Source organism: Enterobacter sp. UPMP2061 (assembly GCF_053709615.1).
Genome location: NZ_JBSKJP010000013.1, coordinates 1 through 56,758, shown reverse-complemented (window position 1 = coordinate 56,758; position 56,758 = coordinate 1). Strand labels below are relative to the sequence as shown.

The window sequence follows — 56,758 nt, the reverse complement described above, 5'->3', positions numbered from 1 at the left end:
CAAAGCGGCGTACTGTGTAAACTCTCAGCGCATGGCAGACAGTGCAGTGGTTATTTCTTTTTGGCTTTTAATGAAAAACTGACCTCGTTGCCGATACTGAAAAATATCATGGTGGTATTGGTTGAGAAGCTAAAAGATTATTTTGATGACATCATCGTGCGGGAAAAAACGGCGCAGGAAATGCAGCGCGTCGTCACGCAATATAAAACCTTATTTGAACGTGCTCCGGTATTAATGAACGCCTTTGACAGGCATAACCGGTGTGTATTGTGGAATGCCGAATGCGAAAAAGTCTTTGGCTGGAGTATGACCGAAATCGGCGAGCACCCCGATCCGCTGGCCCTGTTTTACCCGGATCCTGAGGAGCGACAGCGCGTGCAGGAGTCGGTTCGTTTCGCACCACTTAAGGATATGTACGAATGGCACCCGGTGCGTAAAGACGGGACGCAGTTAACCATTCTCTGGTCAAACATCCTTTTGCCGGATAACTCCATTCTCAACATTGGCCTGGATATCACCGAACGTAAAAAAGCAGAACAGCAGCTGACCGTCAAAGCCACCACGGACGATCTGACGGGCTGTCTGAATCGCTCGACAATCTTACAGCGTCTCAAAATAGCGCTGGCAGCCAGTTCGCCGCAGGATGTCAGTAGCCACTTCTGTCTCCTGATGTTCGATCTCGATTATTTCAAGCAGATCAACGATCGGTGGGGACATCAGGTTGGCGATGCGGCATTGATCCACTTTTGCGACCGTATTCGCGAGGTGAGCCCGGCCGGGTCGGCGCTGGGACGGGTGGGGGGCGAAGAGTTTGTTCTTCTGCTGGCGCACACGGATGGTATGGCCGCTACGTTGCTCTCTTCCCGGCTGCGTGCCGCGCTGATCTCAAAACCGCTGCGTGTGGGCGATAAAACGCTGGTACTCTCTTTCAGCGCCGGGGTGGTTGAAGTCTGTCAGGGGCAACGGGATACTTCTGCCATACTGATGCGTGCCGATAAGGCATTATATGACGCCAAGCGTACGGGAAGAGGAAAAACGGTCCTGGCGTCTGATTATTTATAAATCAGCATAAGAACAAAGAGCAGGCTATTTCAGCCAGCGAATTTTCCACACCTGTCGCGGGTAATTATTTTCCTTATCAGAAACGAAATGAATACTTTTAGTTTGGCTTACGGGAAAATATTATCGGCATCACGAATTTTAGGATTTTTAATACCAAAAGTCAGTTGCTAACTTCCCATGATTCATGCAACGTAATCACCTGTTTATCAAAGCAGCCGGTCTTCATTGCTACAGGCGTACAACATGCAGGGATACAGAGCGGGAAATGAATCGTAGCGCGCTGCGCAACATGCTCAAAGTGGTCGGGATTATCATGGTAGTTATGCTGCCGGTGATGCTTGCGCTATGGTTTGCCCAGCTTAGAGCCGTGTCGGAAATCAGCGCCCAGCTGCGCACGTTTGCTGAACTTGCTTTAAACAAAACTGAACGGGTTATTCAACAGGTTGATCTGGCCCGGGAAGACGCGGAAAAATATCAGGGAAAAGTGTGTACGCCGGAGCATCGTCAATATATGTTGAACGTTTCCCGCGGTCGTCTTTTTGTTGCCGATTTAATTTATGCTGAAGGCCAGGCGTTTCTCTGCTCGACCCTTTTTACGCCGGATCATCCTTACACCATTCCCGCTGCCAATTACACACGTAAACCCGACGTTGCTATCTATTATTTTCGCGATACGCCATTTTTTGATGGTTATAAAATGATATATATGCAGCGCGGAAATTATGTCGCAGTGGTCAACCCGCTTTCGTACAGTGAGGTGATGTCAGACGATCGTTCCCTGTCGTGGGGGGTGTATGACACCGTCAGCAATGCATTCTTTTCTGTAAGCCAGAAAGCCAATATTTCTTTATTGCATTCGATGCTTCGACATCAGGAAACGACTTTTCAGAAAGGTGACCGTTTTTATACGATCGTGAAATCCGGGCAGCGGCCGATTGCGGCCATCGTTTCAACCTCCAGCGCCCGTTTTTATAAAACGCTTTATCATCAGGCTACCCTGACGCTACCGCTGGGGATAATTTGCAGCATTATTATTCTGCTGGTGTGGTCGCGTACACACCGTGAATTCAATTCGCCTGGCCGACTTCTGCACCGGGCGCTGAATAAACGCCAGCTGTGCGTCCATTATCAGCCCATTATTGATATTAAAAATAACCAGTGCGTGGGGGCAGAGGCGTTGTTGCGCTGGCCTGGATTCAACGGTCAGGTTATGAGCCCGGCGGAATTTATTCCCCTGGCAGAAAAAGAGGGGATGATTGAGCGCATTACGGATTACGTCGTGGAGGAGGTGTTCAGCGATCTGGGCCATTTTCTTGCCGCTCATCCCGATCTGTATGTCTCGATTAACCTGTCGGCGTCGGATTTTCACTCTTCGCGTCTTATCGCCCTGATCTCCGACAAAGCCCGCTTTTACTCGGTTCGCGCGCAGCAAATCAAAATTGAGGTGACGGAGCGGGGGTTTATTGACGTGCCGAAAACCACGCCGGTCATTCAGGCGTTTCGCCAGGCGGGGTATGAAGTGGCGATTGATGATTTCGGAACCGGCTACTCTAACCTGCATAACCTCTATTCGCTGAACGTCGATATCCTGAAAATCGACAAATCCTTTATCGATACCTTAACCACCAACAGCACCAGCCACCTGATTGCCGAGCACATCATTGAGATGGCGCAAAGCCTGCGGCTGAAAACCATTGCGGAAGGGGTCGAGACGGGGGAGCAGGTGAGCTGGTTGCTGAAGCGTGGCGTGCAGTATTGTCAGGGATGGCACTTCGCGAAAGCGATGCCGCCCCAGGCATTTATGGCCTGGCAGCAGCAACCCTTGCGTTAACACGCATTAATTGAGCTGATGGCGGTAGTCGCTCGGCGTACGGTCAAACTCGCGGCGGAAGACGCGGGAAAAGGTCTGCTGCGACACATAGCCCAGATCCATTGCGATATCAAAAATGGGCCGCTGCGTTGAGCGTAACGCCTGCGCCGCCAGCAGGAGCCTGCGCTGGCGAATGTAATCACCCAGCGTTTGATGCATTACGGTGCGGAACATTCTCTGTAAATACCATTTCGAATAGCCCGACTTCTTAGCGACCACATCAATGTTCAACGGCTGGTCGATATGTTCATCAATCCATTCAATAAGTGTCTGAATAATTTGCTGATGCGACATAAGGTTACCCCTCTGTGGAGACATCTGTCCTGGTTGATTCGTCGTTTTCTCTGCGGGGGAGTATAATTCCTCAAGTTAACTTGAGGTAAAGAGGTTTTATGGAAAAGAGATTACCGCGCATCAAAGCGCTGTTAACCCCCGGTGAAGTGGCTAAGCGAAGCGGTGTGGCGGTGTCGGCACTCCACTTCTATGAAAGCAAAGGGTTAATAAAAAGTATCCGTAACGCCGGAAACCAGCGGCGCTACACCCGCGATGTGCTCCGCTACGTGGCGATCATCAAAATTGCGCAACGTATCGGCATTCCTCTGGCCACCATCGGTGACGCGTTCGGCGTATTGCCGGAAGGGCACTCGCTGAGCGCGAAGGAGTGGAAGCAGCTGTCGTCCCAGTGGCGAGAAGAGCTGGATCGTCGTATTCACACGCTGGTGGCCCTGCGCGATGAGCTGGACGGCTGCATTGGTTGCGGGTGTTTATCACGCAGCGATTGTCCGCTGCGTAACCCGGGTGACAGGCTGGGCGAGCAGGGAACAGGGGCGCGGTTGCTGGAGGAGGATTGAGAGGTGTTTGCCGGGTGACGCTTCGCTTACCCGGCCTACGCTCTCGGTTTTGCAGGCCGGGTAAGGCGCAGCCGCCACCCGGCAACAAGCATAAAGAACTAAAGCGCCACTAAGGGCGCTTTAGTTTTTTCCGGTCTTTGTCTTTCTCTCTATCCCGCTGGCTCACGGGAGGGTTTCCCCCGACATCAGTACCCCTCGTGTCGAGCTTGTGGAGGAGGTTCCGGTTTGTACTGACACTTTAATTCTATGCCCGGCCGCCGTTTTTGCCACCGGAGACGGTGAGATTTTAGCCAAATTTTTTTCGTGAAGTTGTTCAGTTTTCTATAGTTAAAAAGTATGAATCACCGGAGAACATCATGCTAACGGTCCACCACCTTAATCAGTCTCGTTCACATCGCGTCCTCTGGGCGCTGGAAGAGCTGGGTCTGACGTATGAGATTGTGCGCTACCAGCGCGAAAAATCCATGCTTGCACCTGATTCGCTCAAAAAAGTGCATCCGCTGGGGAAATCCCCGGTACTGGAAGATAACGGACTGGTGCTGGCCGAATCAGGCGCGATTCTGGAATATCTTCAGGAAACGTACGATTCGGCGTCACGATTCAAACCGTTAGATCCCGCCCATAAAGTGCAGTATCGCTTCTGGCTGCATTACGCCGAAGGGTCTTTGATGCCGCTACTGTTAATGAAGCTGGTGTTTAACAGCCTCGGCAAACCACCCGTCCCGTTTGGCCTGCGCACGCTGGGTAAGGCGCTGGGGCAGGGGGTGCAAAAAGCGTATCTCAACCGCCAGCTGGAAACGCATGCGCGCTTTATTAACGATCATCTTGCCGAAAACAGCTGGTTTGCCGGCGACACGCTGACCATGGCTGATATCCAGATGAGTTTTCCCCTCTTCGCCCTGCTGGCGAGAGGCGGCATTGACAATCTCGACCACATAGCGGCGTGGAAACAGAGAGTGGAGGCACGTCCGGGCTGGCAGACAACGCTTGCGAAAGGCGGCCCGCTGACAATCCCCGGCGAGGGATGAAATGTAACGAAATTGCGCATGGACGATAACGTTTGCGCATCCTCTGCTTAATTCTTCATCGTCATGAGGCAATTTTAGCGAAAAACGAGAAAGTTCAGTTGAAAAGGGCGGGTATTAGGCTAGATAATCGTTTGCCTACATTTGACCACCCGTTTTGTAAGCGCGGAGCTAAACGTTTGCTTTTTTTGTGACGCCCCTTTCGTCGCAAACGCAGCACAAGGATTTGACGTTTCGCTGGCAGTGGAGTCTCCACCACGCTTACGGACTTTCAATAAAAATTTTCAGGGGATGTTTTCTATGTCTACGCCATCTGCGCGTACCGGCGGTTCACTTGACGCCATGTTTAAAATTTCTGCTCGCGGCAGCACCGTGCGCCAGGAAGTTGTTGCCGGTCTGACCACGTTTCTGGCGATGGTGTACTCCGTCATCGTGGTGCCAGGCATGCTCGGCAAAGCGGGCTTCCCGCCAGCGGCGGTCTTCGTTGCCACCTGCCTGGTTGCGGGTGTGGGTTCGATTGTGATGGGCCTGTGGGCGAACCTGCCGCTGGCGATCGGGTGCGCCATCTCCCTGACCGCGTTTACCGCCTTCAGCCTGGTGCTGGGCCAGCATATCAGCGTCCCGGTAGCGCTCGGCGCCGTGTTCCTGATGGGCGTGCTGTTCACCGTAATTTCAGCAACCGGCATTCGTAGCTGGATTTTGCGCAACCTGCCGCAGGGCGTGGCGCACGGCACCGGCATCGGTATTGGCCTGTTCCTGCTGCTGATCGCTGCCAACGGCGTGGGTCTGGTCATCAAGAACCCGCTGGACGGCCTGCCGGTTGCGCTGGGTAACTTCGCGAGCTTCCCGGTGATCATGTCGCTGGTGGGTCTGGCGGTGATCATTGGCCTGGAAAAACTGAAAGTGCCGGGCGGCATTCTGCTGACCATTATCGGCGTGTCCATCGTCGGCCTGATCTTCGACCCGACCGTTCATTTCTCCGGGATTTTCGCCATGCCGTCGCTGAGCGATGACAACGGTAACTCCCTGATTGGCAGCCTGGATATTGTGGGCGCGCTGAACCCGGTGATCCTGCCAAGCGTGCTGGCGCTGGTAATGACCGCGGTGTTTGATGCCACGGGCACCATCCGCGCGGTGGCCGGTCAGGCTAACCTGCTGGATAAAGACGGACAGATTATTGACGGCGGCAAAGCGCTGACCACCGACTCCCTGAGCAGCGTTTTCTCTGGCCTGGTGGGTGCGGCGCCTGCGGCGGTGTACATTGAGTCCGCAGCGGGTACGGCGGCAGGCGGTAAAACCGGCCTGACGGCCATCACCGTTGGCGTGCTGTTCCTGCTGATCCTGTTCCTCTCTCCGCTCTCTTATCTGGTGCCGGCTTACGCGACCGCACCTGCGCTGATGTACGTCGGCCTGCTGATGCTGAGCAACGTGGCGAAAATCGATTTCGCGGATTTTGTTGATGCCATGTCAGGCCTGATCACTGCGGTATTCATCGTGCTGACCTGTAACATCGTGACCGGCATTATGATCGGTTTCGCCTCGCTGGTGATTGGGCGTCTGGTCTCCGGTGAGTGGCGTAAGCTGAACATCGGTACCGTGGTCATCGCCGTTGCGCTGGTGGCGTTTTACGCGGGCGGCTGGGCCATCTGAATTGACTTTTTATGCGAAAACGGGTGGCTCAGGCCGCCCGTTTTTATTTTCAGGACTCATCCTGTTGCCTTTTACGTTACTCTGGAGAGGATAGAATAAGAGGCACGACGCCTCAGGTTTGGCATATAAGAAACACAGCAAACAGGGAACGCATGGAAATTTTCTTCACAATACTCATCATGACCCTTGTGGTCTCATTATCCGGGGTGGTTACACGCGTACTGCCCTTCCAGGTCCCCCTGCCTTTAATGCAAATAGCTATCGGTGCGCTGCTGGCGTGGCCGACGTTCGGTCTGCACGTGGAGTTCGATCCGGAACTGTTCCTCGTGCTGTTCATCCCGCCGCTGCTGTTTGCCGATGGCTGGAAAACGCCGACGCGCGAATTTCTGGAGCACGGGCGAGAGATCTTCGGCCTGGCGCTGGCGCTGGTGGTGGTCACCGTGGTCGGGATTGGTTTTCTGATCTACTGGGCCGTACCGGGGATCCCGCTCATACCCGCCTTTGCGCTGGCCGCCGTGCTGTCGCCTACCGACGCCGTGGCGCTGTCCGGCATTGTGGGCGAAGGGCGCATTCCAAAGAAAATCATGGGCATTTTGCAGGGCGAGGCGCTGATGAACGACGCCTCTGGCCTGGTCGCCCTGAAGTTTGCCGTGGCGGTTGCCATGGGCACCATGGTCTTTACCGTCGGCGGCGCGACCCTGGAATTCTTCAAGGTGGCGATTGGCGGTATCCTCGCGGGCTTCGTAGTGAGCTGGCTGTACGGACGCTCGCTGCGCTTCCTTAGCCGCTGGGGTGGTGATGAACCGGCGACGCAGATCGTCCTGCTGTTCCTGCTGCCGTTTGCCTCTTACCTGATCGCCGAACACATCGGCGTGTCGGGTATTCTGGCGGCGGTAGCCGCGGGGATGACCATCACCCGCTCCGGCGTAATGCGCCGCGCGCCGCTGGCGATGCGCCTGCGTGCGAACAGTACATGGGCCATGCTCGAGTTTGTGTTTAACGGCATGGTGTTCCTGCTGTTGGGCCTGCAACTGCCGGGCATTATGGAATCCTCGCTGATTGCGGCCGAAGCGGATCCAAACGTTGAAGTCTGGATGCTGTTTACCGATATCGTGCTCATCTACCTTGCGCTGATGCTGGTGCGTTTCGGCTGGCTGTGGACGATGAAGAAATTCAGCGTTCGCTTCCTGACCAAAAAGCCGATGGAGTTCGGCTCGTGGACCACGCGCGAGCTGCTGATTGCCTCTTTCGCGGGCGTTCGCGGGGCGATCACCCTTGCTGGTGTGCTTTCCATTCCTCTGCTGCTGCCGACGGGCGACGTCTTCCCGGCGCGCTACGAGCTGGTGTTCCTGGCGGCGGGCGTGATCCTCTTCTCGCTGTTTGTCGGCGTGATTATGCTGCCGATTCTGCTGCAACATATTGACGCGGGGGACTCCTCGCAGCAGCACAAAGAAGAGCGGATTGCCCGTGCGGCGACGGCGGAAGTGGCGATTGTCGCCATCGAGAAGATGGAGGAGCGTCTGGCCGCCGATGCCGAAGAGAACATTGATAACCAGCTGCTGAAGGAAGTCAGTTCACGCGTGATCGGTAATTTGCGTCGCCGTGCTGACGGACGTAACGACGTGGAAAGTTCGTTGCAGGAAGAGAACCTCGAACGCCGTTTCCGCCTGGCGGCGCTGCGCTCCGAGCGTGCCGAGCTGTATCACCTGCGCGCGACGCGGCAGATCAGCAACGAGACGCTGCAAAAGCTGCTGCACGATCTGGACCTGCTGGAAGCGTTGTTGATAGAGAATCAGTAGCGCTGTAATTGCCCGGTGGCGCTGCGCTTACCGGGCCTACGTGCTCGATCGGTTCCCTCTCCCTGTGGGAGAGGGTTAGGGTGAGGGGGCCCAAAACCCCTCACAGCATTGCAACCACGCCTGTGCGCTGTGCGACAGATAGACCCCTTCACGCCAGATCATCCCCAGCTGCCAGTGCAGGTCGCTCTCCAGCGGGATCCAGCGCAGCGTATTTTTATCCAGCCGCTCGCAGATCGGCTGCGGCAGAATGGCAATCCCCACGCCCGCCTGTACCATCGCCGCCAGAAAATCCCACTGGCCGCTGCGCACCGCAATGCGAGGCTTCACGTTGTGCTGGTTAAACAACGCCATCAGCTGGCGGCTTAAGGCGAAATCTTCGTTGTAAATCAGCAGCGGGTGTTCGCCGAGCAGCTCGGGTTTTACTGATTCAATCTTCAGCCAGTCGCCGGAGCGCGGCACCAGCACGCACAGCGGGTGGCTGAACAGCGGCAGCGTCGCCAGGCCGCTTTCCTCCTCCACGGGAAGGGCGGTCATGGCCACGTCCAGTTCGCCGTTCATCACCGCCTGCTGCACGGTCAGGCCGCCAAATTCAGAAATTTTTAGCTCAACGCCGGGATAGCGCTGGCGAAACAGGCTTATCGGCCCGGCCATCATCATGCCGACCATCGGCGGAATGCCGAGCCGCAGCAGCCCTTTTGTCAGATGGTTGATGTCCCCAAGCTCGGCCTCAAGCTGGCGGAACTCCGCCAGAATTGCCAGCCCGCGCTCGAACACCACGCGACCGGTATCGGTCAGCAGCAGCTTGCGCCCGTCGCGGATCAGCAGGGTACAGTTCAGCTCATCTTCGAGGTTTTTCAGCATCTTGCTGATGGTTGGCTGGGTTACGAATAACTTCTCCGCTGCGCGGGTAAAACTTTGCTGGCGAACCACCTCGACAAAATAGCGCAGCGTTCTTATGTCCATGATTATTCCTCGAAACTATACCTTCGATGATTTTAATTCATTTCAGTCGATACCGTACGCTCACTATACTGGCGCCTCGTCTCATTTCTGAGGAAAACCCCCATGGCCGTGGCGTTAAGCCGTGTTACGCCTGCCGTTGTGCAACGACTCCAGGTACCGGTTCAGGTACTGCTCTACGCGGGACTGTTTGTTTTCGCGGAATATCTTGTCGACTGGCTGCATCTGCCTTTACCCGCCAACCTGGTGGGGATGGTGCTGATGCTGACGCTGATCCTCTGTCGCGCGTTGCCCCTTAGCTGGGTGCGGGCCGGCGCACGCTGGCTGCTGGCGGAGATGCTGTTGTTCTTTGTGCCGGCCGTGGTGGCGGTGGTGAACTATGCCCAGCTGCTGATGGTCGACGGCTGGCGCATCTTTGCGGTTATCGCCCTGAGCACGCTGATGGTGCTGGGCGCCACCGCCTGGGTGGTGGATAAAGTGTATCGCTTTGAAATCAGCAGGCAGAAGCATGACTAACTTTCAGATAAGCGTGCTGTGCCTGATTGCGACAGTCGTCATCTACTTTGCCAACAAGCGCCTGTATCGCCGCTTTCGCGCGCTGCCGCTGATGCCGCTGGTCTTTACGCCGATCCTGCTGGTGCTGATGCTGGTCTTCGGCCATATCTCCTGGCAGAACTACATTGGCGAATCCCACTGGCTGCTGTGGCTGCTCGGCCCGGCGACCATCGCCTTCGCCGTACCCGTTTATGACAACCTCGCCATTATCAGACGCCACTGGATGTCGCTCAGCGCGGGTGTCGTCACCGCGACGGTGGTGGCGGTGTGCAGTTCGGTCTGGCTGGCGCGGTTGTTTACCCTGTCGGATGAAATCCAGCGCAGCCTGGCGGTGCGTTCGGTGACCACGCCGTTTGCGCTGGCAGCCGCCAAACCGCTCGGTGGCCAGCCGGATCTGGTGGCGCTGTTTGTGGTGGTGACGGGCGTCTTCGGCATGGCAGTGGGGGATGTGCTGTTTCTGCGGCTTTCCATTCGCGAAGGGATGGCGAAAGGCGCGGGGTTTGGCGCGGCGTCGCACGGGGCGGGGACGGCACGTTCGTATGAGCTGGGACAGCAGGAGGGCGTGGTCGCGAGCCTGGTGATGATGCTTTCGGGCGTCACGATGGTGCTGATTGCGCCGCTGGTGGCGTGGGTGATGTTTTAAGCTCCCCGGCCAGAGCGACCGGGGAGAAAAGGCTTAGTGCGCGCGGCCCTGCTCAACGCCCAGGCCGGTTTGCGAGCGGATAAACTGGGCGCGGAATTTTTCACGCTCCAGGTTACCCTCCGGTGAATTATCGGTGGCAGAGAAGATCCAGATCCCGATAAACGCCACGGCAATGGAGAACAGCGCCGGGTATTCATACGGGAAGATAGCGCTTTCGTGACCGAGGATCTGCACCCAGATGGTCGGGCCGAGGATCATCAGAATCACCGCCGTCAGCAGGCCCAGCCAGCCGCCAATCATCGCCCCACGGGTGGTCAGTTTTGACCAGTACATGGAGAGCAGAATGATCGGGAAGTTACAGCTTGCCGCAATCGAGAAGGCCAGCCCGACCATAAAGGCGATGTTCTGTTTCTCGAACAAAATCCCCAGCAGGATGGCGACGACGCCCAGCACCAGCACGGTGATTTTGGAGACTTTCAGCTCATCGCGCTCGCTCGCGCCTTTGCGGAAGACGTTGGCGTAGAGGTCATGCGATACCGCAGACGCACCGGCCAGCGTCAGCCCTGCAACCACCGCGAGGATGGTGGCAAAGGCCACGGCAGAGATAAAGCCGAGGAACAGGTTGCCGCCCACCGCGTCGGCCAGATGCACCGCCGCCATGTTGTTACCGCCGATAAGCGCGCCCGCCGCGTCTTTAAACGCCGGGTTTGCCCCCACCAGCATGATTGCGCCGAAGCCGATGATAAAGGTCAGAATGTAGAAGTAGCCCATAAACCCGGTGGCGTAGAACACGCTTTTACGCGCTTCACGCGCATCTGACACCGTGAAGAAACGCATCAGGATATGCGGCAGGCCAGCGGTACCGAACATCAGGCCGAGACCGAGCGAGAGCGCGGATATCGGATCTTTCACCAGCCCGCCCGGGCTCATGATCGCTTCCCCTTTCGGGTGGACCGCCATCGCTTCGGTAAACAGATTATTGAAGCTGAACCCGACGTGCTTCATCACCATAAAGGCCATAAAGCTGGCGCCGAACAGCAGTAGTACCGCTTTGATGATCTGTACCCAGGTGGTGGCTAGCATGCCGCCGAACAGGACGTACATCACCATCAGCACGCCGACCAGCACCACCGCGACGTGGTAGTTCAGGCCGAACAGCAGCTCGATCAGTTTGCCCGCGCCGACCATCTGGGCGATCAGATAGAGTGCCACCACCACCAGCGAACCGCAGGCGGAGAGGGTACGAATCGGCGCCTGCTTCAGGCGATAGGAGGCGACGTCAGCAAAGGTATAGCGCCCCAGGTTACGCAGGCGCTCGGCAATCAGGAACAGAATGATTGGCCAGCCCACCAGGAACCCGAGGGAGTAGATCAGGCCGTCATACCCTGAGGTATACACCAGCGCGGAGATCCCAAGGAACGAGGCGGCGGACATAAAGTCCCCCGCGATCGCCAGCCCGTTCTGGAAGCCGGTAATATTGCCGCCCGCGGTGTAGTAATCGTTACGGGAGCGTACGCGTTTCGACGCCCAGTAGGTGATATACAGCGTCAGCACCACGAAAATCAGGAACATGATAATCGCCTGCCAGTTGGTTGGCTGGCGCTGAACCTCGCCGGTAAGGGCATCTGCCGCATGGGCAGCAAAGGGAAGTGTGGCGGCTAGCGCCGTCAGGACTCGCTTCATGATGCTTTTACCTCGCGCAGAACTTCTCTGTTAAGACGATCGAATTCACCGTTCGCACGCCAGACGTACACACCCGTGAGCACAAACGAAATGATGATCACGCCAATCCCAATCGGAATACCGCGCGTGACGCTGGTACCCTCATGCAGCGGGGTGCCCAGCCAGTGCGGCGCAAAGGCGATCAGCAGAATAAAGCCGACGTAGATAATCAGCATGATGATGGAAAGGATGAAGGCAAACCGTTGCCGTTTTTCGACGAGCTCCCTGTAGTGCGCACTATTCTCTATCTGCTGACAAATATCGTTATTCATCACAGAGTCTCCAGAAGTAAGGTTGGTTTGTTTTATCCCCTCTCCCCTGTGGGGAGAGGGTTAGGGTGAGAGGAGGAAGGTGCGGTCTGATGCCCTCACCCCGGCCCTCTCCCACGGGGAGAGGGAGAAACACTAGGAAGGCATTGCGATGGCCTGCTTCTCTTCGAGCAGTTTGTCCACCACGCCAGGATCGGCCAGCGTTGAGGTATCACCGAGGTTACTGGTGTCGCCCGCCGCGATTTTGCGCAGGATACGGCGCATAATCTTGCCGGAACGGGTTTTCGGCAGCGAGTCGGTCCAGTGCAGCACGTCCGGCGTGGCAAGCGGGCCGATCTCTTTACGCACCCAGTTGCGCACCTCGGTATACAGCTCTGGCGACGGCTCTTCGCCGTGGTTCAGAGTGACGTAGGCGTAGATCGCCTGGCCTTTGATGTTGTGAGGAATGCCGACAACCGCCGCTTCGGCAATTTTCGGATGCGACACCAGCGCAGACTCAATCTCCGCCGTGCCCAGACGGTGGCCGGAGACGTTCAGCACGTCGTCCACGCGTCCGGTGATCCAGTAATAACCGTCTTCATCCCGGCGCGCGCCGTCGCCGCTGAAGTACATGTTTTTGAAGGTCGAGAAGTAGGTCTGCTCGAAGCGCTCATGGTCGCCGAACAGGGTACGCGCCTGGCCAGGCCAGGAATCGACGATCACCAGGTTGCCCTCGGTAGCGCCTTCCTGCGGATTGCCTTCGTTATCCACCAGCGCAGGCTGCACGCCGAAGAACGGACGGGTGGCCGAACCGGCTTTCAGCTGTGTGGCGCCCGGCATCGGGGTGATCATGAAGCCGCCGGTTTCGGTCTGCCACCAGGTATCCATCACCGGGCACTTCTCGTTGCCGATCTTCTTCCAGTACCACTCCCAGGCTTCGGGGTTGATCGGCTCGCCCACGGAGCCGAGGATACGCAGGGAAGAGCGGTCGGTCCCTTCGATGGCTTTATCGCCTTCCGCCATCAGCGCTCGGATCGCCGTTGGCGCGGTGTAGAGAATGTTGACCTGATGCTTATCAACCACCTGGCACATACGCGCCGGGGTCGGCCAGTTCGGTACGCCTTCAAACATCAGCGTCGTTGCGCCGCAGGCCAGCGGGCCGTACAGCAGGTAGCTGTGACCGGTCACCCAGCCCACGTCGGCGGTACACCAGTAGATGTCGCCCGGATGGTAGTCGAAAACGTATTTAAAGGTGGTGGCCGCGTAAACCAGATAGCCGCCGGTGGTATGCAGTACGCCTTTCGGCTTACCGGTGGAGCCGGAGGTATACAGGATAAACAGCGGATCTTCCGCGTTCATCTCTTCAGGCTGATGCTGGTCGCTCGCGTTTTCAATCAGATCGCTCCACCACAGGTCGCGCCCCTCGTGCCAGTCGATTTTGCCGCCCGTGCGTTTGAAGACAATGACGTTACTGATGGATTTCACGTTCGGGTTTTTCAGCGCTTCATCAACGTTTTTCTTCAGCGGAATACCGCGCCCGGCGCGCACGCCCTCGTCAGCGGTGATCACCAGCTTCGAATTTGAGTCGACAATACGCCCGGCAACCGCCTCCGGCGAGAAACCGCCGAAGATAACGGAGTGGATCGCACCGATGCGCGCGCAGGCCAGCATAGCCACGGCGGCTTCCGGCACCATTGGCATATAGATCGCCACCACATCGCCTTTTTTAATGCCCTGGGCCAGCAGCACGTTGGCAAAGCGGCACACGTCGCGATGAAGTTCTTTATACGAGATGTGTTTACTCTGAGAGGCATCGTCGCCTTCCCAGATGATGGCCGTTTCGTTGCCGCGTTCAGCAAGATGGCGGTCCAGGCAGTTCGCCGCCAGGTTCAGCGTGCCGTCTTCATACCATTTAATGGAGACGTTGCCCGGCGCGAAAGAGGTGTTCTTTACCTTCTGATAAGGTTTGATCCAGTCGAGGATGTGGCCCTGCTCACCCCAGAACGCGTCAGGGCTGGAAACGGACTGCTGGTATTTCTCCTGGTATTGCTCCGGGCTTATCAGGCAACGGTCCGCAATGTTTGCGGGAATGTCGTGTTTGTGTATTTGGCTCATGGCTTTTTTTCTCCTTGTAAGATGTTAATAATATGTCGCAAAAACGTTAATAGTAGGGACTTTACAAGCTTTGTTTAGTATTTGGGCGACAGATCACGCAATGTCTGAAGAGTATGAAAATTGAGCGAATGAAACTTTGAAGGGAAATAATTCACCTGAAGAATTATTCACTTTTTTGAAGTGAAAATATTTTGTATAACAAATGGTTATTTATGCGAATTGCTATAAATTGCCGTCAATGACACTTTTTGCAGTGAAATGCCTTGTTCTTTAAGGCTTGCGCAGCATGCCGTGCAAATGATACTCATACGGCGCGTTAAAAAATCCCATAAACCAACGCAACACAATTCATACCCTTTCAGTATGTCTCCATATTCATGCAGTTTTGATGGTACGGAGATTTCATTGAGGAAGTCAGTTTCTATGAAAAATTTGAAAGTCAGCCTGGCCTGGCAGATCCTGCTGGCCCTTGTGCTGGGCATCTTGCTGGGCAGTTACCTCCATTATCATAGCGACAGCCGCGAGTGGCTGATTGCGAACCTTCTCTCCCCTGCGGGCGATATCTTTATTCATCTGATCAAGATGATTGTTGTGCCGATTGTGATCTCGACGCTGGTGGTCGGTATCGCGGGTGTCGGTGATGCGAAACAGTTAGGCCGCATCGGCGTTAAAACTATTCTCTATTTCGAAGTGATCACCACGGTTGCCATCGTTCTTGGCATCACCCTTGCGAATGTGTTCCAGCCTGGTGCCGGGATCGATATGTCACAGCTGGCGACGGTGGATATTTCGAAATACCAAAGCACAACCGCCGATGTGCAGAGCCATTCGCATGGACTGATGGGGACTATTCTCTCGCTGGTGCCGACCAACATTATCGCGTCCATGGCGAAGGGCGAGATGCTGCCGATCATCTTCTTCTCGGTACTCTTTGGTCTGGGGCTTTCTTCCCTGCCCGCGACGCACCGTGAACCGCTGGTCACCGTGTTCCGATCTGTCTCCGAAACCATGTTCAAAGTCACCCACATGGTGATGCGCTATGCGCCGGTCGGGGTATTCGCGCTGATTGCGGTGACCGTAGCGAACTTCGGCTTTGCCTCCCTGTGGCCGCTGGCGAAGCTGGTGATTCTGGTGCACTTCGCGATTCTGTTCTTCGCGCTGGTAGTGCTGGGCATTGTGGCGCGCCTGTGCGGGCTCAGCATCTGGATCCTGATCCGCATCCTGAAGGATGAGCTGATTCTGGCCTACTCCACGGCAAGCTCCGAGAGCGTGCTGCCGCGTATCATTGAGAAGATGGAGGCCTACGGTGCGCCGGCGTCCATTACCAGCTTCGTGGTGCCAACGGGCTACTCCTTTAACCTGGATGGTTCGACGCTGTATCAGAGTATTGCGGCAATCTTTATCGCGCAGCTGTACGGCATTGACCTGTCGCTGTGGCAGGAGATCGTGCTGGTTCTGACGCTGATGGTGACTTCAAAAGGCATCGCAGGCGTGCCGGGCGTTTCCTTCGTGGTGCTGCTGGCGACGCTGGGCAGCGTCGGTATTCCGCTGGAAGGCCTGGCGTTTATTGCCGGTGTGGACCGTATCCTCGACATGGCGCGTACTGCGCTGAACGTGGTGGGTAATGCGCTGGCGGTGCTGGTAATCTCCAAGTGGGAACACAAGTTCGACCGTAAAAAAGCGCTGGCGTATGAACGCGAGGTGCTGGGTCGTTTTGATAAAACGGCTGACCAGTAACATTCTAAGCCCGGTGGCGCTGCGCTTACCGGGCCTACAGGTTTTGTAGGCCGGGTAAGGCGAAGCCGCCACCCGGCACGTTATTCCCCGCTCAACGCATCAAACTCTTCACACCCGGTATCAAACCCTTCGGTACAGCTCAGGTTTAACCAGTAAAGCGCTTTCTGTTTATTCGGTGTGATAAAGCCTTTCTCACCCTGCCTGAACAGCATTCCTGCCCAGTACTCCGCATAGCCCGTCCGGGACAGAGCCGAACTCCGCTTGAACCACGATGCGGCCTGCACGTCATCCTGAGGAACTTCAACGCCGTTGGCATAGATCAGCCCCAGCAGCTGTTGCGCGTCTACCGCCGAGTCGCTATCGATGTCTTCGGTCGCCGATTGCAGCAGTGCGATGGCCTGCGGGTAGTCGGTTTTGCCCGCCTGCGTGTTCACCAGCACCCGCGCCAGCATGATCGCGCCGCGTTTGCTGCCCGCAATGTTTGCCTGCTGGGCCAGGGCTTTAGCCTGCGCATAGTCACCCTGCGAAAAGTGGATTTGCGACAGCAGCGCCATGGCGTCGACATCACCGCCTTTTGCCGCTTTTTCCGCCCACAGCGCCGCCTGCGCGCTGTCGCCGGAACTGAACCAGGTATCGGCAAGATAATACTGCGCGCGCGCATCGCCCGCTTCAGCCTGCTTTTTATACTGGCTGCCTATCTCATCGGCATGGGCAAACGCGGTTAAAAATAACAACATCAGAAAAAGGGTTTTCATGGATTCTTATCATCTGGGTACACGCCGCGCAGTATAATCGCGGCGACAGAAGAAAAAAACGGGTGCGTTAAGACCTCAGCATCCCACAAGCCGGGCGGAACACGCGTTCCGCCCGAAGAGGTTAGCCTGCGTTACAGGCTAATTTCGCCGCCACCTCCTGATGTTCACTCTTTATTGAAAACTCACATAAGTTACCGCGAGTAATAAAGGTAAAGATCACTATCGTCAGGCAAATAATAAAGACGATGCCTAACGCAGTTTTTAATGGCGTCATGCCTTTTACTCCTTGTGAAAAAAAGAATAAGAGGCTACTCTCAACCTGTTGGGGGTTGAGGGGTAGCCTCGGGTAAATGCAAATTTCCCGGGGCTTTCCACTTTCTGTCCCTCAACAATGCTCAAGACAGAAAGTCTTAAGCACCCGCCGCATATCTTATCCCTCTGAATTAAAATGCAAAGATGTAATTAATTTTCGCGCAAATTACATTTTTTCTGCGAGACGTCTTCAGAAATATATATAGATGTAATTAATAGCGATGCCAGAAATAATAATGGGGTGAATATCTCACCCCATTTAGTCAGTGATTAATTTACGGCTTCATCCCATTGCGCTTTCACGCAGGCGGGCTTTCAGCTTGTTATATTCGTCGATCACATACTGTTCCGCAGCGTGTTGATCCGCAATGGGCTCCACGTTTACGGCGCAGTATTTATACTCCGGCGTTTTGGTTATCGGGCTTAAGTTCTCCGTCACCAGCTCGTTACAGGCGCCAATCCACCACTGGTAGGTCATATAGACTGCCCCTTTGTTCGGACGGTCGCTGACCTGCGCGCGGGTAATGATGCGGCCCTTACGCGAGTTCACCCACACCAGCGCTTCATCTTCAATACCGAGCCGTTCGGCATCGGCGGTGTTGATCTGCGCGTAGCCCGGTTCATCCGCCAGCGCCGCCAGCGCGGCGCAGTTGCCGGTCATGGAGCGGCAGGAGTAGTGGCCCACTTCACGCACGGTGGAGAGCACCATCGGATACTCGTCGGTGAGCTTATCGATCGGCGCGACCCAGTCGCAGGTGAAGAACTGCGCCAGCCCGTTCGGGGTGTCGAACTTCTCTTTAAAGAGGTATGACGTCCCCTGATCGGATTCTGACTCATCCCGGCACGGCCACTGGATGTAGCCCAGCTCACCCATTTTTTCATAGGTTGCCCCATAAAAGTCCGGACACAGATGCCGCAACTCGTCCCAGATCTCCTGGGTGTTGTTGTAGTGCATCGGGTAGCCCATGCGGGTGGCGATTTCGCTGATGATTTGCCAGTCTGTTTTCAGATCCCACTTCGGCTCGACGGCCTTGAAGAAGCGCTGGAAGCCGCGGTCTGCCGCCGTATAGACACCTTCATGCTCGCCCCAGGAGGTCGACGGGAGAATCACATCCGCCGCCGCCGCGGTTTTGGTCATAAAGATATCCTGAACAATCACCAGCTCCAGATCCTCAAAGCCTTTGCGCACCGCGGACAGTTCGGCGTCGGTCTGGAGCGGATCTTCACCCATGATGTAGGCCGCACGTACTTCACCGTGAGCCGCGCGGTGCGGCAGCTCGCTGATGCGGTATCCGGTGTGTGCCGGCAGACTTTCCACGCCCCAGGCCTTCGCAAACTTCTCGCGGTTTTCCGGGAACTTCACGTACTGGTAGCCCGGATAGGTGTCCGGCAGCGCGCCCATATCACACGCACCCTGCACGTTATTCTGACCACGCACCGGGTTCACGCCCACATGCGCTTTACCCAGATTGCCGGTCAGCATGGCGAGGCTGGTGAGCGAGCGCACGGTTTCCACGCCCTGGTAGAACTGGGTCACGCCCATGCCCCACAGAATGGCGGCGGTTTTCGCTCCGGCGTACATCCGCGCCGCCTGGCGGATCTCCTGCGCGCTGACGCCGGTTATCGCCTCTACTGACTCCGGCGTATAGCCTTCGACAATCTTGCGATACTCTTCAAACCCTTCCGTACGGCTCGCGACAAACGCCTGGTCGTAGAGGTTCTCCTCAATAATGACATGCCCCATCGCATTCAACAGCGCGATGTTCGAGCCGTTTTTCAGTGCGATGTGCATATCCGCAATGCGCGCGGTTTCAATTTTACGCGGATCGCAGACGATGATTTTCGCCCCGTTCTGTTTGGCGCGAATAACGTGATTCGCGACGATAGGGTGAGAATCCGCTGGGTTATAGCCGAAGATGAACACCAGATCGGTGTTATCTATCTCATTGATGGCATTACTCATTGCGCCGTTACCGACCGACTGGTGCAGACCTGCAACCGATGGGCCGTGTCAGACGCGAGCGCAGCAGTCGACGTTATTGGTACCAATAACGGCGCGCGCGAATTTTTGCATCACATAGTTGGTTTCATTCCCGGTTCCGCGTGAGGAGCCGGTGGTCTGAATCGCATCCGGGCCATACTTGGCCTTGATGGCGCTGAGGCGCGTGGCGACGTAATCCAGCGCTTCATTCCAGGAGACGGCTTCCAGCTTGCCGCCGCGCTCGCGGCGGATCATAGGGGTTTTCAGGCGCGGCGTGAGGATTTGGGTATCGTTAATAAAATCCCAGCCGTAGTACCCTTTCAGGCACAGCGTGCCCTGATTGGTTTTACCCTGCGCCGCTTCCGCCCGGACGATTTTGCCGTTATCGACCACCAGGTGGATCTTGCAACCTGAGGCACAATAAGGGCAAACCGTGACGACTTTTTTCATCACTTTGCTCCAGTTAAACAGTTCTTACCTGCCCAATATGCAGCTTCTATGCCATGTTTTTACTATGGGTATTTCCTGACTTTACGGCCCTTTGCGGGGCAAAACCCTGACGAAAAACAGCCAATCGTCAAAATTGACGTGTCGAAAGGGCAGGGGATGTGACATGGATTGAATTTCCGTCACGTAAAAAACAATTCGGCTGGAGCCGGCGGCAGAATGGTTCAGACTTAACATAATTCCCTGACGGAAGCATGCGATGAAACCGGCGATTCTGGTGGTTGATGATGATGTCGCAGTCTGCGAACTGCTACAGGATGTGCTCAGCGAGCACGTCTTTACCGTGCTGACGTGTCACACCGGTCAGGACGCGGTGAACCGTGTCCAGCAGGATCCCGGCATTGCGCTGGTTCTGCTGGACATGATGCTGCCGGATATCAACGGATTACAGGTTTTGCTGCAACTGCAAAAGCAGCGACCATCGCTACCGGTGGTGATGCTGACGGGGCTGGGAAGTGAATCAGATGTGGTCGTCGGGCTGGAAATGGGCGCTGATGATTACATCGGAAAACCGTTCAATCCGCGCGTGGTGGTCGCCCGCGTTAAGGCGGTGCTGCGTCGAACCGGCGCGCTGGACGCGGAGCCTGCCGCGCCGCGCGTTGAAGGTATTACCTTTAACGGCTGGACGCTGGACACCACCCGCTGCGAGCTGAGCGATCCGCAGCGTAATACCGTGCCATTAACCCAGGGGGAATACGGCCTGCTGCTGGCATTAACGCAAAACGCCCGCCGGGTACTGAGCCGTGAACAGCTGCTGGAGCTGACCCACAGCGAAAGCGCCGAGGTCTTTGACCGCACTATCGACGTGTTGATCATGCGGCTACGGCGAAAAATTGAGGTCAATCCGCATCAGCCTTTGCTGATCAAAACCATTCGCGGTCTGGGCTATGTTTTTGCCACGGACGTTTCCCATCATGAGAAAGCCGCCTGACCGTTCTCCTGAATAAACGCCTGAAGCTCGGCCAGCGTTTTCGCGCCGTCAATCGCATTGGCCGCCAGCAGGCTGGCCCGCGCGCAGGCGTGCGCCAGATAAATACTCTCGGTAAGCGACAGCGATTCATGGCAACCGTATAAAAAGCCTGCGCAAAACGCGTCGCCCGCACCGACGCTGCCGATAATCTCGTCCTGCGTCAGCTTCCACGACGGAACCCATTGCCCTTTTTCACCCGGCGCTTCACCCCATGCCCCTTCCGGACAGTGGATCACCACCCGCTGCCGCACGCCTGCCGCCAGCAGCTGTGCGGCAGCGTCGGCGATATGGGCCATGTTCAGCGCATCATGACCGTCGCGGATCTCAAGCCCGCTAAACTCACCGGCTTCCAGCTCGTTAATCACCAGATAATCAAGATGGCGCAGGGCAGGGAGCACCAGCGGCTGATAGCGCGGATCGCCCTTGCGGGAAACCAGATCGAGCGAGGTTTCATACCCCTGATCGCGCATCTGTGCCAGTAACCGCGCGCTGCGGGTGCCAAACTCCTCGTCCGGCATGTCCAGGCTGTCGAGCAGCAGCAGATAGCCGAGATGGAAGATCTTCAGCGATCCGTCTAAACGATCGAAGGCGGGAAGATCCAGCAGGCGGTTGGCGCCCGGCGAGTGGAAAAAGGTGCGCTGTCCGCTGGGGTCGGTCATCACCTGCGACATCGACGTTGGGGCGAACGTTGTACGCTGCACGCGCTGGCGATTGACGTGATACTGGTCGAGCATCGCCAGAATATAGTCTCCGTCGCTGTCTTCCCCAATCAGCCCCACCGCCTGTAACGGCAGGCCGACGTGCATTTTCGCCAGCGTCAGCAGAACGTTGAGCGGCGCACCGCCGGTTGAGCGTTCGCTGTGGGTGATTTCCGCCAGCCAGCCGCGCTCCGGCCACTGTACGATCTGGTGGACGTGATCCACCAGCATGTTGCCTGCGGCGATAATCCCTTTGCGTTCCATTATGCCTGCCCCGCGCTGCCGAAGATGCGCATCTGCTCCGCGACCGTATCGGTAATGGCCTCTTCAATGCCCAGCAGCAGTTCGGCAAACTCATCGTACAGCGGCTGGCGGTTCGCCATGCGCTGCTCAACGGCGGCGAGCGCGGCCTGCGACATGCCGGTATAAAAATTGATTTTATGAATGCCCAGCTCGATAGCGCGGCGGAAGTCGGCATCGCTAATCCCGGAGCCGCCGTGTAAAACCAGCGGCAGGCCCGTCTGCTGGCGAATGGCGTCCAGACGCGGGAAATCAAGCTTCGGCTCGCCCTTGTATTTGCCGTGCGCGTTGCCAATGGCGACCGCCAGCGCGTCGATACCGGTTAAATCGACAAATTCGCGCGCCAGCTGCGGGTCGGTAAAGAACGCTTCATCCGCATGCCCATACAGCGCGCCGCCTTCATCTCCGCCGACTGCGCCCAGCTCCGCCTCCACCGAGACGCCCACCGCGTGGCACATCTTCACCACTTCCCGGGTCTGGCGGATATTTTCCTCATAGCTCAGCGTCGAGCCGTCGAACATCACCGAGCTGAACCCTAAGCGCAGGGCGCGCACGACGGCCTCAAAATGCAGCCCGTGGTCGAGGTTAAGCACCACGGGAATATCGTGACGGGCGGCTTCGAACTTTACCGCTTCAACAAGCGACTCCAGAGACACGTACTTAAAATGCACTTCGGCGATGTTGATGATAAACGGCGAGCGTTCCTGCTTCGCGGCGGCAAACAGCGCGCGCAGAAAATGGGAGTCGAGAACGTTGAACGCGCCCAGGGCGTAGCGGTGTTCTCTGGCGTGTGCCAGACCGTCGGCAAGAGAAATCAATGGCATCATTCACTCCTTATATCCGAAACAGGTTGTACTCGTTGCACAGCACCAGCACCGCCGGTTCGTCTTCTTCGATGGTGTTGTAGCGATCGATGGGTTGTAAAAAGTGGTTGTCGTGTTCATCGTCATTGACTGACGACACTTCGCCCACCAGCACGTCGCCAAAGCCGCGTTCACCCCAGAAACTGTGGTACAGGCCGGGCGTCAGGCAGATGCTTTCCCCAGGCGTGAGGCGCAGCTGGCTGCCGGGCGCGTGCGTCTGCCGACAGCCGTCTATCGTGACGATCACGTCGGTGTTTTCGGTCTCCTCATGCGCCCCCGCATTCCATAACTCAATAATCAGATTCCCGCCGCCGCGGTTGATGATGTCCTCCCGCTTGCGCCAGTGGAAATGCATCGGCGTCACCTGGCCGTCGCGGACGTGCATGATTTTTTCGGCATAGCACTTCTCATAAGGCACGCCGTTGGGGGAGCCGTTGCGCAGGGTAAACAGCGTCAGCCCCTGTGCGGCAAAGTGGTTGCCGCCAAACGCCGTCACGTCCCAGCCGAGCCTGAGGTCGAACACCTCCTGCCAGGCGGCCTGGTCAAGCTGCTGCCATTTTGTTGGCGGAAAGCTGGCAAACGGCGGGAGATGCACGTCGTGCATGGAGAAGAACTGCCGCGTGTGGCCGAGGATTTCATTGATGTCGGAGCGTTTCATGGGGACTCCTTGCGTTTTATGCCACCCCCTCACCCCGGCCCTCTCCCTCAAGGGAGAGGGGGAGTAAGTTCCCTCTCCCCGTGGGAGAGGGTTAGGGTGAGGGCATCAGGCCGCACCGGGTTTACTTAACCGTCCACCCCTTATACGTGCCGACGTTCTTTTTATCGATCATCGTCACCGGGATCAGCACAGGCTCTTTCGGCGCAGGTTTGCCCTGGAGAATGTCATAGCCAATCTCCACCGCCTTCGCCGCCATCACCTGCGGATCCTGCGCCGGCGTCGCCACAAACAGGGAGTTTTCGCGCTTCAGAGCTTCTTCACCGTCCGGGCTGCCATCCACGCCAACGATAAAGAACTCATTACGTTGGGCCTGTTTCGCTGCCAGATCGGCGCCGATCGCCGTCGGATCGTTAATTGCGAATACGCCGTCGATCTTCGGATTGGCCGCCAGCAGGGAGGTCATGACCTCCAGTCCGCCTTCGCGGCTGCCTTTGGCGTTCTGATTATCCGAGAGCACTTTGATATCCGGGTGGCGCCTGAACTCGGTCTGGCAGCCCTCCACGCGGTTTTGTACCGCAGAAACCGGCGGCCCGTTGATGATCACCACGTTGCCTTTACCTTTCAGGCGGTCGGTTATGTACTTACAGGCCATCTCCCCCGCCTGGGTGTTATCGGAGGTGATGGTCGCATCAGCCCCTTCCGCCGCCACGTCAACCGCCACGACCACGATCCCTGCCTCTTTGGCGCGTTTTACCGCCGGGCCGATCCCTTTGGAATCCGCGGCGTTGAGGATGATCATGTCCACTTTCGCCGCAATGAAGTTATCGATCTGCGACACCTGCTGGCCCAGATCGTACCCGCTGGAGACCAGCGTCACCTTGACGTTATCTCCCGCCAGCTTGCGCGCTTCCAGCTCGGCACCTTTGGTGATCTGCACGAAGAACGGGTTAGCCAGGTCGCCCACCGTCACGCCGATGGACTTCAGATCTTTTGCCTGCGCAAACGGGGTTGCGGCCAGCAGCGCGCCAGCACAGAGCGCGGTCACTAAGGGCTTCAATCTCATGCTGTATTCCTCACGTAGGGTATTGTTGTTATGCACTTTGATGGTGTCGGGTACGGTATTTGTCGATCAGCACCGCTATGATGATCACCGCCCCTTTGATCACCAGCTGCCAGAAGTAGGAGACGCCCATCAGCGTCATGCCGTTGTTGAGGGTGGCGATGATCAATGCACCGACCAGCGTGCCGGTGATCGTGCCGATCCCGCCGACGAAGCTGGTTCCGCCGAGGATCACCGCCGCAATCGCATCCAGCTCGTACCCCGTGCCGAGGTTGCCGTTGGCGCTGTAGAGGCGCGAGGCGCTCATCACGCCGCCTAATCCCGAGAGCAGGCCGCTCATGCCGTAGACAAACAGCAGCACCAGCCAGACCTTGATGCCGGTTAAGCGTGCCGCCTGCATATTGCCGCCGACCGCATAGATGTGAACGCCGAGGGTTGTGCGACGCAGAATAAACCAGCACACCACAATCACCGCCAGGGCGATCACCACCAGCCACGGAATCGGGCCGAGGTAGTTGTTGCCGATCCACTCGAAGTTAATGTTGGAGTTAATGACCGTCGTGCCGTCCGCCAGCAGATACGCCGCGCCGCGCAGTGCCGTATAGGTGCCGAGGGTGACGATAAACGGCGGCAGCCCGGCAAAGGCCACCAGCGCGCCGTTGAACAGCCCCAGCACCATACCGAGCATCAGCGCCGCCGGAATGGAGAGCATCGCAAATTCAGGGATAAGCGAGACCACCATCGCCGCTACCGCCGTAGTGCCCAGAATCGAGCCCACAGAGAGGTCAATCCCGCCGGTCAGGATGATGAAGGTCATCCCCGCCGCCAGCACGATGTTGATCGACGCCTGCCGGGTAATATTCAGCAGGTTGCTCTCGGTGAAAAAGTTCGGGGCGATAAAGCCAAATACCGCCACAATCAGGATTAAAATCGGCAAAATGCCGATCGTTTGCATCAGATCGCTCATCAGCATTTTTTTGGCGGAGGCGGATTTCGCCACCTGCTGCGGATGGGTTGGAGTTGTCATAATTACACCGCCTGATGATGTGTGTCGTTCACGCCGGTTGCCAGCGTCATAATGTTTTCCTGAGAGATGTCGCGTCCGTGGAGTTCACCCGCGATGCTGCCTTCCCGCATCACGTACACCCGGTCGCTCATGCCCACCACTTCCGGCAGCTCGCTGGAGATCATCAGAATCGCCACCCCTTTGCGCGCCATCTGGTTCATGATGCGGTAGATCTCGCTTTTCGCGCCGACGTCCACGCCGCGCGTAGGTTCGTCCAGAATCAGAATGCGCGGGCCAATCGCCACCCAGCGGGAGATCAGCAGCTTTTGCTGGTTGCCGCCGGAGAGCCCGCCCGCGCGCACCTGAGAATGCGGCACGCGGATATTGAGCAGGGCGATGGCGTCATCGGAAATAGACTGCGCTTTTTTGCGGTTCAGCCAGCCGAAGGTGGCGTCGCGCTCCAGCGTCGCCATGGTGATGTTCTCCTGCGCCGCCAGCTCCAGAAACAGCCCCTGCTCCTTGCGGTTCTCGGTAAGAAAACCGATGCCGTTTTCAATGGCCGCGCGCGGGGAGTGGATCACCACCGGTTCGCCGTCGACCTCGATCATGCCGCCGGTGGCTTTGCGCACGCCGAAGATCAGCTGCGCCAGCTCGGAGCGACCGGCCCCGACCAGCCCCGCCAGCCCGACGATTTCACCGGAGCGAACCTGCAAACTGCACGGCAGCACTTTTTTGCCATCTGTCAGGTGGTGCACGTTCAGACGCGGGCTGCCAAGCGGAATATCGCGCTCTTTGTTAAACAGATCGCTGAGCGGACGGCCCACCATCATGCGCACCAACTCAGAGGCATTCAGCTTGTCGCGCGTCAGGCTGCCGACGTGCTGCCCGTCGCGCAGGACGCTGACGCGATCGGAAAGCTCATACACTTCCGCCATGCGGTGGCTGATGTAGATAATCGCCATCCCTTCATCGCGCAGGCGCAAAATCAGTTCGAACAGACGGTGGGTTTCGCGCGAGGAGAGGGCGGCGGTGGGTTCATCCATCACCAGAATACGGCTGTTGCGGTGCAGCGCGCGGGCGATCTCCACCTGCTGTTGCTCGGCGATGGTCAGCTTCATGACCAGGTCGGTGGCGCTGAACTGCGCGCCCAGACGGTCAATGACCGCCTGCGCCTGGGCTGCCATCTCTTTGCGCTGGACCAGCCCGCCGCGCGACAGCTCGCTGCCGAGAAAAATGTTTTCCGCCACGGTCAGGTTAGGAGCAAGCTGCATCTCCTGATAAATCAGGGTAATGCCTGCGGCCAGCGCATCCTTCGGACCTTTGATGTGAAACGGCTGGCCGTCGATGAGGATGTCGCCGCTGCTGGCGGTATAAGCGCCTGCGAGGATCTTCATCAGCGTGCTTTTTCCGGCGCCGTTTTCCCCCATCAGCGCGTGGATCTCTCCGGGGAAAACCGTCAAATCCACACCCTTGAGCGCGTGGAAATTGCCAAACGACTTGGCAATATTGCGCATCTCTAAAACCGGGGTTCTGCTCATGGCGGATCTCCTGTGAATGTCGATATCTGCACTTCATCACAGGTGCGTAAATGCAAAATGTCAGAAGCTGTTCATATTTGTCATAGTTATGAATAGCTAATCGCCATCACATTTTCCTTTTCCCTCTCCCTGTGGGTGAGGGCCAGGGTGAGGGCACCAAACCGCAGAGGAGCCCAAACCCATGTCTTCACGCCCCCCGTTCTTCACCAGCGCCCGCGGTCGCCTGCTGATATTTAACCTGCTGGTGGTGGCGGTAACGCTGATGGTAAGCGGCGTGGCGGTGCTCGGCTTTCGTCATGCCAGCCAGATCCAGGAGCAGGTGCAGCAGCAAACGCTGGATGATATGACTGGCAGCATGAACCTCGCGCGTGATACCGCGAATGTGGCGACGGCGGCGGTGCGGCTGTCGCAGGTAGTCGGTGCGCTGGAGTACAAAGGCGAAGCTGAACGGCTTAAACAGACGCAGATGGCGCTGCGCCACTCGCTGGAGCAGCTTGCCGATGCGCCGCTGGCGCAGCAGGAGCCGGCGCTGGTGGCGCGTATTATCCGCAGGAGCAATGAGTTACAGCAGAGCGTGACGGGAATGCTGGAGCGCGGGCAAAAACGGCATCTGGAGCGTAACGCGCTGCTCAGCGCGCTGTATCAAAGCCAAAGCTATCTGCGTCATTTGCAGGATATCAACCGCCGTTACGCGAGCAATGTGCCAGACGCCCGGCAGCTTGCAGAGATGGACAGGCTGATCGTTGCCGCCATTGATACCCCTTCACCGCGCGCCACGGTGCAGCAGCTGGATGCAGTAACCGCGATGTTACCCGCGAGCGCCCTGCAACCGGTGGTCAACCTGGTGCTCCCGGATTTTAATGATGAGCTGCGCAAGCTCGCGCCACTGTCAAAGCAGCTGGAGGAGAGCGATCTGTCCATCAGCTGGTACATGTTCCACATCAAGGCGCTGGTGGCGATATTAAACCGCGACATCAATCAGTACGTTGAACAGGTGGCGCAGGCCTCCCGGCTGCGTACCGCCCAAAGCCACCAGGAGCTGCGCTCCATCAGCGTGTTTATCAGCGTCTTCGCGGTGCTGGCGCTGATCATCACCGGCTGCGCCTGCTGGTATATTTACCGCAATCTGGGCTCCAACCTGACGGCTATCTCAAGGGCAATGTCGCGCCTCGCTCACGGCGAGCAGGATGTGTCGGTGCCCGCGCTACAGCGGCGTGATGAGCTGGGGGAACTGGCGCGCGCGTTTAACGTTTTTGCCCGCAATACCGCTTCGCTGGAGCACACCACGCGGCTACTGAAGGAGAAGACCTCGCAGATGGAGGTCGACCGCATCGAACGTCAGGGGCTGGAGGAGGCGCTGCTGCACAGCCAGAAAATGAAGGCGGTTGGGCAACTGACGGGCGGGCTGGCGCATGATTTTAATAACCTGCTGGCGGTGATTATCGGCAGTCTGGAGCTGACCGATTCAGCGTCACCGGACGCGCCGCGCATCACTCGTGCGCTCAAAGCCGCGGAACGCGGGGCCATGCTCACCCAGCGTCTGCTGGCCTTCTCGCGCAAGCAATCCCTGCAACCTCATGCGGTAGAGATGAAGCCGCTGCTGGAGAACCTGAGCGAGCTGATGCGGCACTCGCTTCCCGCCACGCTGACGCTGGATATTGAAGCGCAAACCCCGGCCTGGCCCGCATGGATTGACGTCAGCCAGCTGGAAAACGCCATTATCAACCTGGTAATGAACGCCCGTGATGCAATGGAGGGGCAAAATGGTGTGATCAAAATCCGCACCTGGAACCAGCGTGTGACCCGCAGCGACGGGCGCAGGCAGGATATGGTCGCGCTGGAGGTGATTGACCACGGCTGCGGGATGTCGCAGGAGGTGAAATCGCAAGTCTTTGAACCGTTCTTCACCACCAAACAGACCGGCAGCGGCAGCGGGTTAGGGCTGTCGATGGTGTACGGCTTTGTGCGTCAGTCCGGGGGGCGCGTTGAGATCGAAAGCGCGCCGGGGCAGGGAACCACCGTGCGGCTCCAGCTGCCGCGCTCGACGCTGCCCGCGTTCTCCGATGATGCCGCGCTGGCGACCACGGCCCCGGCAGAGAGTGAGCTGCTTGTGCTGGTCCTGGAAGATGAGGCGGGCGTGCGGCAGACACTGTGCGAGCAACTGCACCAGCTTGGCTACCTGACGCTTGAAGCCGAAAACGGCGAGCAGGCGCTGAACATGCTGGACGCATCGCCGGATATCGGCATGTTTATCAGCGACCTGATGTTGCCGGGCGGCCTGAGCGGCGCGGAGGTGATCGGCCATGTACGCAGCCACTATCCGCAGTTGCCGGTGCTGCTGATAAGCGGGCAGGATTTGCGCCCGGCGCATAACCCGCAGCTGCCGGACGTTCAGTTACTGCGAAAACCGTTCACCCGCGCACAGCTGGCGCAGGCGCTGCGCAAGGTGATGGCAGGAACCGGCAGCGAGCCAGGGTAGCGGCCCCCTGAGCGCCGTTAAAAGACGACGACGAGGCAGGGATAAATTTCACGGACTCATGCGGCAGCGGGCGGCGCAAATGCTGCTTTATCCCGACAATCAGCGCTTCGCGCGGAAAGCCAGGCATATCCATTACGCCGCCACCGAGGATCACCGCATCCGGATCGAACAGATTTACACTGGTGGCAATGGCGCGGGCTGCATGATTCAGGAGTTGTTGTACGAAGGGGTCATCGGGTACGGCTGAAAAGATATCTCCCATCGCATACTCGCGGGGCTGCTGTTCGTACCACTGTTTCAATGCGATACCGGAACAAACTGTTTCCAGACATCCCGGGTTGCCACAACCACAGTGCCGCGTCATATCCCCCTGTGGAATATGCCCGAGCTCGCCCGCTACGCCGTGCGCGCCCGTCCATGGAGCACCGTTTAGCCAGATGGCAAATCCCATGCCGGTGCCAAGATAGGCCGCCAGAACCTCTTGCTGCTGGAGATTGTGTTGCGCCACGTCAAACGAAAGCTGAAGGTTAACGTCGCGGGAAAATTCGACCGGGCAGCCTAGCGCATCTTCAAGTTTTCCCGCCAGATCGCGGAGCTCATTCGCCTGCAAAGGCAGATTAGGCGTCGAAATAATGGTGCGTTTGTCTTTGCCGACCAGTGCCGGAAAGCCCATGACCAGACCGCGACAGTGAACCTGTAAATGACGCAGCTGAGCCGTGATCATTTCCGTCACGCCGCACACCACACCAGAGCGGATAACCTCCGCGGTGCGCTGTTTTTCACAATGCAACACCGCACCGTCGGCCGTTTGTAGGCAAAAACGGATATGAGTGGCCCCCATATCCACTCCGGCGACGACATCAGGCTGTTTTTGCATGAGGAACAACCTCGTTTCGTGCCGACAGGATCTGCCCGGCCATAAGCTGCCATGCATCCCCGATATTCTCTGCATGGTTGAACAGACCAGACGTTCCGACGATAAAGACATCTGCGCCGGCGGCCATCAGTTTTTTATAGGTGGCCTGATTGCATGAGCCATCGATCTCAATCTCATAGCTCAGCCCTTCGCGTTCGCGCCAGGCTTTCAGCTCGGCAATTTTCTCCAGCATTTCCGGAATGAACGGCTGCCCGGCAAAGCCTGGATCGACGGTCATCACGGTGATTTTGTCCGCCTTATGAATATAGTATTTCATCGCCTCAACCGGGGTTTCCGGGTTGAGGATGAGTCCCACCTTCATACCGTGACGACGGATCTCTTCAATCAGGCGGAAAGCCTGACCGTTGATGGTCTCCGGGTGCAGTGTGATGAAGTCTGCTCCGGCCTGCGCCAGCTGGCTTATGTAGTCCTGCGGGCGAGTCACCATCAGGTGACAGTCCAGTGGTTTGGTGGCGAGCTTCTTCACCTGGCCGACAAAGAACGGAGACAGCGTCAGATTAGGCACAAAGTGGCCGTCCATGATGTCGATATGGAAGTAGTCCGCGTGCTGGTCAATAAATTCGATCTGTTCTTTGAATTTCAGCAGATCCATACACATCAGGGAGGGTGAAATTTTCATAGTGATTTCCTTACTTACTGATCAATCTGTCGAGGGCAACAGCGGCGATAATCAACCCGCCCATTACCACCAGCTGGTAGTAGGTTTGTACCTGTAAGATATTGAGTCCGTTATTGATGGTGCCGATGATGAGACCACCAATCACGACCGAGAAGATGCGGCCTTTACCGCCGAAGAAGCTGGTTCCGCCGATGATGGCGCTGGCGATGGCGTATGTTTCAAATCCCATCCCGGCCAGCGGCTCCGCTGCGCCCAGACGCGCAGTCGACACCACGCCCGCCAGCCCGGCGCATACGCCAGAAATAATGAACACCACCAGAATATGAAACTTCACGTCGATGCCGGAGTAGAACGCCGAGTTTTTGTTACCGCCCAGGGCGTAGATATTGCGCCCCAGCCGCATACGGGTGGTGAGGAACCAGAGGATCACCGCGACGATCAGCGAGAAGATGACCGGTACGGGTATCCCGAGGACGCTGGCAGCGAAGAAGTTTACAAAATCGAACGAGAAGCCATAGACGGAGTTAGCATCGGAAATCACCAGCGTGATGCCGCGAAAAATGGCGTTAGTACCGAGAGTGATAATGAACGGATGTAGCCCGGTCCAGTTGACCAGACAGCCATTGATCGCCCCCAGCGCGCCGCCGACCAGTACGCCGCCAATCAGTGCTGCAAAAAACGGGTCGACACCAGCCAGCATCAGTTTGGCAGTCACCATGCCGGAGAGTGCCAGAATGGCTCCGACGGACAGATCAATACCCGCGACAAGGATGGCAAAGAATTCGCCCATCCCGATCAGCACCGTTACCGAGCTCTGGACAAAAATCTGCGTGATGTTGTTGGTGGTGAGGAAGTACTCCGATGACAGCGTGCCAAAGATGGCGACTATAATCGCGAGGATAAAAAAGGTACCGTACTTGTCCCAGAACAGCGCGAAGTTAAATGGCTTTTTCTCCGCCATATCGCCTTTCACTCTTGTGGTAATGCCCATGCCATGATCTCCTCTTCGCTCATGCCGTCGCGATTGGTCAGGATTTGCGTCAGCCGCCCTTCGCAGAACACGGCGATGCGGTCGCAGACGGCGATAATTTCAGGTAATTCAGATGACACCATCAGGATGACCTTGCCTTCGTCAGCCAGCTGGCGCATCACCTTGTAGATTTCGGCCTTTGCGCCGACGTCGATGCCTCGCGTGGGTTCATCAAAAATGATGACGTCCGGGTTGCAACACAGCCATTTAGAAATCAGCACCTTTTGCTGATTGCCGCCGGAGAGTTCGGTGATGTTTTGCTCTACGCTATGGCACTTCAACGCCAGCAACTGGCGCTGTGCTTCGGCGGTCTTGCGTTCTTCATGCTCGCGAAAGAGCCCCATGGCCCCTTTATAGCCACCGTTTTTCAGGCTCTGGCTGACGGCCATGTTTTGGTCGATAGAGAAATTAGGGAAAAAGCCATTTTCGCGGCGGCTTTCGGTGATGTAGGCCATCCCTTTTTTCAACGCATCCAGAGGCGAACGCGGGGAGATGGTTTTGCCGTTGAGGCGAATTTCACCGCTCGCGCGTTTATCCACGCCGAAGAGACAGTCCATCAGTTCGGTACGTCCCGAGCCGACCAGACCCGCAAAACCCAGTATTTCGCCGCGGTTCACGCTGAACGAAATATCTCGCACTTTTTTCTTGTCCCGGCTGGTGACGTTGTTCACCTCAAACACCGTGTCGCGTTCGATGTTGCCGGTGCTCTCTTTCATGGCGTTAAAGCGGTTTTGCAGTTCGCGGCCGACCATCAGGCGCACAATGTCGTCGTTTGAAACGTCACTCACCAGGCCACTGCATACGCTGGAACCGTCTTTCATTACCGTGTAGCGGTCGCAGATGCGGCGGATTTCCGCGAGCTTATGCGAGATATAGACAATGGCGGTGCCTTCTTTACGCAGCTGATTCATGATCAAGAAAAGATAATCCACCTCTTTATTGGTTAATGAAGATGTGGGTTCATCCATAATGATCACTTTGGCATCGAGCATTAAGGTTTTCGCGATTTCCAGCATCTGTTTATGGCTGATGGATAAATTCGCTACTTTTTCATCTAAATCGACTTTTAATCCGACGCGTAAGAGCATCATCGCACCGCGAATGCGCATCTCTTTCCAGTCAATAATCCTGATGCCACAAACCGTTTTGGTCAGGTGACGGCCTATATATAGATTTTCCAGCACGGTTAATTCATCAATAACGCTGAGTTCCTGATATATAATGCCGATGCCCAGTCGTGCTGCCAGTTTATGATCCAATCTGTCGTAATTCTTTTCATTAATAATAATGGAGCCTTTGGTCGGTTCATGAATTCCCGACAATACTTTCATTAAGGTTGATTTACCGGCACCATTCTCCCCTAATAACGCGTGGATCTCATGAGGGTATATAGTTAAATCAACCGATTTTAATGCGTGAACCGGACCAAAGGATTTGCCGATCCCCGCCATCGAGATATATGGCGTGACCATGTTTATTTCCTTCTCTGTTCACCCTCTCCCTGTGGGAAAGGGCCGGAGTGAGGGCATCAAGCCGCACAGTTCTGCGTTATTTTGTCACCAGAATCGAATCCACCAACTTGAATTCAGGCGTTTTTTCCAGCGGGATGACTTTCCCGGTTTTCGCGGCATCCACCATTAATTTCAGGCCGGTCGCCCCGATGTCCGCCGGGTTTTGTGCGACGGTTGCCGTCATCTGACCGGCTTCGACCATCTTACGCGCCTCTGGGATACCATCGGTGCCGACCACCAGCACTTTGCCGATTTTACCGGCGTTTGCCACCGCCTGTGCCACGCCCATCGCCATGGTATCGTTCGCGCAGTAGAAGGCTTTCAGATTCGGGTTTCGTTGCAGCACGTTGGTTGCCACATCCAGAGCTTTAATGCGATCCCAGTCAGCGGGCTGGCTGGCAACCAGCTTAATTTGGTTTGCTTTTTTGAAGGCTTCTGTTGCGCCATTGCGGCGCGCCTCGCCCGATGCGTTACCGGCTTTACCCTCAATGATTGCGACTTCGCCCCCCTCCGCACCAAGTTTATTGATAATAAAATCGGCCCCTTTTGCGCCGACGGCCACGTTGTCCGTTGTGACAAACCCCTCTACATTGCCACCTGCTTTTTTCAGGTTATCCATATCGATTTTTTCATCGAGATTCACCAGATAGAGACCTTTCTGCCAGGCGCGCGCGACGGGCATGACCAGATTCACGGAGGAGAGTGGGGCAAAAGCGATACCCTTGTATTTTTTATTACTCAGATCTTCGAACAGCTGTAGCTGGGACTGAAAATCCCCTTCTGACGGCGAGGCAAAAATATCAACGCTTACTCCCAGGGTTTTGGCTTCATCTTCAATCCCTTTCTTCATATCCACCCAGAATGGATTGGAGAGCGTTTTTAATACCACCGCATATTCCGCAGCAGCAAACGCGCTGGTGGATAACATTAAGCCCATAGCGGCGCCGCTGAAATATTTCAGATATTTATTCATAGCAGTGTTCTCAATGTAGGGTATGTTGTTGTTAATCCCGCCTGAGCAGGATTAACCTTTTAATTTACTTCAGTGCGCCAGGAGAGAAGAAATCCACAATAGCGCCGGTTTTTTGCATATTAAGTGTGGCCTGTTCGATATTTTGTTGTGCAACGGAAACAAATAACGCATCTAATAATGTAAGCTGTAATATACGCGCGGAGGCGTTGCGCCCTAATAACGGGGTCTCTGGTGCTGGCGAACAAATAATATAATCAGCAAGTTTAGCAATCGGCGAATGGTAGCTATGGGTAATACAGATAATTTTGGCGCCGTTCTTTTTTGCTAACTCAACTGCTGCTTTCACATCACTGGTGCGGCCGGAATGGGAGACCACCAGTACCACATCCCCTTCCTTCAGCAGCGATGCCGACATCATCATAATGTGCGCGTCCTGATACGACTGGCAGCGCACGCCGATGCGTAGAAACTTATGCTGGATGTCGGCGCAAATAGCGTTAGAACCACCCACACCGTACAGATCGCGCTGGTTGGCCTGGGCGAAGAAACGTGCCGCGCGGTGAATTTCATCCACGTTCACTATCGACTGGCCTTCCATAATGGTGCGCAGCGTAATATTGAACACTTTGTTAACCACATCCTGTGGTGCTTCATCAAAAGCGAGTTCCGCAGGTAATACTTGTTCGGATTGCGAGAAGTAGTCGACCAGCGCCGCACGCAGGTTACGGAAACCGCTAAAGCCGAGCAGTTTGGCCACTTTCACGATCATCGCTTCCGACACCATCAGCGTTTCGGCAACGTCTTTAATCGCAGGCGCGCCGCTCAGGTTACCCGGCTGGAGCAGCCAGTCGACGATACGGCTTTCGTTGTCGGTCATGCCTTCCTGCTTCATGCGCAGGTACGGTGCAAGGCCAATGCCGTTAGGCAGCTCTTTTTTAAATTCTGACTGACTCATCGCTCTCTTTTGTCCTTAAAAATGAAGACGACACTATATCACCACACTCTGGCATGAAAATATGCTGGTAACTTCACAATGTTTAAAAATTCATAAAGTTTTATTGTCTGTGAAGTTTTGATGGGCGATTGCTTTATTATTCCCTTGAAAATCAATAATATAATTATGACACGTTAACGGATTTTAATGCATGCCGTAAGAAATATACCGTCATGAGAGAGTTGAAATGTCAAAGTCATGGGTGTAGAACACGCGCAGAACTCGATGGTTTTGAGGTTTTATTGCACAACTGACCGGTCTTAAATCACAACTCCATCGAGTTCGTAAAGTTAACCCACGATGAGGTTTATTATGAAAAAGATTGCATTTGGCTGCGATCACGTAGGTTTTATGCTGAAAGAGGATATTCTGGCCCATCTGCGCGCGCGTGGCATCGACGTGGTGGATAAAGGCACCTGTTCCCCGGAGCGTACTGACTACCCGTATTATGCCAGCGCGGTTGCACAGGCTATTATCGATAAGGAGGTGGATGGCGGCATCCTGATCTGCGGAACGGGGGTAGGGATCTCCATTACGGCCAATAAGTTCCCGGGCATCCGCGCAGTGGTCTGTAGCGAACCTTATTCAGCTCAGCTTTCAAGGCAGCATAACAACACGAATGTGCTGGCATTTGGTTCGCGCGTGGTCGGACTGGAGCTGGCAAAAATGATCGTCGATGCCTGGCTAAATGCACCGTTTGAAGGGGGACGACATCAGGCGCGAGTCGATGCGATAGGGGCGATTGAACAGGCCAGGAATTGAGATTCCTCCGCTACCCCGGTTCCCTGCCATTCATTACCGTAAGGCCAGTTCACCTGCGAGTCTGGCCTTATGAAACGTTACTCTACCGCTCTGTTATTGGGTCTGCTGACTTTAACCAGCCAACTGGCGCATGCCGATGTGATTGATGATGCCATTGGCAATATTCAGCAGGCGATCAACGACGCCTATAACCCCGGCAGCAGCCGTAATGATGACGACGACGATCGTTACGATCGCAGCCGTCAAACCGACAGCCGCCAGTACGACGATCGTCGTCGACAGTTAGAAGATCGACGCCAGCGTTTAGACGAGCGTCAGCGGCAGCTGGATGACGATCGGCGTCGGTTAGAAGAGGATGAGCGCCGGTTAGAGGATGATTACGATCGGTGGTAACGCCGGTATTGCAACGCACAGGCCGGGTAAGGCGCAGCCGCCACCCGGCAAAACCTAATCCAGTACCAGCACCATCCCGTCATACCCCGCTTCAATGCCGGACGGCAGCGGGTTATTCATCATCCACACGTCAAACTGATGGCTGATATGCGTCAGGATCACCTGCGGACAGCCAATCACCCCGTTCAGCGCAATCACCGTATTCAAATCACAATGGTTGCGCGGCGTTTCCGGGCGCGGTTCATGGCTACAGTCGATAATCATCGCCTGCGGCTGATTGTTTAGCAGAAACGTCACCGTTTTATCCGGTAGCCCGGCGGTATCAGAAAGCCACGCCACGCGGCTGTGGGCGGACTCCAGCAGATAGCCAAACGTGAGTTTTGAATGGTTGAGCGGCAGCGGCGTGACCCGCAAGCCCTGAAGTTCAAACATCACAAACGGCTCCACCGTGTGGCTGAAATCGAGAAGGCCCGGATGCTTGAACAGGTCGTCACAGCCTGCGTCGTCCGGCGGACCGTAAACCGGAATGGTCGCTCCCACGCCCCAGCGCAGAGGAAAAAGCCCCTGAACGTGATCCATATGATAATGGGTAAGCAAAATCTGCCTGAAACTCCCCGCGGGCCAGTCGTCCATCAGGTGTGGAATACCCGCGTCCAGCAAGGTGACCGAATCGTTGAATTTCACCGCCGCGCTACAGGGGCGACGGCGATAATTTTCCTGTAAACGCGCCCGTCGGCACGCCGCGCAGTCGCAGCCAAACACCGGCACCAGCTGCGCCCCTCCGGTTCCTGTCAGCGTGATCGTCAGACTCATAACGCACCTCTACAGCGGTTTGGTGAAGCGGAAATGGCTTTGCGTATATCCTTCACGAACATAAAAACGGTGCGCGTCCACGCGCTTCACGCTGGTGGAAAGCTCGGTCAGCTCGGCGCCTGCCTGTCGCGCGACGTCCTCTGCCCAGGCCAGCAGCTGGCTGCCCACTTTTAATCCGCGCGCCTGCGGCATCACCACCAGCTCCTGGATCTCGCCGATCCAGCGGGCGTGATGCAGGTGAAACTGCATATGCAGGCCGATCATACCGATGATCTGCCCGTCCAGCTCGGCCAGCTGGTAACGCATATTGTGATCCTGCAAGTTGGCCAGATACCCGGCGTGAAACGCCTGATGATCGAACTCGGCCTGCTTAAGTTCGCAGATCAGCGCGTAAACGATCGGCGCATCGTCGGCGGTGGCGGGGCGAAGCTGGCAGTCAGGCATGCTGTTTCTCCTTCTGGCGAATAAGCGATAGCAAGGTCTCGACTGACTGTAGCAAACTTCCGTCGTTATTGAGGAGATGGCAACCCGACGGGGTGTAGCGCGCCGCCCGTTCCAGCCGCTGGTCGATCTCGCGCGCGTTTTCGCGCCCCCGCTTTTGCAGCCGGCTACGGAGAACGTCCGGGGAAACCTGCAAACAGACCGGGAGCAGCGCCGCTTCGTACCGGGCGCGAGCCTGCGGGAGATGCGCCCGCGAGCCGTTAACCAGCACGTCGAACCCCGCATGCAGCCAGAGGTCAATCTCAATACCGACGCCATAGTAGTAACCGTTGGCATGCCAGCTCAGCGCCAGCAGGTTTTGTCCGGCGCGGGTAAAAAACTCCTGCTCGCTCAGGGCGATATGGTTCTCGCTTCCGGCGTTGGCATCGCGCGTGATATAGCGGTGCGCCACCAGCAGCTGTGAATGTTCCCGCTGCCGTAACGCCGACAGCAGGCTGTCCTTCCCGGAGCCGGACGGGCCCATTAACCAGATGAGTCTTCCCATCAGAATACCCTTTTTCCCTGACGCCAGACGTGGTCGATATGAATGTGCTCGCCCTTACGGTGGGCGAGCACCAGATCGGCCCGTTTCCCCTCGGCAATTTCACCGCGATCGTGAAGATTAAGCGCGCTGGCCGGGTTTTTCGTCACCAGGCGAATCGCCTGTGGCAGCGTGAAGCTGTTGTTCTCGTCGTCCGCGACGCGGAAGGCCGCGTCCAGCAGGCTGGCGGGGTAATAGTCAGAGGAGAGGATATCCAGCAGGCCGAGCGAGGCGAGCCTGCTTGCCGCCACGTTGCCGGAGTGCGATCCGCCGCGCACGATATTTGGCGCGCCCATCAGGACGTTCATGCCGTGCTTACGCGATGCCTCTGCCGCTTCAAACGTGGTGGGAAATTCAGCTATCACGCTGCCAAGCTGGTGGGATTCGCGCACGTGATCGTGCGTTGCGTCGTCATGGCTGGCCAGGGCAATATTCCGGTCCCGGCACATCGCGGCAATGGAGAGGCGATTCGGCTGCGACCACTGGGCCGCAAGCTGGAGCTGCTCTTCTTCGTAGCGGGCCATCTCCGCGTCGTTGAGCGAATATTTGCCCTGATAGTATTCGCGATACTTTTCAATGTTGGCGAACTGGCGCTGCCCCGGCGAGTGATCCATCAGGGAAACCAGCGAGACCGGCTCGCGGCCCACCAGCTTCTCAAACAGCGGCAGGGTGGTGTGGTGCGGCAACTCGCAACGCAGGTGCAGGCGGTGCTCGGCGCGGTTGAGGCCGCGCTTTTGCGTCTCCTCCACGGCGTTGATCATCTTCTCCAGGTTCTCCAGGCGATCGCCGCCGTCGCGCACGTCGCCAATCGCCACCGCGTCCAGCACCGTGGTGATGCCGCTGGCGACCATCAGCGCGTCGTGGCTGCTCATCGCTGAATGAGCAGGCCAGTCCACCTTTGGGCGCGGGGTGAAGAATTTATCGAGATTATCGGTATGCAGCTCAATCAGCCCCGGCAGCAGCCAGCCGCCTTCGCCGTCCATCGCTTCAGGAGTGCGGCTCCGGGTTTCGGCAAAGGCGCGGATGACACCGTCCCGCACCTCAACCGAGCCGTTCACGACCTCATTTTCCAGCACCAGCCTGACATTATTGATAATCATACGTTTGTCCCCATCGGGTGCAGTCTGTCCGCCACGCGTTGGCGTACGGCGTCGTCGTGGAAGATCCCGACGATCGCCGCGCCGCGCGCTTTGGCCTGTTCGATCAGTTCCATCACCGCTGCGCTGTTCTTACTGTCGAGCGAGGCGGTGGGTTCATCCAGGAGTAAAATCGGGTAATCGACGATAAAGCCGCGGGCGATGTTGACGCGCTGCTGCTCGCCGCCGGAAAAGGTCGACGGGGCGAGGTGCCACAGACGCTCCGGTACGTTGAGGCGCGTCAGCAGGCTGGCGGCTTTAGCGGCGCAGGTTTCGCGCGGCACGCCGAGATCCAGCAGGGGTTGCATGACCACGTCCAGGGCGGAGATCCGCGGGATCACTCGCAGGAACTGGCTGACCCAGCCGATCGTCGAGCGGCGCACTTCCAGCACTTTGCGCGCGGGAGCCTGAACCAGATCGACCCATTCATTGTTATGGCGAATATGAATATGGCCTTCGTCCGGCAGGTAGTTGGCATACAGGGAGCGCAGCAGGGTGGATTTTCCGCTGCCGGAATGGCCATGCAGCACCACGCATTCGCCGTTGCTGACCTCTAACGAGGCATTTTGCAGTACCGGCAGGCGCACGCCGTTTTGCTGGTGGAGCACAAAGGTTTTACTTACGTTTTGTACGTGGATCATGTTGGCCTCGCGATTCGTTTTGCCGGGTGGCGGCTTCGCCTTACCCGGCCTACGGGTGCGGTGTTCGTTTTGCCGGGTGGCGGCTTCGCCTTACCCGGCCTACAAGGTGCGGTGTTCGTAGGCCGGGTAAGCGCAGCGCCACCCGGCAACCGCGCCCTCAGTTCTGCAATACGGACGACACCAGCAGCTGGGTATACGGATGATGGGGATCGTCGAGCACGCGGTCGGTTAACCCACTTTCCACCACCTGACCCTGCTTCATCACCAGCAAGCGGTCTGCCAGCAGGCGCGCGACGCCTAAATCATGGGTGACAATCACCACCGCCAGGTTTAGCTCCACCACCAGGCCGCGCAGCAGGTCGAGCAGGCGAGCCTGCACAGAGACGTCCAGCCCGCCGGTCGGTTCATCCATAAACACCAGCTTCGGATGGGTGACGAGATTGCGGGCAATCTGTAAACGCTGCTGCATGCCGCCGGAGAAGGTGGTCGGCAGGTCGTCGATGCGCGAGGCGGGAATTTCAACCTCTTCCAGCCAGTGCTGCGCCGTGGCGCGGATGTTGCCGTAGTGGCGCGCGCCGGTGGCCATCAGCCGTTCGCCGATGTTGCCCCCCGCCGACACCTGGCGGCGCAGGCCATCCATCGGGTGCTGGTGCACCACGCCCCACTCGGTGCGCAGCAGGCGGCGGCGATCGGCTTCGCTCATGCCATACAGCGACACGCCCTCATACAAAATGTCGCCATTCTGCGGCGTCAGGCGCGCGGAGATGGACTTCAGCAGGGTGGTTTTACCGGAGCCGGACTCGCCGACAATGCCCAGCACTTCGCCCGGCCACAGCTCAAACGACACGTCGCTAAAGCCTTTGCCCGGCGCATAAAGGTGAGTCAGGTTATTAACCGAAAGCAGCGGTTTCATTGGCTGTTCGCCTCGCTCTGTTGGCGGCAGTAATCGGTGTCGGAGCAGACAAACATCCGTTTGCCCGTGTCGTCCAGCACCACTTCATCCAGATAGCTATGCTTCGAACCGCAGATGGCGCACGGCTCGTCCCACTCCTGCACCGTAAACGAGTGATCGTCAAAATCCAGGCTCTCCACACGGGTGTACGGCGGTACGGCGTAGATGCGTTTTTCACGTCCGGCGCCAAAAAGTTGCAGGGCGGGCATCATGTCCATCTTCGGGTTATCGAATTTCGGGATCGGCGACGGGTCCATCACGTAGCGGCCGTTCACCTTCACCGGGTAGGCGTAGGTGGTGGCGATATGGCCGAAGCGGGCGATGTCCTCATACAGTTTGACCTGCATGATCCCGTACTCTTCCAGGGCGTGCATGGTGCGGGTTTCGGTTTCCCGCGGCTCAATAAAACGCAGCGGCTCCGGGATCGGCACCTGGAAAATCAAAATCTGATCTTCAGTCAGCGGGGTCTCCGGAATGCGGTGACGGGTCTGGATCAGCGTCGCGTCTTCGGTTTTTTCGGTAGTATTAACGCCCGTTACGCGCTTAAAGAAGTTGCGGATCGACACGGCGTTGGTGGTGTCGTCTGCCCCCTGGTCGATGACCTTAAGCACGTCCGCTTCGCCGATCACGCTGGCGGTGATCTGAATACCGCCGGTGCCCCAGCCGTAGGGCATTGGCATTTCGCGGCCGCCGAATGGCACCTGGTAGCCGGGGATCGCCACTGCCTTCAGGATGGCGCGGCGGATCATGCGTTTAGTTTGTTCGTCCAGATAGGCAAAGTTGTAGCCGCTTAAGTTAGCCATTGGCGCGCTCCCGTTGCAGGCGTTTCAGCAGTTCCAGTTCGGCCTGGAAATCGACGTAGTGCGGCAGCTTGAGGTGCGAGACAAAGCCGGCGGCCTCAACGTTATCCGCGTGGGCCAGCACGAACTCTTCGTCCTGTGCCGGGCCTGCAATATGCTCGCCGTAGTCCGGCGCCTGGAGTGCACGGTCAACCAGCGCCATCGCCATCGCCTTGCGCTCGCTCAGGCCATACACCAGCCCGTAGCCGCGGGTAAAGTGCGGATCTTCATTCTCTGGCGCGACAAAACCGTTGACCATTTCGCACTCGGTCATCAGCAGTTCGCCGATGTTCACCGCAAAACCCAGCTCTTCCGGCACGATTTCAATGTCGATATAACCGCTGCGGATCTCTGCCGCGAAGGGGTGGTTGCGCCCGTAGCCGCGCTGCGTGGAGTAGGCCAGCGCCAGCAGATACCCTTCATCGCCGCGCATCAGCTGTTGCAGGCGGGACGAGCGCGAACAGGGATAGACCGGCGGCGTGCGGGTGATGTCATCCGGTGTGCTGCCGGTGTCCTCTTCCGCCTTCGCCAGCCCCTGGTTTGCCAGCAGGCTAAAGACGTGCGGGGAGGCGTCTTGTTCAGCGTCAGAGACGCTGAGCTGCGGTGTTTCACCGTTCGCCAGCAGAGTGAAGTCCAGCAGGCGATGGGTGTAGTCGTAGGTCGGACCAAGCAGCTGGCCGCCAGGAATATCTTTGTACACCGCAGAAATACGGCGCTCTAATCGCATTTCCGCCGTATTCACCGGCTCGCTAACCGCCAGCTTCGCAAGCGTAGTGCGGTAAGCGCGCAGCAGGAAGATGGCTTCCACGTTATCGCCGCTGGCCTGTTTCAGCGCCAGCGCCGCCAGTTCGCGGTCCGCGATGCCGCCTTCGGTCATCACGCGGTCGACGGCCAGGTTTAACTGCTGTTCAATCTGGGCGACGCTCAGCTCGGGAAGGGCGTCATCCCCCCGGCGTCTGTGCGCCTGCAAGGCATGGGCGGCGGCGATCGCCTTCTCGCCCCCTTTGACGGCAACGTACATCAGCACACCTCCACGTGAGTGGTTCTCGGGATCGCCAGCAGGCGCTCGCCGCAGGTCAGGATCAGGTCGATACCGAGCGGGAACGGATGCGGGCGCTCGGTCAGCTCATGAATGATGCACTCCGGCAGCTGGGGGGCGACCATCCGCTCGTCGGCAATCCCTGCACCCGTCAGGCGCAGCATGCGGCCACCGCTCAGGCTGGAGACCTGCAAAATCAGCGTAGCGCTGGTTTCTGGTGCGACGGCGCTGCCTTCGCTCAGGGCGTTAAGCTGTTCGTGGCTGATTTGCTCGTCGGCCACGGCGAAGACCGCCTGCTGGGGCTGCTCGACCAGCGGCGCGTTGGTGTGAAAGCGCAGGTTCTGGCTGGCGATATCGTTCAGCAATGCGCCTGACAGCCATACCGGGGTGTCGTTGTCCGCCAGGGTCAGCAGCACGCTGGTCGAGGCGAGGTTCAGCGGCAGCCAGCCCTGGGAGAGCTGATGCAGCGAGACAATGACGCCCGGCTCGCTCATGGCTTTCAGCAGGCGACGGAAACTCTGTTGGGCATCCTGGACGGCCAGGGTAAAAGCAGGTTGAAGCGTCATGCGTTGTCTCCGCGAACGAGCGTAAAGAAGTCGACCCGGCTGGTATTCACTTCGGCCTGACGCGCGGCAAGGCGTGCGGCGCGGTCGGCTTCCAGCGGGGCAATAAGGGTTTCCATTAACGTCTGAAAATGCGGCTGTTCCTGTAAAAGCGCGTCGATCGCTGCGCAGCGCTCGGCGTGCGTTTTGTCGCGCCCAAGTACGTAGCCGTAGCCCAGCGTGCCGCTTTTCAGGCGGATCACCGCGCGGGTGAGGGTGGCATCGCCGGCGAAGAAGCGCTCGCCGGTGCCGCCCATGCGTGCCTGGATCTGCACCAGGCCGATCTCCGGCGCGCGGATCGTGTCGTAGTCCGGCGTCAGGCCGAGCGTGCTCATGCGGGCAGCCAGCGCATTAGGCTGGCTGTGGGCCAGCACGCGCATCCAGCGCTGACGAGTGGAGGTGTCGAAGTGCATTCAGTGCTCCATGGTAAATTCAATCATGTCGGCGCGGGTCAGGCTGACGGAGTATTCCGTTGCGTTGACGTCGCCGTCACGGTGGTTGAGGGTGCGCACGCAGAGCAGCGGGGCCATGTTGGGGATCTCCAGCACCTTGCTCTCTTTCGCCTGCGCGCGGCGGGCGCTGATGCGCGTCTGGGTGCGTTTGAGCGCGATACCCGTCGCGTCCTGAAGAAAATCATGCAGGGAACCGCTGGCGAAATGTTGCAGCACGGGCCAGAGGGTGAGGTCCGCGAAGTAGTGGTCGATCTGACAGACCGCCACGCCGTTCACCCGGCGCAACGTGCGCAGGTGAACGACGTTGTCGCCCTCCTGAATCCCCAGCGCGTCCGCCACGTGGCGGGAGGCGGGGCGCAGGACTGACAGCAGCTTTTCGCTGGTGGGGGGGCTGCCCTGATCGAGCAGGTTCTGGCTAAAACGCGCCTGGGCATTGAGCGGGTAGTCGAACGGACGCATCAGCACCAGCACGCCGACGCCCTGACGGCGCTGGACCCAGCCGCGCTCCACCAGTTGATCGATGGCGCGACGCAGGGTGTGGCGATTCACTTCGTAGCGGTCGGCAAGCTGCTGCTCGGCGGGCAGGTAGTCTCCGCAGCGATAGTGCGTGCGCAGCTCCACTTCGAGCTTGGCTGCAATCTCTTGCCAGCGGGTAGGGTAACTGGTCGGATGTCTGGATAAGTGCATACAAATCAAAGCCTCGCTTCTCAGATGAAGTGCTTACGCAAACGTTGAGAGAGGAAATCCAGCAGGCTGACGGTGACGATGATGAGCACCATCAGGGCGCAGGTTTGCTGGAACTGGAAACCACGAATGGCTTCCCACAGGGTGACGCCAATGCCGCCTGCGCCCACCATGCCGACCACGGTGGCGGAGCGAACGTTGGACTCGAAGCGGTACAGGGAGTAGGAGATGAGCAGCGGCATCACCTGCGGCAGGACGCCGTACAGGATCTCTTCGATTTTGTTCGCTCCGGTTGCGCGGATGCCTTCCACCGGGCCGGGCTCGATGGCTTCAACCGCTTCGGAGAGCAGCTTGGAGAGCACGCCGGTGGTGTGGATGAACAGCGCCATCACGCCCGCGAACGGACCCAGGCCGACGGCGACCACGAACAGCATCGCAAAGACCATTTCGTTGATGGCGCGACAGGCGTCCATCAGGCGACGCATCGGCTGGTAGATCCACCACGGCACGATGTTTTCGGCGCTCATCAGGCCAAACGGAATGGAGAGGATCACGGCGAGGGCGGTGCCCCAGACGGCAATTTGCAGGGTGATCGCCATTTCACCGAGGTAGTCCTGCCACTGGCTGAAGTCCGGCGGGAAGAAGTCGGCGGCGAAGGTCGCCATGTTGCCGGAATCTTTGAAGAGCAGCAGCGGATCCATCTCCGCGCCCTTCCAGGAGATAACGAGCACCGCCAGCAGAACGGCCCAGCTTATGAGCGAGAACCAGCTGCGCTTTGGTGGCGGGAGGGTGATGGTTTGCATGTTGGCTCCTTTGGGTTTAGTCCCCTCTCCCTTGAGGGAGAGGGTTAGGGTGAGGGGGAAATGTGCGTGCTGATGCCCTCACCCCGGCCCTCTCCCACAGGGAGAGGGAGAAAAGCGTTACTGCACCGCTTTATTCACGCTGGTCATGGCACCGAGCGCGGCGGTCAGGCGGTCGAGATCGTCCAGCTGCGCCTGAATTTCCGACACTTTGCTGGTCTTCTCTTCTTCCTTCAGACCCTTGTTGTCCTTCACGCCCTGCATCTGCTTGAACAGCGCCAGCTGGCGAATCGGCACCAGCTGCAAATCGCTGGACGCGCGGAACGGTGCCCAGCCCAGACGCGCCAGAACCGCTTTCTCTTCCGGCGTTTTGCCGTAGTTCATAAAGAAGTCGTAGACCTTGTCCTTGGTGCTCTCGGAGAGGTTTTTGCGCCACACGATCGGGTCGCCCGGGATCAGCGGTGATTTCCAGATGACCTTGATTTCCTTCAGCTTGTCCGGCGCGGAGGTCTTCAGCTTGTCGAGGTTTTCAGTGTTGTTGGTGGCGACGTCAACCTGCTTATTCGCCACGGCCAGGGCGTTGGTTTCGTGGCTGGCGTTGACCGTGCGCTTAAAGTCGCTGGCGGAGACGTTGTTTTTCGCGAAGACGTAATAGCCAGGGACGAGGAAGCCGGAAGTGGAGTTCGGGTCGCCGTTACCAAAGGTCAGCTCTTTGCGTTTGGCGAGCATGTCGTTGAGATTGTTGATCGGGCTGTCTTTGTTAACGATGAGCACGCTCCAGTAGCCCGGGGAGCCGTCTGCCGCAACGGTCTGGGCGAAGACCTGGCCGTTCGCGCGATCTACCGCTTCCATAGCAGAGAGGTTGCCATACCAGGCGATGTCGACTTTGTTGAAGCGCATTCCCTGAATGATGCCCGCGTAGTCCGGGGCGAAGAAGGCGTTTACTTTGATCTCCAGTTTGGTTTCCATATCTTTCAGGAACGGTTCCCACTGCGGCTTCAGGTTTTGCTGTGATTCCGTTGAAATGATGCCAAAGTTCAGCGCTTTTTCCTGTTCCTCAGCGTAAGCAGGGCTTAGCAGGGTGCTGATGCTGAACATGCTGGTGAAGGCCAGCGCGGCAACGGCTTTGTAGTTCATGTCCATTCCTCGTTATAGGGACGTTAAGCAGCCTGCGCGCGCTCTTCGACGCGGTTTACGCTGCGGTAGAGATGATCGAAACGTTCGTTATCAAACTGGTGGCTTGCGCCATCGAAGAACACATGGCCCTGACGCAGGGCGACGATGCGCTCGCAGTAGCGCAGGGCGTAATCCACCTGATGCAGCGTCACCACCACGGTGATGCCGTCGTTCTGATTGATGTCGCGCAGGGTTTCCATCACGATGCGGGCCGATTCCGGGTCCAGCGAGGCGATAGGTTCATCGGCCAGAATGATTTTGGCTTTCTGCATCAGGGCGCGAGCGATGGCGACGCGCTGCTGCTGTCCGCCGGAGAGCGTGGAGACGCGCTGGTGGGCGAAATGCGCCATGCCGACGCGAGTCAGCGCCTGTAAGGCTTCTTGCTTCTGGGATGGGGAGAACCAGCGCAGGCAGGTGCGCCAGAACGGGGTGCTGCCGAGCGCGCCAATCAGCACGTTCTCGAGCACGGTCAGGCGGTTCACCAGGTTGAACTGCTGAAAGATATAGCCCGTCTGGGCGCGGCTTTTGCGAATATCGCTCGCCAGACGCCCCGCATGTTGCACGGTGTTACCCAGCAGTTCGACGCGGCTTTCCGGCGTTTTGTCACAGGTAATCAGGCCGCTCAAGTGACGAAGAAGGGTTGATTTACCTGAACCAGACGGCCCCAACAGCGCCACCATTTCGCCCTGCTGGACGGTCAGATCAACGGCATGCAGCGCCTTGTTGTGATGGAAGGTTTTGCTCAGTTTCTCGACGCGAATGACAGTTTGCATGTGCCGGGCCTCACGATAAATGTGGCCTCATGCTGGCGCATCAATATGACATTTGGGTTAAGTCTCGGTTGCGGGAATTTGAAGAGTTGAGGGGAGTTTGATGACAATCACCGCAGGCCCGGTCAGCGCAGCGTCTCCGGGCGCTGTTGCCGGATGCGCTGCGCTTATGTGGCCTACGGTTTAACGACGTTAATCATCCACGGCACGCCGTATTTATCGGTGACTTTCCCGAATCCGTGCGCCCAGAAAGTCTCCTGCCAGGCCATTTCGACATTGCCGCCATCAGAGAGGTTGTCGAACCAGCGTTTGCCTTCATCCACGTCCTGCGTGTCGAGCACCAGCGTAAATCCGGCGTACTGCGCGCTGCTGCCGGGTGGCAGACCATCGCTCATCATGATATCGCTGCCGGCAATGCGGACGTTAGAGTGGGCGATGGCGGTATCCGGGAAGTTCATGCCTGACGGACAGCCTTCTTCACTGTTTTCGTCTTTGGGCATTTCGCCGAAGGTGATTTTGTAGAGGAGCTCTGCGCCGACGGCCTGCTGATAGAAGGCGGTCGCCTCCGCACAGTTGCCGGCGAAAGAGATGTAGGGACTTAACGGCATAATCTTTACCTCACGTAAGAAAAGCCCGTTAAGTGTAGTTCCCGAACGCCCGGTAAGCGAAGCGTCACCGGGCGGGACAATCAGTTCTTTTTCACGAACTCAGATTTCAGTTTCATCGGACCGAAGCCGTCAATTTTGCAGTCGATATTATGATCGCCTTCAACCAGACGGATATTTTTGACTTTAGTGCCGATCTTCAGCATGGAGGAACTGCCTTTTACCTTCAGATCTTTCACAACGGTAACGCTGTCGCCGTCTGCCAGCAGGTTGCCGTTCGCGTCTTTCACGATCAGCGCATCGCTGTCCTGTGCAGGCTCCGCATCGTTCCATTCATGGGCGCATTCCGGGCAAACGAACATGCCATTGTCTTCATAGGTGTATTCAGAATTGCATTTCGGGCAGTGTGGAAGTTGCATGTTGGTATCCTCAAAAGTGTTAACACGCTGGAAAACGCCAGCTAAATGACGGCAGTGTGCCGAAAAAGGCAGCGAGTATAGCGCAAATCCCCACTTTTGTCGGTGATATTGTTTTATAAAAATAGCGCATAAATGCGCAAGCGATGACACGAACTGTCAGTGAATTAAGGGAATCTTAAGCCCTGAACGGCAGAGATCGTAATCATGCTAAATGTATCGAATATTTTATTACAGCAAATTGCTACGCTGTGCCATTTCGGATAAGGTGAAGGAACAAGCCGTTATTTATCTATCCTCTTCTGACGCCATACATCTTTTGGCGCCAGGGAATACCTCTCTTTTTTGGTGGGTAAATAACGATGATATATCCTGATGTTTCCTGAAAATGCGTTTTGTCTATTCACTTTTGGCTTTCTGGCCAGGGGATGTTTTACACGTATTACGAGGGTGGTTTTTAAATTCTCATTATCTTCAGTTAGTTGTATTAAATGAACATGTTTTCCATACGTGATCATATAAGCCTGAAAAGTATAATTAAAACATCGTGGCTTAATAAAAGTAATAAATTTGCGTTAAGGGAAGGCTTTTATCATGCACACACAGACCATATTTGAATTAAGCCAGGAAGCTGAACGATTGTTACAGCTCGCTCTGAACAATCTTGATTCATTAAAATCTATGCCGATTGCAAAGCTGGATAGCACAGCCGCTGCGATGAGCGGCGTTAATAACAACGTTTTGCCGTTACATTTTAGCGCACGGGGTGTCGACGCTCAGCAGGCGATGCTGAATAACGAATTACGCAAAATAACCCGCCTCGAAATGGTGCTGGCGATTGTGGGTACCATGAAAGCGGGAAAATCGACCACCATTAATGCGATTGTGGGCACGGAAGTGCTGCCGAACCGCAATCGTCCGATGACGGCACTTCCCACGCTGATCCGCCATACGCCGGGCCAGAAGGAGCCGGTGCTGCATTTTTTGCACGTTTCGCCCATCGATACCCTGATTACCCAGTTGCAGAAAAAACTGTGCGATAAAGATCGCGGCAAGCTGGCGCGGCGTCTGGAAATCGACAAGGACATGAATACGCTGCTGGAGCGCATAGAAAGAGGTGAGGCGTTTGAAAAACATCACCTGGGCGCGGAGCCCATCTTTCATTGTCTGAAAAGCCTGAACGATCTGGTGCGGCTGTCTCAGGCGCTGGGCGTGGAGTTTCCGTTCTCTGAGTATGCCGCGATAGAACATATTCCGGTGATTGAGGTGGAGTTTGTGCATCTCGCCGGTCTGGATGCGCACCTGGGGCAACTGACGCTGCTCGACACGCCGGGGCCGAACGAGGCCGGTCAGCCGCACCTGCAAAAAATGCTCAGCGAGCAGCTGGCGCGCGCCTCCGCCGTGCTGGCGGTGATGGACTATACACAGCTTAAATCTATTTCTGATGCGGAGGTTCGTCAGGCAATTTCGGCTGCCGGCAAATCCGTACCGCTTTACGCCCTGGTCAACAAATTCGATCAGAAAGATCGTAACAGCGACGATGAAGAGCAGGTGCGGGCGATGATTTCCGGCACGCTGATGAAAGGAAATATTTCTCCGGGGCAAATTTATCCGGTCTCTTCTATGTGGGCCTATCTGGCAAACCGCGCCCGCTATGAGATGAACGTTCATGGGCGCCTTCCCGATCATCAGGATCAGCGTTGGGTACAGGATTTTGCCGAGGCCGCGCTGGGCCGCCGCTGGCGAACGGCCGACCTGGACGATATTGACCATATTCGCCATGCGGCGGATCTGCTGTGGGAGGATTCGCTGTTCGAACAGCCCATCCGCAAACTGATTTACGCGGCTTACGCCAACGCCTCGCTGTTCGCTTTGCGGTCGGCATCGCATAAGCTGCTGAACTATGCGCAAAATGCCAGAGAATACCTGGATTTTCGCCATCAGGGACTGACGGTCGCTTTTGATGAGCTGGAGCTGAATATTGCGCGTCTGGAAGAGGATATGACGTTGCTGCGTCAGCGGCAGAGCGTGGTGAGCGATGAGGTCCAGCATGAAGTTGAAGAGGCGCTCAACACAACGGATGCATTCCTGCTTCGCCAGAAAGGTGAACTTCACCAGGCGCTGGGCGACATTTTTAGCCGCCCGTCTATTCTTGATTTAGCAGGGCGCGAGCCATCCAGTTTGCGTGCAGACGACGCGGATGCGATCCAGCAGCTGGTGCTTGACGATGAAGGGCAGGCGCAGATTGTCCTGAGCAAGATCCGATCGTCATGCGAGCAGATTATGCTGAATGCGCAGAGCAGAATTGGCCGGGAGCTGGCGTTACGCTTCGATCAGCTGGAGTCTACGCTCGCCCGATCGTTGAATGAGGCGATGCGACCCATCGAGACGCGAATTAAGGAGCAGCTCAGTCATGCCGGATTTCGGGCGCGGATTAGCTTCCCGGCGTTTCAGGCAAACCAGCTTAATTTCAATACGCGCGGCTTATTTAATGATGCCATTGTGCAGGACACCCCTCCCGCCAGTCAGCCAGCAGGGGCAGGCAGCGTACGTAATACCGTCTCGCGCTGGCTCAATAATCCCGGCTGGGGCTGGGAAGAGTATGTCGTGACGCGCACACGCTATGTCATCGACATCGTTCAGCTTCATGGCAAATTTACGCAACATATCGATCAGTTTTGCGATCAAATACGTAAAGCTTTGGCCGCGCAGGTCGATGTCTCTGTTACGGCAGGTATGGCAACGTTCTTTGCAGAGTTTTCGTTGTGCCTGACCGGGTTACAGGAAAGCTTGCGTGATAGCCTTGCCGTGCGGCAGCAGAATGAACATTCAACCCGGGCGCTTAGCCAGTTGTTGAAGCAAAGTATGACTACTGCGGCGTGGATTCAGGAAGATACCCGACTGTTACGCGATGATATTCAAACCTTATTCGCGGCAGAGCAACCATGACAACACAGCTACTGGACGGTCCCGGGCGGACGCTGGAGTGTATTCATCCAAAATTTATGGTCGATTTGGTCCAGGGGGCGGACGCTGCACGTCACTCCCTCCTGGGGCCACAGCAACTGCAATTTCGTGAGCGTTTGACGCAGGAGATCATTACGCAGACCCGGCTGCGGCCGTGGGCAATGGCGGGAATGCTCAACGAAAATGCAGCGCTGCGGCTGGGTCTGGCGGAGAAACTGGCCGGTATGCTCGACCCCGGACACCTTGCGCTGACCCGTATGTCCTACAGGCTGGTAGCCCTGCGCCAGCAGGTGAATCCACGCCTCCCTCAACCGCCCGGATTGTTGCAACAGTACGAAGAGCTCTCCTCACATTTCAACCAGCGTGCCGCCTATAAAGAGAAAGCGCTCGCGCAGCGCGGCCTTACGGTTCAGGCGGGTGAGCACAGTGAGCAAATTTTTACCCGCTGGCGAGCCGGGCAGTATGACGGCTGGTCGCTGGCTGGCCGCTGCTTTATCGTGCTGGAAGAGTTGCGCTGGGGGGCGTTTGGCGATGCCTGTCGTCTGGCGAATAGCGATGTGGCGGCCATGCTGAAAGATAATCTGCGCAGCATGGCCGCAAACTATCTGGCACAGGGAATTAATGCTTCTCCCACCACCCGGCATTTTTACCATCAGTGGCTGACGACGCCCGCTTCTCCCGGTCTGATTGATTATAAAGATATGCTGGGCTGGCTGGGGGACTGGTGTCAGGCGGATAAACATCCGGTGAGCTGGTCAGTGACGCAGAGCTGGCAAACGGTCGCGCTGGGAATGCCGAGACTCTGTTCGGCAAAACGGCTGGTGGATGGCATGGTGGAAGAGATATTTGGTACGTGATTGCCCCCTCTTTTTAAGGAGGGGGCGAAAGGGTTAGTGGTGCATTTCTACCGCTTCAGGTTCTGTCCGGGACTCAGGCACATGCCCAAAGCGTCTGGCATACAGTGCCGTGATGACAGGGACCAGAATTGCCGTCACAATCACGCTGGCGGCAACCAGAGCCGTGGCGGAAGCGGCCACGGGTTCAAAGGCCGGGTTAATCTGGGCGATAATCACCGGGTTGGCTACCGCAGCGCCTGCAGCCGAAGAGGCGGCCACGCCCGCGGTTCCGTTGCCGCCCCCGATGACGCGGTCTGCAATAATCAGTGGAATACCCGTGATGACGATGACGGCAACACCCAGCACAATGCCCAGCAGGCCGGTTTCCAGAATCACGTTCAGGTTGATGGTATTGCCCAACGCGAAGCCGAAGAACGGGATCAGTACCGGGGTGGCTTTGCTGAAGAAATCACGCAGATCGTGATCGAGGTTGCCCAGCGCAAAACCAATCAGGAACGGCAGGATCGCCCCGACAAAATGGTGTGGTTCAAAAGAGGCAAGGCCGGCAGAACCCAGAATCAACATCGTCATCAGCGGACCCGACTCCAGGGACATCAGCACGAACGCGCCCGATTCTTCTTTGGTGCCATATTGATTCATCAGGCTGGCATAGAGACCGCCGTTGGTCATATCCATTGCTGAGACTATGGCCAGAACAGATAATCCGGCGAAGAAGCCGGTCTGAATTCCATTCTCCGGAATGAACATTGCACAGATCATGGCAACAACCCAGGCGACCGCAATTTTAGTAATGACCAGCGTCCCTGATTTACGTAATACCGTACCTGTTGCACGCAAGTTAATAGATGCGCCGATGCAAAAGAACCAGACTGCCAGAATCGGTACCGTTCCGGTAATCATACCTTTTGTAAAACCGCCAAAATAAGCACCGGTATTCGGGGCTAGCGTATTTAATATCGCGCCAAGTACCAGCGGGACCAGCATCATCCCGCCCGGGATGCGTTCTATTGTTGCTTTAATCTTCATCATTAACCCTCACATCTCGTCCGCATGGCTGGCGGAAAGCTCAAAAAATAGATCAACAAATTCAAACGATTGCCTTTTTTGGGGCCAATCGATTCGTTATTTATGCTGTAGAGCGAAATTCAGGTGTTCAGCATTCCTTCATTTGAAAGCTGCTGGGATATCGTGTTCGGATTTATCATGCGATCTTTGGAATTGTGATTCAACGAAAATAAAACGCTGTTTTAGTTATCTTCGTCACATATTGAATGTAAACAGGATTGCCCACTGTTAATAATTGAATTTTGTGTAAATTCGCTGTGAAAAAATGTGCTTGCATTTTGTTTGGGGAGGAATAATAACGGGCGTTAAGATCTGTTTGATAAGGGGGTTTAGAATGACCTTATTTATCGTGAATTGACAAAAGCTGAAGGCAACTTACGAACAGGAAAAATAAGTGTGAAGTTGATCACATATATAAACGCTGGTAGGGTAAAAAGGTCTTTAACTGCCCAGACAGGCGTCAACAGGTTCGGTTGTATTGAGGTAAAACGTCAATGTAAGTAAACCTGCTACGCTTGAATAAGGAGATTCGCATGGAGCGGATCTCTGGTTCACAGCTTGCAAAATGCGCTGTGAAACGGACGGGGCTGAGTCTACGAGGAAAGCTATGCTTAGAAGGAAAAAAGTAAAACCCATCACGCTGCGCGATGTCACCATTATTGATGACGCGAAACTGCGCAAAGCGATTACAGCGGCCTCGCTCGGTAATGCGATGGAGTGGTTCGATTTTGGTGTTTACGGCTTTGTGGCCTATGCACTTGGTAAAGTGTTCTTCCCTGGTGCCGATCCCAGCTTGCAGATGATTGCTGCGCTGGGTACGTTCTCCGTTCCCTTCCTGATTCGTCCTCTCGGTGGCCTTTTCTTCGGCATGCTGGGTGATAAATATGGTCGCCAGAAGATCCTGGCTATTACCATTGTCATCATGTCGATAAGTACATTCTGTATCGGCCTTATTCCGTCGTATGCAACTATTGGTATATGGGCGCCGATTCTGCTGTTGATCTGTAAGATGGCGCAGGGCTTCTCCGTTGGCGGCGAATATACCGGTGCATCGATTTTTGTCGCTGAATATTCTCCGGACCGTAAACGTGGCTTTATGGGCAGCTGGCTGGACTTTGGTTCGATTGCCGGTTTTGTCATGGGCGCGGGGGTTGTGGTTCTGATCTCAACCGTAGTGGGTGAAGAGAACTTCCTTGACTGGGGCTGGCGTATTCCGTTCTTCCTGGCGCTGCCGCTGGGCATCATTGGGCTTTATCTGCGTCACGCCCTGGAAGAGACGCCTGCGTTCCAGCAGCACGTTGAAAAGCTGGAGCAGGGTGACCGTGAAGGGTTACAGGATGGCCCGAAAGTGTCGTTCAAGGAGATTGCGACCAAACACTGGCGCAGCCTGCTGACCTGTATTGGTCTGGTGATTTCCACCAACGTGACCTATTACATGCTGTTGACCTACATGCCGAGCTACCTGTCGCATAACCTGCACTACTCGGAAGACCACGGTGTGCTGATTATTATCGCCATCATGGTGGGTATGCTGTTTGTGCAGCCGATTATGGGGCTGCTGAGCGACCGCTTTGGCCGTAAGCCATTCATTATTCTCGGCAGCGTAGCCCTGTTCGCACTGGCAATCCCGGCCTTTATTCTGATTAACAGCAATGTGCTGGGGCTGATTTTCGCCGGTCTGCTGATGCTGGCGGTGATCCTCAACTGCTTCATCGGGGTGATGGCTTCTACGCTGCCGGCAATGTTCCCGACGCATATTCGCTACAGTGCGCTGGCGGCAGCCTTTAATATCTCCGTTCTGATTGCGGGCCTGACGCCGACGCTTGCTGCTTCACTGGTGGAGAGCACGCAGAACCTGATGATGCCTGCTTACTATCTGATGGTCATTGCGGTGATCGGCCTGATTACCGGTATTACCATGAAGGAGACGGCGAATCGTCCGTTGAAAGGGGCAACGCCTGCGGCGTCTGATATTCAGGAAGCGAAAGAGATCCTGCGTGAGCACTACGATAATGTAGAGCAGAAGATTGAAGATATTGACGCAGAGATTGAGGCGCTCCAGACAAAACGCTCTCGCCTTGTCGATCAGCATCCGCGAATTAACGAGTGATAAAAAAACCCGCCGCTGGCGGGTTTTCTTTTATTAGCATCCTGCGGCAATATAGTCGCCGCCGGCGCTGACGGGGATCACCGTAAGGAACAGGATCGTCGCGAACAGTATCAGAACAACCCCTCCGGCAATTTTGACCATCGGCATTACCCAGTTCAGGGACGTGCCGCCGCCAAACCAGGTTACTGTGCGTTCACGCGCGTAACGTACTGCCAGCGACAGCCCCATAATCGACAGCGCCGTGCCCAGCGACATTGTCATCACAGCAGCAATCCCCCAGCTAATAATACCGAGCGCATTCGAGAACATCAGGATCATAATTGCCCCGCTGCACGGGCGTGCGCCAATGGCCAGCACCACGCCCAGACGGGTTTTCCAGTCGCTTTTAGTCAGATCCACCCCTACGCCGTGATGGCAGCAGCCACAGCGTTCATTATGCTGTTGAAGCGGCTTGATGGCGCTAATCGCCATTTTGCGCGGACGCAGGCTGCTGAGCGCCTGATAAATGATAAACGCACCGAAGACGGCAATCAGCACGGCGCTGATTTTCTCGACGTACCAACGGCTGGTGCTGATATCTCCTGACGCGAGGTTCAATCCAACCGCCAGGATAAAGACAAAGACGATCGCGCTGACGCCCTGCATCATGCTACCGATAAACGGTACGACGCGCGCCGCGAGCTGGCTCTCTTTATTGGTGGTGAGATACGTGGTGACGATAAATTTGCCGTGCCCAGGTCCAACGGCATGGAGTACACCATAAAGAAACGCACCGGTTAACAACCATAGCCCACCGCTGTACTGATGATTATTAAGTTGCAGCAGATACATCACCAGATATCGGTGCAGGGTGATCTGGGTGGCGAGGCACCACTGAATAAAAGCATTCCAGTGCGTATGCAGTGCAAAACCTGCCATAAGTAACACCAGCACGGCGAGCCCGGCGGTTGGGATACGCCAGTCACGTTGAAGTCGTTGTGTCGTCATGAGGTTGGCCCGCGAGAGAAATATTTGCCGCTAGTATAGTGTTCAAATCGCTGGATCACACCGGGATCGTCAATGGATTGTGGATAAGTCTGTGTGTAAAAAGGTATAAGGCGGGGTTTTGCTGGGGAATACAGCAGTCAGTCATTTTTTTGCAACTTTTCTGTTGCGGTCGCTCGGGAACTCCCTATAATGCGCCTCCATCGACACGGCGGATGTGAATCACTTCACAGATAACCCGGTCGG

Annotated in this window: 54 protein-coding genes (1 of these 54 cut by a window edge); 16 read left to right on the top strand and 38 right to left on the bottom strand. The window is 56.7% G+C overall.

Translation table 11 applies throughout. The features are described from left to right. Window positions 1-1,062 carry the 3' portion of a sensor domain-containing diguanylate cyclase gene (locus tag ACWKXX_RS19310; protein WP_214604856.1) on the top strand. It extends 339 nt beyond the left edge of the window, so the window shows 1,062 of its 1,401 coding nt (coding positions 340-1,401); its start codon lies off the left edge, out of view; it ends in the stop codon at window positions 1,060-1,062. A gap of 265 nt (window positions 1,063-1,327) precedes the next feature. Further along, a complete protein-coding gene (locus ACWKXX_RS19305; protein WP_032103689.1) occupies window positions 1,328-2,893 on the top strand; it encodes an EAL domain-containing protein in 1,566 nt (521 codons plus the stop codon). A 6-nt stretch (window positions 2,894-2,899) separates the two neighbouring features. Here the strand turns inward: ACWKXX_RS19305 and soxS are convergent, their stop codons facing one another. Next, on the bottom strand, window positions 2,900-3,226 hold the full coding sequence (gene soxS / locus ACWKXX_RS19300) for a superoxide response transcriptional regulator SoxS (RefSeq protein WP_003860277.1): 327 nt from the start codon (window positions 3,224-3,226) through the stop codon (window positions 2,900-2,902). A gap of 98 nt (window positions 3,227-3,324) precedes the next feature. Here soxS and soxR point away from each other — a divergent pair, with 98 nt between their 5' ends. From soxR to ACWKXX_RS19280, 4 genes are all read left to right on the top strand, one after another. Beyond that, window positions 3,325-3,783, top strand: a complete 459-nt coding sequence (gene soxR, locus ACWKXX_RS19295; protein ID WP_003860275.1) for a redox-sensitive transcriptional activator SoxR — start codon at window positions 3,325-3,327, stop codon at window positions 3,781-3,783. A 356-nt stretch (window positions 3,784-4,139) separates the two neighbouring features. Continuing rightward, complete coding sequence (locus tag ACWKXX_RS19290) at window positions 4,140-4,811, top strand: glutathione S-transferase family protein (RefSeq protein WP_017694715.1); 672 nt, start codon at window positions 4,140-4,142, stop codon at window positions 4,809-4,811. A gap of 297 nt (window positions 4,812-5,108) precedes the next feature. Next, a complete protein-coding gene (ghxP, locus tag ACWKXX_RS19285; RefSeq protein ID WP_023295766.1) occupies window positions 5,109-6,458 on the top strand; it encodes a guanine/hypoxanthine transporter GhxP in 1,350 nt (449 codons plus the stop codon). Between the two features lie 152 nt (window positions 6,459-6,610). Further along, entirely contained in the window at window positions 6,611-8,257 is a 1,647-nt protein-coding gene (locus ACWKXX_RS19280; protein WP_003860270.1) for a Na+/H+ antiporter, read from the top strand. Window positions 8,258-8,332: 75 nt separating this feature from the next. On the opposite strand, the gene ACWKXX_RS19275 is transcribed toward ACWKXX_RS19280, so the two are convergent. Beyond that, window positions 8,333-9,220, bottom strand: a complete 888-nt coding sequence (locus ACWKXX_RS19275) for a LysR family transcriptional regulator (RefSeq protein ID WP_180243890.1) — start codon at window positions 9,218-9,220, stop codon at window positions 8,333-8,335. A 102-nt stretch (window positions 9,221-9,322) separates the two neighbouring features. On the opposite strand from ACWKXX_RS19275, the gene ACWKXX_RS19270 reads away from it, so the two are divergent. Both ACWKXX_RS19270 and ACWKXX_RS19265 read left to right on the top strand, forming a co-directional pair. Beyond that, complete coding sequence (locus ACWKXX_RS19270) at window positions 9,323-9,733, top strand: CidA/LrgA family protein (protein WP_014882160.1); 411 nt, start codon at window positions 9,323-9,325, stop codon at window positions 9,731-9,733. After that, window positions 9,726-10,415, top strand: a complete 690-nt coding sequence (locus ACWKXX_RS19265) for an LrgB family protein (RefSeq protein WP_015570195.1) — start codon at window positions 9,726-9,728, stop codon at window positions 10,413-10,415. The genes ACWKXX_RS19270 and ACWKXX_RS19265 overlap by 8 nt, the downstream gene beginning before the upstream one ends. A 33-nt stretch (window positions 10,416-10,448) precedes the next feature. Here ACWKXX_RS19265 and actP read toward each other — a convergent pair whose 3' ends face one another. The 3 genes from actP to acs form a co-directional block, all read right to left on the bottom strand. Next, window positions 10,449-12,098 carry a cation/acetate symporter ActP gene (gene actP / locus ACWKXX_RS19260; protein ID WP_261665801.1) on the bottom strand — a complete coding sequence of 550 codons (1,650 nt, stop codon included), beginning with the start codon at window positions 12,096-12,098 and terminating at the stop codon, window positions 10,449-10,451. Then, window positions 12,095-12,409, bottom strand: a complete 315-nt coding sequence (locus ACWKXX_RS19255) for a DUF485 domain-containing protein (protein ID WP_017382635.1) — start codon at window positions 12,407-12,409, stop codon at window positions 12,095-12,097. Before ACWKXX_RS19255 ends, actP begins: the two co-directional genes overlap by 4 nt. Before the next feature lie 132 nt (window positions 12,410-12,541). Next, window positions 12,542-14,500 carry an acetate--CoA ligase gene (gene acs / locus ACWKXX_RS19250; protein ID WP_015570198.1) on the bottom strand — a complete coding sequence of 653 codons (1,959 nt, stop codon included), beginning with the start codon at window positions 14,498-14,500 and terminating at the stop codon, window positions 12,542-12,544. Window positions 14,501-14,923: 423 nt separating this feature from the next. Between acs and gltP the strand changes: the two genes are divergently transcribed. Continuing rightward, on the top strand, window positions 14,924-16,237 hold the full coding sequence (gltP, locus tag ACWKXX_RS19245; protein WP_015570199.1) for a glutamate/aspartate:proton symporter GltP: 1,314 nt from the start codon (window positions 14,924-14,926) through the stop codon (window positions 16,235-16,237). A gap of 80 nt (window positions 16,238-16,317) precedes the next feature. Here gltP and ACWKXX_RS19240 read toward each other — a convergent pair whose 3' ends face one another. From ACWKXX_RS19240 to fdhF, 3 genes are all read right to left on the bottom strand, one after another. Further along, complete coding sequence (locus ACWKXX_RS19240) at window positions 16,318-16,992, bottom strand: tetratricopeptide repeat protein (RefSeq protein WP_015570200.1); 675 nt, start codon at window positions 16,990-16,992, stop codon at window positions 16,318-16,320. Between the two features lie 121 nt (window positions 16,993-17,113). Further along, entirely contained in the window at window positions 17,114-17,266 is a 153-nt protein-coding gene (locus ACWKXX_RS19235) for a Hok/Gef family protein (RefSeq protein WP_022646767.1), read from the bottom strand. 321 nt (window positions 17,267-17,587) lie between these two features. After that, the gene (fdhF, locus tag ACWKXX_RS19230) at window positions 17,588-19,735 is read right to left on the bottom strand and encodes a formate dehydrogenase subunit alpha (RefSeq protein WP_080024796.1); all 2,148 of its coding nucleotides are present in this window, start codon (window positions 19,733-19,735) and stop codon (window positions 17,588-17,590) included. Window positions 19,736-19,991: 256 nt separating this feature from the next. On the opposite strand from fdhF, the gene ACWKXX_RS19225 reads away from it, so the two are divergent. Next, entirely contained in the window at window positions 19,992-20,723 is a 732-nt protein-coding gene (locus ACWKXX_RS19225) for a response regulator (RefSeq protein ID WP_015570202.1), read from the top strand. Here the strand turns inward: ACWKXX_RS19225 and ACWKXX_RS19220 are convergent. From ACWKXX_RS19220 to ACWKXX_RS19195, 6 genes are all read right to left on the bottom strand, one after another. Continuing rightward, window positions 20,705-21,724, bottom strand: coding sequence for a carbohydrate kinase family protein (locus ACWKXX_RS19220; protein WP_047052230.1), 1,020 nt, complete (start codon window positions 21,722-21,724; stop codon window positions 20,705-20,707). The genes ACWKXX_RS19225 and ACWKXX_RS19220 overlap by 19 nt on opposite strands. Further along, entirely contained in the window at window positions 21,724-22,584 is an 861-nt protein-coding gene (locus ACWKXX_RS19215; RefSeq protein ID WP_023295772.1) for a ketose 1,6-bisphosphate aldolase, read from the bottom strand. The genes ACWKXX_RS19220 and ACWKXX_RS19215 overlap by 1 nt, the downstream gene beginning before the upstream one ends. A gap of 10 nt (window positions 22,585-22,594) precedes the next feature. After that, complete coding sequence (locus tag ACWKXX_RS19210) at window positions 22,595-23,281, bottom strand: D-lyxose/D-mannose isomerase (RefSeq protein ID WP_017382640.1); 687 nt, start codon at window positions 23,279-23,281, stop codon at window positions 22,595-22,597. Between the two features lie 121 nt (window positions 23,282-23,402). Continuing rightward, on the bottom strand, window positions 23,403-24,344 hold the full coding sequence (locus tag ACWKXX_RS19205) for an ABC transporter substrate-binding protein (RefSeq protein WP_003860240.1): 942 nt from the start codon (window positions 24,342-24,344) through the stop codon (window positions 23,403-23,405). 28 nt (window positions 24,345-24,372) lie between these two features. Continuing rightward, window positions 24,373-25,368, bottom strand: coding sequence for an ABC transporter permease subunit (locus tag ACWKXX_RS19200; RefSeq protein ID WP_003860239.1), 996 nt, complete (start codon window positions 25,366-25,368; stop codon window positions 24,373-24,375). A 2-nt stretch (window positions 25,369-25,370) separates the two neighbouring features. Beyond that, window positions 25,371-26,885, bottom strand: coding sequence for a sugar ABC transporter ATP-binding protein (locus tag ACWKXX_RS19195; RefSeq protein WP_261665800.1), 1,515 nt, complete (start codon window positions 26,883-26,885; stop codon window positions 25,371-25,373). A 181-nt stretch (window positions 26,886-27,066) separates the two neighbouring features. Here ACWKXX_RS19195 and ACWKXX_RS19190 point away from each other — a divergent pair, with 181 nt between their 5' ends. Beyond that, on the top strand, window positions 27,067-29,364 hold the full coding sequence (locus ACWKXX_RS19190; protein ID WP_015570208.1) for a hybrid sensor histidine kinase/response regulator: 2,298 nt from the start codon (window positions 27,067-27,069) through the stop codon (window positions 29,362-29,364). Here ACWKXX_RS19190 and alsK read toward each other — a convergent pair. The 6 genes from alsK to ACWKXX_RS19160 form a co-directional block, all read right to left on the bottom strand. Beyond that, the gene (alsK, locus tag ACWKXX_RS19185; protein WP_015570209.1) at window positions 29,297-30,241 is read right to left on the bottom strand and encodes an allose kinase; all 945 of its coding nucleotides are present in this window, start codon (window positions 30,239-30,241) and stop codon (window positions 29,297-29,299) included. The genes ACWKXX_RS19190 and alsK overlap by 68 nt on opposite strands. Next, window positions 30,225-30,920, bottom strand: a complete 696-nt coding sequence (gene alsE, locus ACWKXX_RS19180) for a D-allulose 6-phosphate 3-epimerase (protein ID WP_015570210.1) — start codon at window positions 30,918-30,920, stop codon at window positions 30,225-30,227. The genes alsK and alsE overlap by 17 nt, the downstream gene beginning before the upstream one ends. 10 nt (window positions 30,921-30,930) lie before the next feature. Further along, window positions 30,931-31,911: a D-allose ABC transporter permease gene (alsC, locus tag ACWKXX_RS19175; protein ID WP_017382644.1), complete on the bottom strand. Its 981-nt coding sequence runs from the start codon at window positions 31,909-31,911 to the stop codon at window positions 30,931-30,933. Next, the gene (gene alsA / locus ACWKXX_RS19170) at window positions 31,890-33,422 is read right to left on the bottom strand and encodes a D-allose ABC transporter ATP-binding protein AlsA (RefSeq protein WP_261665799.1); all 1,533 of its coding nucleotides are present in this window, start codon (window positions 33,420-33,422) and stop codon (window positions 31,890-31,892) included. The genes alsC and alsA overlap by 22 nt, the downstream gene beginning before the upstream one ends. Window positions 33,423-33,498: 76 nt before the next feature. Beyond that, window positions 33,499-34,434, bottom strand: coding sequence for a D-allose transporter substrate-binding protein (gene alsB, locus ACWKXX_RS19165; RefSeq protein WP_015570212.1), 936 nt, complete (start codon window positions 34,432-34,434; stop codon window positions 33,499-33,501). Between the two features lie 64 nt (window positions 34,435-34,498). After that, a complete protein-coding gene (locus ACWKXX_RS19160; protein ID WP_015570213.1) occupies window positions 34,499-35,389 on the bottom strand; it encodes a MurR/RpiR family transcriptional regulator in 891 nt (296 codons plus the stop codon). 351 nt (window positions 35,390-35,740) lie between these two features. On the opposite strand from ACWKXX_RS19160, the gene rpiB reads away from it, so the two are divergent. Both rpiB and yjdP read left to right on the top strand, forming a co-directional pair. Then, window positions 35,741-36,190, top strand: coding sequence for a bifunctional allose-6-phosphate isomerase/ribose-5-phosphate isomerase RpiB (gene rpiB / locus ACWKXX_RS19155; RefSeq protein ID WP_023295775.1), 450 nt, complete (start codon window positions 35,741-35,743; stop codon window positions 36,188-36,190). Window positions 36,191-36,259: 69 nt separating this feature from the next. Continuing rightward, on the top strand, window positions 36,260-36,583 hold the full coding sequence (gene yjdP / locus ACWKXX_RS19150; RefSeq protein ID WP_017382647.1) for a DDRRRQL repeat protein YjdP: 324 nt from the start codon (window positions 36,260-36,262) through the stop codon (window positions 36,581-36,583). Between the two features lie 54 nt (window positions 36,584-36,637). Here yjdP and phnP read toward each other — a convergent pair whose 3' ends face one another. The 16 genes from phnP to ACWKXX_RS19070 all read right to left on the bottom strand — a co-directional run bounded on the left by phnP (window position 36,638) and on the right by ACWKXX_RS19070 (window position 48,532). After that, window positions 36,638-37,396, bottom strand: a complete 759-nt coding sequence (gene phnP, locus ACWKXX_RS19145) for a phosphonate metabolism protein PhnP (RefSeq protein WP_017694704.1) — start codon at window positions 37,394-37,396, stop codon at window positions 36,638-36,640. A gap of 9 nt (window positions 37,397-37,405) precedes the next feature. Further along, a complete protein-coding gene (gene phnO, locus ACWKXX_RS19140; protein WP_015570217.1) occupies window positions 37,406-37,840 on the bottom strand; it encodes an aminoalkylphosphonate N-acetyltransferase in 435 nt (144 codons plus the stop codon). Then, complete coding sequence (gene phnN, locus ACWKXX_RS19135) at window positions 37,833-38,384, bottom strand: ribose 1,5-bisphosphokinase (protein ID WP_032104477.1); 552 nt, start codon at window positions 38,382-38,384, stop codon at window positions 37,833-37,835. The genes phnO and phnN overlap by 8 nt, the downstream gene beginning before the upstream one ends. Continuing rightward, a complete protein-coding gene (gene phnM, locus ACWKXX_RS19130; RefSeq protein ID WP_015570219.1) occupies window positions 38,381-39,517 on the bottom strand; it encodes an alpha-D-ribose 1-methylphosphonate 5-triphosphate diphosphatase in 1,137 nt (378 codons plus the stop codon). The genes phnN and phnM overlap by 4 nt, the downstream gene beginning before the upstream one ends. After that, window positions 39,514-40,194: a phosphonate C-P lyase system protein PhnL gene (gene phnL, locus ACWKXX_RS19125; RefSeq protein WP_017382651.1), complete on the bottom strand. Its 681-nt coding sequence runs from the start codon at window positions 40,192-40,194 to the stop codon at window positions 39,514-39,516. The genes phnM and phnL overlap by 4 nt, the downstream gene beginning before the upstream one ends. 157 nt (window positions 40,195-40,351) lie before the next feature. Continuing rightward, window positions 40,352-41,107 carry a phosphonate C-P lyase system protein PhnK gene (gene phnK / locus ACWKXX_RS19120; RefSeq protein ID WP_015570221.1) on the bottom strand — a complete coding sequence of 252 codons (756 nt, stop codon included), beginning with the start codon at window positions 41,105-41,107 and terminating at the stop codon, window positions 40,352-40,354. Next, a complete protein-coding gene (gene phnJ / locus ACWKXX_RS19115) occupies window positions 41,104-41,949 on the bottom strand; it encodes an alpha-D-ribose 1-methylphosphonate 5-phosphate C-P-lyase PhnJ (protein WP_246896075.1) in 846 nt (281 codons plus the stop codon). Before phnJ ends, phnK begins: the two co-directional genes overlap by 4 nt. Then, window positions 41,942-43,006 carry a carbon-phosphorus lyase complex subunit PhnI gene (locus ACWKXX_RS19110; protein ID WP_015570222.1) on the bottom strand — a complete coding sequence of 355 codons (1,065 nt, stop codon included), beginning with the start codon at window positions 43,004-43,006 and terminating at the stop codon, window positions 41,942-41,944. Before ACWKXX_RS19110 ends, phnJ begins: the two co-directional genes overlap by 8 nt. Further along, window positions 43,006-43,590 (bottom strand): phosphonate C-P lyase system protein PhnH, encoded by a 585-nt coding sequence (phnH, locus tag ACWKXX_RS19105; RefSeq protein WP_003860219.1) that lies wholly within the window; start codon window positions 43,588-43,590, stop codon window positions 43,006-43,008. The genes ACWKXX_RS19110 and phnH overlap by 1 nt, the downstream gene beginning before the upstream one ends. After that, complete coding sequence (gene phnG / locus ACWKXX_RS19100; RefSeq protein ID WP_015570223.1) at window positions 43,587-44,039, bottom strand: phosphonate C-P lyase system protein PhnG; 453 nt, start codon at window positions 44,037-44,039, stop codon at window positions 43,587-43,589. Before phnG ends, phnH begins: the two co-directional genes overlap by 4 nt. After that, on the bottom strand, window positions 44,040-44,765 hold the full coding sequence (phnF, locus tag ACWKXX_RS19095; RefSeq protein ID WP_261665797.1) for a phosphonate metabolism transcriptional regulator PhnF: 726 nt from the start codon (window positions 44,763-44,765) through the stop codon (window positions 44,040-44,042). Window positions 44,766-44,785: 20 nt separating this feature from the next. Continuing rightward, entirely contained in the window at window positions 44,786-45,565 is a 780-nt protein-coding gene (gene phnE / locus ACWKXX_RS19090) for a phosphonate ABC transporter, permease protein PhnE (protein ID WP_017382653.1), read from the bottom strand. Window positions 45,566-45,682: 117 nt separating this feature from the next. Then, complete coding sequence (phnD, locus tag ACWKXX_RS19085; protein ID WP_454540841.1) at window positions 45,683-46,699, bottom strand: phosphonate ABC transporter substrate-binding protein; 1,017 nt, start codon at window positions 46,697-46,699, stop codon at window positions 45,683-45,685. 23 nt (window positions 46,700-46,722) lie between these two features. Further along, window positions 46,723-47,511 (bottom strand): phosphonate ABC transporter ATP-binding protein, encoded by a 789-nt coding sequence (phnC, locus tag ACWKXX_RS19080; protein WP_003860210.1) that lies wholly within the window; start codon window positions 47,509-47,511, stop codon window positions 46,723-46,725. Window positions 47,512-47,684: 173 nt separating this feature from the next. Further along, window positions 47,685-48,116 carry a VOC family metalloprotein YjdN gene (gene yjdN / locus ACWKXX_RS19075; RefSeq protein ID WP_063624395.1) on the bottom strand — a complete coding sequence of 144 codons (432 nt, stop codon included), beginning with the start codon at window positions 48,114-48,116 and terminating at the stop codon, window positions 47,685-47,687. 80 nt (window positions 48,117-48,196) lie between these two features. Next, complete coding sequence (locus tag ACWKXX_RS19070; RefSeq protein WP_003860206.1) at window positions 48,197-48,532, bottom strand: zinc ribbon domain-containing protein YjdM; 336 nt, start codon at window positions 48,530-48,532, stop codon at window positions 48,197-48,199. 591 nt (window positions 48,533-49,123) lie between these two features. Between ACWKXX_RS19070 and crfC the strand changes: the two genes are divergently transcribed. Both crfC and ACWKXX_RS19060 read left to right on the top strand, forming a co-directional pair. Beyond that, the gene (crfC, locus tag ACWKXX_RS19065) at window positions 49,124-51,478 is read left to right on the top strand and encodes a clamp-binding protein CrfC (RefSeq protein WP_015570228.1); all 2,355 of its coding nucleotides are present in this window, start codon (window positions 49,124-49,126) and stop codon (window positions 51,476-51,478) included. After that, the gene (locus ACWKXX_RS19060; RefSeq protein WP_261665796.1) at window positions 51,475-52,353 is read left to right on the top strand and encodes a YjcZ-like family protein; all 879 of its coding nucleotides are present in this window, start codon (window positions 51,475-51,477) and stop codon (window positions 52,351-52,353) included. The genes crfC and ACWKXX_RS19060 overlap by 4 nt, the downstream gene beginning before the upstream one ends. A 33-nt stretch (window positions 52,354-52,386) precedes the next feature. On the opposite strand, the gene kdgT is transcribed toward ACWKXX_RS19060, so the two are convergent. After that, on the bottom strand, window positions 52,387-53,379 hold the full coding sequence (kdgT, locus tag ACWKXX_RS19055) for a 2-keto-3-deoxygluconate transporter (protein ID WP_017382657.1): 993 nt from the start codon (window positions 53,377-53,379) through the stop codon (window positions 52,387-52,389). A 646-nt stretch (window positions 53,380-54,025) separates the two neighbouring features. Here kdgT and proP point away from each other — a divergent pair. Then, the gene (gene proP / locus ACWKXX_RS19050; protein WP_015570231.1) at window positions 54,026-55,528 is read left to right on the top strand and encodes a glycine betaine/L-proline transporter ProP; all 1,503 of its coding nucleotides are present in this window, start codon (window positions 54,026-54,028) and stop codon (window positions 55,526-55,528) included. Between the two features lie 33 nt (window positions 55,529-55,561). Here the strand turns inward: proP and ACWKXX_RS19045 are convergent, their stop codons facing one another. Further along, window positions 55,562-56,515: a nickel/cobalt transporter gene (locus tag ACWKXX_RS19045; protein ID WP_032620763.1), complete on the bottom strand. Its 954-nt coding sequence runs from the start codon at window positions 56,513-56,515 to the stop codon at window positions 55,562-55,564. Window positions 56,516-56,758: the final 243 nt, after the last annotated feature.

Bases quoted from the DNA above. Each gene is read 5' to 3' on its own strand.
- ACWKXX_RS19200 (WP_003860239.1), bottom strand. From the start codon at position 25,368: ATGACAACTCCAACCCATCCGCAGCAGGTGGCGAAATCCGCCTCCGCC.
- soxR (WP_003860275.1), top strand. From the start codon at position 3,325: ATGGAAAAGAGATTACCGCGCATCAAAGCGCTGTTAACCCCCGGTGAA.
- ACWKXX_RS19205 (WP_003860240.1), bottom strand. From the start codon at position 24,344: ATGAGATTGAAGCCCTTAGTGACCGCGCTCTGTGCTGGCGCGCTGCTG.
- phnL (WP_017382651.1), bottom strand. From the start codon at position 40,194: ATGATCCACGTACAAAACGTAAGTAAAACCTTTGTGCTCCACCAGCAA.
- actP (WP_261665801.1), bottom strand. From the start codon at position 12,098: ATGAAGCGAGTCCTGACGGCGCTAGCCGCCACACTTCCCTTTGCTGCC.
- phnC (WP_003860210.1), bottom strand. From the start codon at position 47,511: ATGCAAACTGTCATTCGCGTCGAGAAACTGAGCAAAACCTTCCATCAC.
- ACWKXX_RS19225 (WP_015570202.1), top strand. From the start codon at position 19,992: ATGAAACCGGCGATTCTGGTGGTTGATGATGATGTCGCAGTCTGCGAA.
- ACWKXX_RS19160 (WP_015570213.1), bottom strand. From the start codon at position 35,389: ATGAGTCAGTCAGAATTTAAAAAAGAGCTGCCTAACGGCATTGGCCTT.
- gltP (WP_015570199.1), top strand. From the start codon at position 14,924: ATGAAAAATTTGAAAGTCAGCCTGGCCTGGCAGATCCTGCTGGCCCTT.
- phnD (WP_454540841.1), bottom strand. From the start codon at position 46,699: ATGAACTACAAAGCCGTTGCCGCGCTGGCCTTCACCAGCATGTTCAGC.
- yjdP (WP_017382647.1), top strand. From the start codon at position 36,260: ATGAAACGTTACTCTACCGCTCTGTTATTGGGTCTGCTGACTTTAACC.
- ACWKXX_RS19070 (WP_003860206.1), bottom strand. From the start codon at position 48,532: ATGCAACTTCCACACTGCCCGAAATGCAATTCTGAATACACCTATGAA.
- ACWKXX_RS19235 (WP_022646767.1), bottom strand. From the start codon at position 17,266: ATGACGCCATTAAAAACTGCGTTAGGCATCGTCTTTATTATTTGCCTG.
- ACWKXX_RS19220 (WP_047052230.1), bottom strand. From the start codon at position 21,724: ATGGAACGCAAAGGGATTATCGCCGCAGGCAACATGCTGGTGGATCAC.
- phnF (WP_261665797.1), bottom strand. From the start codon at position 44,765: ATGCACTTATCCAGACATCCGACCAGTTACCCTACCCGCTGGCAAGAG.
- alsK (WP_015570209.1), bottom strand. From the start codon at position 30,241: ATGCAAAAACAGCCTGATGTCGTCGCCGGAGTGGATATGGGGGCCACT.
- rpiB (WP_023295775.1), top strand. From the start codon at position 35,741: ATGAAAAAGATTGCATTTGGCTGCGATCACGTAGGTTTTATGCTGAAA.
- ACWKXX_RS19195 (WP_261665800.1), bottom strand. From the start codon at position 26,885: ATGAGCAGAACCCCGGTTTTAGAGATGCGCAATATTGCCAAGTCGTTT.
- proP (WP_015570231.1), top strand. From the start codon at position 54,026: ATGCTTAGAAGGAAAAAAGTAAAACCCATCACGCTGCGCGATGTCACC.
- acs (WP_015570198.1), bottom strand. From the start codon at position 14,500: ATGAGCCAAATACACAAACACGACATTCCCGCAAACATTGCGGACCGT.
- ACWKXX_RS19215 (WP_023295772.1), bottom strand. From the start codon at position 22,584: ATGCCATTGATTTCTCTTGCCGACGGTCTGGCACACGCCAGAGAACAC.
- ACWKXX_RS19290 (WP_017694715.1), top strand. From the start codon at position 4,140: ATGCTAACGGTCCACCACCTTAATCAGTCTCGTTCACATCGCGTCCTC.
- phnO (WP_015570217.1), bottom strand. From the start codon at position 37,840: ATGCCTGACTGCCAGCTTCGCCCCGCCACCGCCGACGATGCGCCGATC.
- ACWKXX_RS19270 (WP_014882160.1), top strand. From the start codon at position 9,323: ATGGCCGTGGCGTTAAGCCGTGTTACGCCTGCCGTTGTGCAACGACTC.
- phnM (WP_015570219.1), bottom strand. From the start codon at position 39,517: ATGATTATCAATAATGTCAGGCTGGTGCTGGAAAATGAGGTCGTGAAC.
- ACWKXX_RS19060 (WP_261665796.1), top strand. From the start codon at position 51,475: ATGACAACACAGCTACTGGACGGTCCCGGGCGGACGCTGGAGTGTATT.
- ACWKXX_RS19265 (WP_015570195.1), top strand. From the start codon at position 9,726: ATGACTAACTTTCAGATAAGCGTGCTGTGCCTGATTGCGACAGTCGTC.
- ACWKXX_RS19275 (WP_180243890.1), bottom strand. From the start codon at position 9,220: ATGGACATAAGAACGCTGCGCTATTTTGTCGAGGTGGTTCGCCAGCAA.
- phnH (WP_003860219.1), bottom strand. From the start codon at position 43,590: ATGACGCTTCAACCTGCTTTTACCCTGGCCGTCCAGGATGCCCAACAG.
- kdgT (WP_017382657.1), bottom strand. From the start codon at position 53,379: ATGAAGATTAAAGCAACAATAGAACGCATCCCGGGCGGGATGATGCTG.
- ACWKXX_RS19280 (WP_003860270.1), top strand. From the start codon at position 6,611: ATGGAAATTTTCTTCACAATACTCATCATGACCCTTGTGGTCTCATTA.
- ACWKXX_RS19045 (WP_032620763.1), bottom strand. From the start codon at position 56,515: ATGACGACACAACGACTTCAACGTGACTGGCGTATCCCAACCGCCGGG.
- alsE (WP_015570210.1), bottom strand. From the start codon at position 30,920: ATGAAAATTTCACCCTCCCTGATGTGTATGGATCTGCTGAAATTCAAA.
- alsC (WP_017382644.1), bottom strand. From the start codon at position 31,911: ATGGGCATTACCACAAGAGTGAAAGGCGATATGGCGGAGAAAAAGCCA.
- ACWKXX_RS19190 (WP_015570208.1), top strand. From the start codon at position 27,067: ATGTCTTCACGCCCCCCGTTCTTCACCAGCGCCCGCGGTCGCCTGCTG.
- phnJ (WP_246896075.1), bottom strand. From the start codon at position 41,949: ATGGCTAACTTAAGCGGCTACAACTTTGCCTATCTGGACGAACAAACT.
- alsA (WP_261665799.1), bottom strand. From the start codon at position 33,422: ATGGTCACGCCATATATCTCGATGGCGGGGATCGGCAAATCCTTTGGT.
- ACWKXX_RS19210 (WP_017382640.1), bottom strand. From the start codon at position 23,281: ATGAAACGCTCCGACATCAATGAAATCCTCGGCCACACGCGGCAGTTC.
- yjdN (WP_063624395.1), bottom strand. From the start codon at position 48,116: ATGCCGTTAAGTCCCTACATCTCTTTCGCCGGCAACTGTGCGGAGGCG.
- ACWKXX_RS19305 (WP_032103689.1), top strand. From the start codon at position 1,328: ATGAATCGTAGCGCGCTGCGCAACATGCTCAAAGTGGTCGGGATTATC.
- phnK (WP_015570221.1), bottom strand. From the start codon at position 41,107: ATGAAACCGCTGCTTTCGGTTAATAACCTGACTCACCTTTATGCGCCG.
- phnP (WP_017694704.1), bottom strand. From the start codon at position 37,396: ATGAGTCTGACGATCACGCTGACAGGAACCGGAGGGGCGCAGCTGGTG.
- ACWKXX_RS19255 (WP_017382635.1), bottom strand. From the start codon at position 12,409: ATGAATAACGATATTTGTCAGCAGATAGAGAATAGTGCGCACTACAGG.
- crfC (WP_015570228.1), top strand. From the start codon at position 49,124: ATGCACACACAGACCATATTTGAATTAAGCCAGGAAGCTGAACGATTG.
- alsB (WP_015570212.1), bottom strand. From the start codon at position 34,434: ATGAATAAATATCTGAAATATTTCAGCGGCGCCGCTATGGGCTTAATG.
- soxS (WP_003860277.1), bottom strand. From the start codon at position 3,226: ATGTCGCATCAGCAAATTATTCAGACACTTATTGAATGGATTGATGAA.
- phnE (WP_017382653.1), bottom strand. From the start codon at position 45,565: ATGCAAACCATCACCCTCCCGCCACCAAAGCGCAGCTGGTTCTCGCTC.
- ACWKXX_RS19110 (WP_015570222.1), bottom strand. From the start codon at position 43,006: ATGTACGTTGCCGTCAAAGGGGGCGAGAAGGCGATCGCCGCCGCCCAT.
- ACWKXX_RS19240 (WP_015570200.1), bottom strand. From the start codon at position 16,992: ATGAAAACCCTTTTTCTGATGTTGTTATTTTTAACCGCGTTTGCCCAT.
- ghxP (WP_023295766.1), top strand. From the start codon at position 5,109: ATGTCTACGCCATCTGCGCGTACCGGCGGTTCACTTGACGCCATGTTT.
- phnG (WP_015570223.1), bottom strand. From the start codon at position 44,039: ATGCACTTCGACACCTCCACTCGTCAGCGCTGGATGCGCGTGCTGGCC.